General features: G+C 60.9%; 57 protein-coding genes (1 of these 57 running past the window's edge). 36 read left to right on the top strand and 21 right to left on the bottom strand.

What is annotated here, in order from left to right; genetic code table 11:
• Positions 1–682 precede the first annotated feature (682 nt).
• Both J5M57_RS04945 and J5M57_RS04940 read left to right on the top strand, forming a co-directional pair.
• A complete protein-coding gene (locus J5M57_RS04945) occupies positions 683–1039 on the top strand; it encodes a DUF6124 family protein (RefSeq protein ID WP_207847760.1) in 357 nt (118 codons plus the stop codon).
• A 221-nt stretch (positions 1040–1260) separates the two neighbouring features.
• Positions 1261–1449: a hypothetical protein gene (locus J5M57_RS04940; RefSeq protein ID WP_207847759.1), complete on the top strand. Its 189-nt coding sequence runs from the start codon at positions 1261–1263 to the stop codon at positions 1447–1449.
• Positions 1450–1644: 195 nt separating this feature from the next.
• Here J5M57_RS04940 and J5M57_RS04935 read toward each other — a convergent pair whose 3' ends face one another.
• Positions 1645–2364: an SIMPL domain-containing protein gene (locus J5M57_RS04935; protein ID WP_064585955.1), complete on the bottom strand. Its 720-nt coding sequence runs from the start codon at positions 2362–2364 to the stop codon at positions 1645–1647.
• Between the two features lie 413 nt (positions 2365–2777).
• On the opposite strand from J5M57_RS04935, the gene J5M57_RS04930 reads away from it, so the two are divergent.
• The 4 genes from J5M57_RS04930 (at position 2778) to J5M57_RS04915 (ending at position 7348) form a co-directional block, all read left to right on the top strand.
• Entirely contained in the window at positions 2778–4040 is a 1263-nt protein-coding gene (locus tag J5M57_RS04930) for an ATP-binding protein (RefSeq protein WP_207847758.1), read from the top strand.
• The gene (locus tag J5M57_RS04925) at positions 4033–4593 is read left to right on the top strand and encodes a response regulator transcription factor (RefSeq protein ID WP_003221630.1); all 561 of its coding nucleotides are present in this window, start codon (positions 4033–4035) and stop codon (positions 4591–4593) included. Before J5M57_RS04930 ends, J5M57_RS04925 begins: the two co-directional genes overlap by 8 nt.
• 96 nt (positions 4594–4689) lie before the next feature.
• A complete protein-coding gene (locus J5M57_RS04920) occupies positions 4690–6417 on the top strand; it encodes an ABC transporter ATP-binding protein/permease (RefSeq protein WP_207847757.1) in 1728 nt (575 codons plus the stop codon).
• Positions 6418–6598: 181 nt separating this feature from the next.
• The gene (locus J5M57_RS04915) at positions 6599–7348 is read left to right on the top strand and encodes a FadR/GntR family transcriptional regulator (RefSeq protein ID WP_186351701.1); all 750 of its coding nucleotides are present in this window, start codon (positions 6599–6601) and stop codon (positions 7346–7348) included.
• Positions 7349–7491: 143 nt separating this feature from the next.
• Here the strand turns inward: J5M57_RS04915 and J5M57_RS04910 are convergent, their stop codons facing one another.
• Both J5M57_RS04910 and J5M57_RS04905 read right to left on the bottom strand, forming a co-directional pair.
• The gene (locus J5M57_RS04910; protein ID WP_083367023.1) at positions 7492–7680 is read right to left on the bottom strand and encodes a hypothetical protein; all 189 of its coding nucleotides are present in this window, start codon (positions 7678–7680) and stop codon (positions 7492–7494) included.
• Positions 7681–7691: 11 nt separating this feature from the next.
• A complete protein-coding gene (locus tag J5M57_RS04905) occupies positions 7692–8996 on the bottom strand; it encodes a phospholipase (RefSeq protein ID WP_169843089.1) in 1305 nt (434 codons plus the stop codon).
• A 236-nt stretch (positions 8997–9232) separates the two neighbouring features.
• Between J5M57_RS04905 and kdgD the strand changes: the two genes are divergently transcribed.
• The 5 genes from kdgD to J5M57_RS04880 all read left to right on the top strand — a co-directional run bounded on the left by kdgD (position 9233) and on the right by J5M57_RS04880 (position 15980).
• Complete coding sequence (gene kdgD / locus J5M57_RS04900) at positions 9233–10144, top strand: 5-dehydro-4-deoxyglucarate dehydratase (protein WP_207847756.1); 912 nt, start codon at positions 9233–9235, stop codon at positions 10142–10144.
• A 59-nt stretch (positions 10145–10203) separates the two neighbouring features.
• Positions 10204–11649: an aldehyde dehydrogenase family protein gene (locus J5M57_RS04895; protein ID WP_207847755.1), complete on the top strand. Its 1446-nt coding sequence runs from the start codon at positions 10204–10206 to the stop codon at positions 11647–11649.
• Positions 11650–11822: 173 nt separating this feature from the next.
• Positions 11823–13187: an MFS transporter gene (locus tag J5M57_RS04890; RefSeq protein WP_207847754.1), complete on the top strand. Its 1365-nt coding sequence runs from the start codon at positions 11823–11825 to the stop codon at positions 13185–13187.
• Between the two features lie 11 nt (positions 13188–13198).
• The gene (gene garD, locus J5M57_RS04885) at positions 13199–14752 is read left to right on the top strand and encodes a galactarate dehydratase (RefSeq protein ID WP_207847753.1); all 1554 of its coding nucleotides are present in this window, start codon (positions 13199–13201) and stop codon (positions 14750–14752) included.
• Between the two features lie 286 nt (positions 14753–15038).
• Positions 15039–15980 carry an AEC family transporter gene (locus J5M57_RS04880; protein ID WP_207847752.1) on the top strand — a complete coding sequence of 314 codons (942 nt, stop codon included), beginning with the start codon at positions 15039–15041 and terminating at the stop codon, positions 15978–15980.
• Between the two features lie 84 nt (positions 15981–16064).
• Here the strand turns inward: J5M57_RS04880 and J5M57_RS04875 are convergent, their stop codons facing one another.
• From J5M57_RS04875 to gatC, 6 genes are all read right to left on the bottom strand, one after another.
• Positions 16065–16442, bottom strand: a complete 378-nt coding sequence (locus tag J5M57_RS04875) for a carboxymuconolactone decarboxylase family protein (RefSeq protein WP_083367016.1) — start codon at positions 16440–16442, stop codon at positions 16065–16067.
• Positions 16439–17500, bottom strand: a complete 1062-nt coding sequence (locus J5M57_RS04870) for a calcium/sodium antiporter (protein ID WP_169843095.1) — start codon at positions 17498–17500, stop codon at positions 16439–16441. Before J5M57_RS04870 ends, J5M57_RS04875 begins: the two co-directional genes overlap by 4 nt.
• 46 nt (positions 17501–17546) lie before the next feature.
• A complete protein-coding gene (locus J5M57_RS04865; RefSeq protein WP_064585967.1) occupies positions 17547–17921 on the bottom strand; it encodes a septal ring lytic transglycosylase RlpA family protein in 375 nt (124 codons plus the stop codon).
• 191 nt (positions 17922–18112) lie between these two features.
• Complete coding sequence (gene gatB / locus J5M57_RS04860; RefSeq protein ID WP_007961565.1) at positions 18113–19558, bottom strand: Asp-tRNA(Asn)/Glu-tRNA(Gln) amidotransferase subunit GatB; 1446 nt, start codon at positions 19556–19558, stop codon at positions 18113–18115.
• A gap of 10 nt (positions 19559–19568) precedes the next feature.
• The gene (gatA, locus tag J5M57_RS04855; RefSeq protein WP_207847751.1) at positions 19569–21020 is read right to left on the bottom strand and encodes an Asp-tRNA(Asn)/Glu-tRNA(Gln) amidotransferase subunit GatA; all 1452 of its coding nucleotides are present in this window, start codon (positions 21018–21020) and stop codon (positions 19569–19571) included.
• A 16-nt stretch (positions 21021–21036) separates the two neighbouring features.
• The gene (gene gatC / locus J5M57_RS04850; protein ID WP_003221657.1) at positions 21037–21324 is read right to left on the bottom strand and encodes an Asp-tRNA(Asn)/Glu-tRNA(Gln) amidotransferase subunit GatC; all 288 of its coding nucleotides are present in this window, start codon (positions 21322–21324) and stop codon (positions 21037–21039) included.
• 211 nt (positions 21325–21535) lie between these two features.
• Here gatC and mreB point away from each other — a divergent pair, with 211 nt between their 5' ends.
• From mreB to tldD, 8 genes are all read left to right on the top strand, one after another.
• The gene (mreB, locus tag J5M57_RS04845) at positions 21536–22573 is read left to right on the top strand and encodes a rod shape-determining protein MreB (RefSeq protein ID WP_002555108.1); all 1038 of its coding nucleotides are present in this window, start codon (positions 21536–21538) and stop codon (positions 22571–22573) included.
• Between the two features lie 142 nt (positions 22574–22715).
• Positions 22716–23858 carry a rod shape-determining protein MreC gene (gene mreC / locus J5M57_RS04840; protein ID WP_207847833.1) on the top strand — a complete coding sequence of 381 codons (1143 nt, stop codon included), beginning with the start codon at positions 22716–22718 and terminating at the stop codon, positions 23856–23858.
• On the top strand, positions 23858–24349 hold the full coding sequence (mreD, locus tag J5M57_RS04835) for a rod shape-determining protein MreD (RefSeq protein ID WP_169843096.1): 492 nt from the start codon (positions 23858–23860) through the stop codon (positions 24347–24349). The genes mreC and mreD overlap by 1 nt, the downstream gene beginning before the upstream one ends.
• Before the next feature lie 37 nt (positions 24350–24386).
• Positions 24387–24983 (top strand): Maf family protein, encoded by a 597-nt coding sequence (locus tag J5M57_RS04830; protein WP_207847750.1) that lies wholly within the window; start codon positions 24387–24389, stop codon positions 24981–24983.
• Positions 24984–25041: 58 nt separating this feature from the next.
• Positions 25042–26499, top strand: coding sequence for a ribonuclease G (rng, locus tag J5M57_RS04825; protein ID WP_064585972.1), 1458 nt, complete (start codon positions 25042–25044; stop codon positions 26497–26499).
• Positions 26500–26574: 75 nt separating this feature from the next.
• On the top strand, positions 26575–30378 hold the full coding sequence (locus J5M57_RS04820; protein ID WP_207847749.1) for a YhdP family protein: 3804 nt from the start codon (positions 26575–26577) through the stop codon (positions 30376–30378).
• Positions 30379–30511: 133 nt separating this feature from the next.
• Positions 30512–31372: a carbon-nitrogen hydrolase family protein gene (locus tag J5M57_RS04815; protein WP_207847748.1), complete on the top strand. Its 861-nt coding sequence runs from the start codon at positions 30512–30514 to the stop codon at positions 31370–31372.
• Between the two features lie 4 nt (positions 31373–31376).
• On the top strand, positions 31377–32819 hold the full coding sequence (gene tldD, locus J5M57_RS04810; RefSeq protein ID WP_169843099.1) for a metalloprotease TldD: 1443 nt from the start codon (positions 31377–31379) through the stop codon (positions 32817–32819).
• A 93-nt stretch (positions 32820–32912) separates the two neighbouring features.
• Here the strand turns inward: tldD and yjgA are convergent, their stop codons facing one another.
• Positions 32913–33437, bottom strand: a complete 525-nt coding sequence (yjgA, locus tag J5M57_RS04805) for a ribosome biogenesis factor YjgA (RefSeq protein ID WP_003221672.1) — start codon at positions 33435–33437, stop codon at positions 32913–32915.
• Between the two features lie 102 nt (positions 33438–33539).
• Between yjgA and pmbA the strand changes: the two genes are divergently transcribed.
• The 6 genes from pmbA (at position 33540) to J5M57_RS04775 (ending at position 38814) form a co-directional block, all read left to right on the top strand.
• Positions 33540–34892, top strand: a complete 1353-nt coding sequence (pmbA, locus tag J5M57_RS04800; RefSeq protein WP_169844030.1) for a metalloprotease PmbA — start codon at positions 33540–33542, stop codon at positions 34890–34892.
• Between the two features lie 151 nt (positions 34893–35043).
• Positions 35044–35451 carry a FagA protein gene (locus J5M57_RS04795; RefSeq protein ID WP_207847747.1) on the top strand — a complete coding sequence of 136 codons (408 nt, stop codon included), beginning with the start codon at positions 35044–35046 and terminating at the stop codon, positions 35449–35451.
• Positions 35432–36808 (top strand): class II fumarate hydratase, encoded by a 1377-nt coding sequence (locus J5M57_RS04790; RefSeq protein ID WP_064585978.1) that lies wholly within the window; start codon positions 35432–35434, stop codon positions 36806–36808. The genes J5M57_RS04795 and J5M57_RS04790 overlap by 20 nt, the downstream gene beginning before the upstream one ends.
• Positions 36809–36835: 27 nt before the next feature.
• Entirely contained in the window at positions 36836–37276 is a 441-nt protein-coding gene (locus tag J5M57_RS04785) for a hypothetical protein (RefSeq protein WP_064585979.1), read from the top strand.
• Between the two features lie 2 nt (positions 37277–37278).
• Entirely contained in the window at positions 37279–37890 is a 612-nt protein-coding gene (locus tag J5M57_RS04780; protein ID WP_169843102.1) for a superoxide dismutase, read from the top strand.
• 30 nt (positions 37891–37920) lie between these two features.
• On the top strand, positions 37921–38814 hold the full coding sequence (locus tag J5M57_RS04775) for a ZIP family metal transporter (protein WP_207847745.1): 894 nt from the start codon (positions 37921–37923) through the stop codon (positions 38812–38814).
• Positions 38815–38944: 130 nt separating this feature from the next.
• Here J5M57_RS04775 and J5M57_RS04770 read toward each other — a convergent pair whose 3' ends face one another.
• From J5M57_RS04770 to J5M57_RS04725, 10 genes are all read right to left on the bottom strand, one after another.
• Positions 38945–39220: an HPr family phosphocarrier protein gene (locus J5M57_RS04770; protein ID WP_207847743.1), complete on the bottom strand. Its 276-nt coding sequence runs from the start codon at positions 39218–39220 to the stop codon at positions 38945–38947.
• Positions 39221–39235: 15 nt separating this feature from the next.
• A complete protein-coding gene (gene rapZ / locus J5M57_RS04765) occupies positions 39236–40093 on the bottom strand; it encodes an RNase adapter RapZ (RefSeq protein ID WP_169843105.1) in 858 nt (285 codons plus the stop codon).
• 2 nt (positions 40094–40095) lie between these two features.
• On the bottom strand, positions 40096–40560 hold the full coding sequence (gene ptsN / locus J5M57_RS04760; RefSeq protein WP_025109459.1) for a PTS IIA-like nitrogen regulatory protein PtsN: 465 nt from the start codon (positions 40558–40560) through the stop codon (positions 40096–40098).
• 11 nt (positions 40561–40571) lie between these two features.
• Entirely contained in the window at positions 40572–40880 is a 309-nt protein-coding gene (gene raiA, locus J5M57_RS04755) for a ribosome-associated translation inhibitor RaiA (RefSeq protein WP_169843106.1), read from the bottom strand.
• A 73-nt stretch (positions 40881–40953) separates the two neighbouring features.
• Entirely contained in the window at positions 40954–42447 is a 1494-nt protein-coding gene (locus tag J5M57_RS04750) for an RNA polymerase factor sigma-54 (RefSeq protein WP_064585985.1), read from the bottom strand.
• Between the two features lie 188 nt (positions 42448–42635).
• The gene (gene lptB, locus J5M57_RS04745) at positions 42636–43361 is read right to left on the bottom strand and encodes an LPS export ABC transporter ATP-binding protein (protein WP_003221693.1); all 726 of its coding nucleotides are present in this window, start codon (positions 43359–43361) and stop codon (positions 42636–42638) included.
• Positions 43361–43906 carry a lipopolysaccharide transport periplasmic protein LptA gene (gene lptA / locus J5M57_RS04740; protein WP_169843107.1) on the bottom strand — a complete coding sequence of 182 codons (546 nt, stop codon included), beginning with the start codon at positions 43904–43906 and terminating at the stop codon, positions 43361–43363. The genes lptB and lptA overlap by 1 nt, the downstream gene beginning before the upstream one ends.
• Positions 43893–44465 (bottom strand): LPS export ABC transporter periplasmic protein LptC, encoded by a 573-nt coding sequence (lptC, locus tag J5M57_RS04735; RefSeq protein WP_064585987.1) that lies wholly within the window; start codon positions 44463–44465, stop codon positions 43893–43895. The genes lptA and lptC overlap by 14 nt, the downstream gene beginning before the upstream one ends.
• A gap of 8 nt (positions 44466–44473) precedes the next feature.
• Positions 44474–44998 (bottom strand): HAD family hydrolase, encoded by a 525-nt coding sequence (locus tag J5M57_RS04730; protein WP_007967216.1) that lies wholly within the window; start codon positions 44996–44998, stop codon positions 44474–44476.
• A complete protein-coding gene (locus J5M57_RS04725; RefSeq protein ID WP_207847741.1) occupies positions 44998–45972 on the bottom strand; it encodes a KpsF/GutQ family sugar-phosphate isomerase in 975 nt (324 codons plus the stop codon). The genes J5M57_RS04730 and J5M57_RS04725 overlap by 1 nt, the downstream gene beginning before the upstream one ends.
• A 275-nt stretch (positions 45973–46247) precedes the next feature.
• On the opposite strand from J5M57_RS04725, the gene J5M57_RS04720 reads away from it, so the two are divergent.
• The 10 genes from J5M57_RS04720 (at position 46248) to hisC (ending at position 54213) form a co-directional block, all read left to right on the top strand.
• Positions 46248–47057, top strand: a complete 810-nt coding sequence (locus J5M57_RS04720; protein WP_003221703.1) for an ATP-binding cassette domain-containing protein — start codon at positions 46248–46250, stop codon at positions 47055–47057.
• Positions 47057–47854 carry a lipid asymmetry maintenance ABC transporter permease subunit MlaE gene (gene mlaE / locus J5M57_RS04715; RefSeq protein ID WP_027610851.1) on the top strand — a complete coding sequence of 266 codons (798 nt, stop codon included), beginning with the start codon at positions 47057–47059 and terminating at the stop codon, positions 47852–47854. The genes J5M57_RS04720 and mlaE overlap by 1 nt, the downstream gene beginning before the upstream one ends.
• Entirely contained in the window at positions 47854–48321 is a 468-nt protein-coding gene (gene mlaD / locus J5M57_RS04710) for an outer membrane lipid asymmetry maintenance protein MlaD (protein WP_007967220.1), read from the top strand. Before mlaE ends, mlaD begins: the two co-directional genes overlap by 1 nt.
• A gap of 11 nt (positions 48322–48332) precedes the next feature.
• Positions 48333–48986 (top strand): ABC transporter substrate-binding protein, encoded by a 654-nt coding sequence (locus tag J5M57_RS04705; protein ID WP_169843109.1) that lies wholly within the window; start codon positions 48333–48335, stop codon positions 48984–48986.
• Entirely contained in the window at positions 48983–49288 is a 306-nt protein-coding gene (locus J5M57_RS04700) for an STAS domain-containing protein (RefSeq protein WP_027610853.1), read from the top strand. The genes J5M57_RS04705 and J5M57_RS04700 overlap by 4 nt, the downstream gene beginning before the upstream one ends.
• A 116-nt stretch (positions 49289–49404) precedes the next feature.
• Positions 49405–49644 (top strand): BolA family protein, encoded by a 240-nt coding sequence (locus tag J5M57_RS04695; protein WP_007912386.1) that lies wholly within the window; start codon positions 49405–49407, stop codon positions 49642–49644.
• Positions 49645–49666: 22 nt separating this feature from the next.
• Positions 49667–50932, top strand: coding sequence for a UDP-N-acetylglucosamine 1-carboxyvinyltransferase (gene murA, locus J5M57_RS04690; RefSeq protein WP_045122295.1), 1266 nt, complete (start codon positions 49667–49669; stop codon positions 50930–50932).
• A gap of 127 nt (positions 50933–51059) precedes the next feature.
• The gene (gene hisG, locus J5M57_RS04685; RefSeq protein ID WP_007912384.1) at positions 51060–51695 is read left to right on the top strand and encodes an ATP phosphoribosyltransferase; all 636 of its coding nucleotides are present in this window, start codon (positions 51060–51062) and stop codon (positions 51693–51695) included.
• 125 nt (positions 51696–51820) lie between these two features.
• Positions 51821–53158, top strand: a complete 1338-nt coding sequence (gene hisD / locus J5M57_RS04680; protein ID WP_064585992.1) for a histidinol dehydrogenase — start codon at positions 51821–51823, stop codon at positions 53156–53158.
• Between the two features lie 2 nt (positions 53159–53160).
• Positions 53161–54213 carry a histidinol-phosphate transaminase gene (hisC, locus tag J5M57_RS04675; protein ID WP_207847738.1) on the top strand — a complete coding sequence of 351 codons (1053 nt, stop codon included), beginning with the start codon at positions 53161–53163 and terminating at the stop codon, positions 54211–54213.
• A 121-nt stretch (positions 54214–54334) separates the two neighbouring features.
• Here the strand turns inward: hisC and algW are convergent, their stop codons facing one another.
• A complete protein-coding gene (gene algW / locus J5M57_RS04670; RefSeq protein ID WP_169843110.1) occupies positions 54335–55489 on the bottom strand; it encodes a Do family serine endopeptidase AlgW in 1155 nt (384 codons plus the stop codon).
• A gap of 103 nt (positions 55490–55592) precedes the next feature.
• On the opposite strand from algW, the gene J5M57_RS04665 reads away from it, so the two are divergent.
• Positions 55593–55752 carry the 5' portion of a Nif3-like dinuclear metal center hexameric protein gene (locus J5M57_RS04665; RefSeq protein ID WP_169843111.1) on the top strand. It continues 599 nt past the right edge of the window, so only the first 160 of its 759 coding nucleotides appear in the window; its start codon is at positions 55593–55595; its stop codon lies off the right edge, out of view.

The raw sequence follows: 55752 nt of genomic DNA, 5'->3' as shown, positions 1-55752 counted from the left end.
CGGTTTGCTTCGCTGCACCTCCTCTCGCTGTGTTTGGCTTCGCCAAACGGTCGCTGCGCTCCCACGCCCGGATCAATCCCTGCGCTCAGCCTTCCGACGTCGCCCGTGGATCAAGATCAAGAGCTGCAGCCGAGCTAACGCTCATCCTGTTGAGTGGTGAGAGGCGGATGCGGTCTGCTGTTGATTTGTGTGGGAGCCAGCCTGCTGGCGATGGCGGCCTGACAGCCGACCTGTTTTTAACTGAATAAGCCCAATCCCCCTGTAGGAGCTGCCGAAGGCTGCGATCTTTTGATTTTGAGTTGTGAAAGCCAAAGTCAAAAGATCGCAGCCTTCGGCAGCTCCTACAGTGAGTGTGGTTGTGTTTAAAAGTGTGTGGGATAACCAGAACCTTCCCACAAGGTTTTCAGGTTGTCCGTCGGACGCCGGCTCTCTAGCCTTGAGCTGTCGCTGAAACTCAGCGACCGGGCGTGAGAACCCGGCAGTTCATAGTCATTCAGTGCCCATACCCGCATAATTGCCGCCAGCCAATCCGCTGCATGCAAATGCGTTATGGCGGCTCTGTGCGGGCAGACTTTATGTCTGGCCGGGTGCCTATGACCGGTTTTCTCACCCCGCACACAGCTGCCACCTCTTCGTCGTGTGAGAAACGGCTTGAGGTGGCCCCACGTCATAGGTGAAATGCATGTCCAAGCCAGTCCCCGATCCACCCCTCGACACCACAACCCCACTCACCGAAGCCCTCCACGCCGAAGACCTCGCGAAAAACCGCGAAGCGATCAAACGCGCCCTCGACTTCTACTTAAGCCCCGAAGCCACAAAACCACGTCCACCCAGTTCGATGTTCCTCGTCCATCCAGGCATCGACACCGAGAGCCTGCTGGCCCACGCCTGTGAGTCCCTGGCGTCGGCCAACACCATGGCCAGTGATTTCGCCGATCAGCTCAGTCGCCCGCAGCGCAATACGGCGCTGGCGATCCAGCAGATCATCATGCTGGCTGAACTGGCGGTGAACCGCGCGCTGGACCGGGTTGATCCGTAGACCTGAGACCGCGTTATCGTTCTTCGCGAGCAGGCTCGCTCCCACGGGGGATAGCTTCCAGTGTGGGGGCGGGCCTGCCAGCTTTGCTGTCGGCATACCTGTCAGGTCTGACAGTAGATAGAACTCCTCAGTTGATTGAGCATGTATCTGGCCTTTAGTCGGGCCTGATGTGTGCCAGGCGCCTGGCTTTAACGAACACCAATCCTTATAAGGAAATAGACATGACGCCTCAACATAAGAGTGATGCACAGCAACGCGGCTACGAAGTCCGATATGTCTCTGCGACGACCGATACCTGGTGGCAGGTCTACCGTCAGGGGGCTCTATTGGATGATCGTCGGTTTGGAACAGAAGATGAGGGTTGGGAGCACGCTGTCGCTGCGGTTTTGAGTGATCAATACAACCATTGAAGCTCGGGGATCGCATCATTGTTCAACGCTGACAAGCCAGCTCCCCCAGGTTTTGTGCCGATTCTGAAATTGACACACGACTTTGTGGGAGCTGGCTTGCCAGCGATGACGGCAGATCAAACAACACAAATCCCGGGCACAAAAAAACCGGCGATCATTCACGGATCGCCGGTTTTTCATTCAGTGCAGATCAACTCACTGCATCAGCACTTCAATCGAGCCATCGGCGGTCAGGCTGACCTGGCTGGTGCCGGCTTCGACTTCCGGCGTGACCGGTGCTGAATCCGCCATGCCGGCGGCTTTCATCATCATCGGGGCGCGCATGTACGGTTGTGGATAACCGTTGCTGTTGAGGTTCAGGTTGACGATTTTGTAGCCTTTGCCGCCCAGTGCATCGGTGGCCAGTTGGGCGCGGGCCTTGAAGGCGCTGACGGCTTCTTTGAGCAGTTGGTCTTCGCTGGCCTTGCGGGTCGGTTCGGCGATGGCGAAGTCCATGCCGCCCATTTTCAGGTCGGTCAGCAGTTCGCCGGTGAGTTTGGACAGGGCGGCGAAGTCGGCGCTTTCCAGGCGCAGTTCGGCGCGTTCGCGCCAGCCAGTGATTTTCTGGCCTTTGGTGTCGTAGATCGGGTAGCTGTTGCGGCTGCCCTGGCGCAGGGTGATGTCTTTGACTTGCTTGGCCTGGGCCAGTGCCTTGTTCATGGTGGTGCTGACGTCGGCGGCGAGTTTGGCCGGGTCGGTGTTTTGCGCTTCGGTGTAGAGCGTCACGATCATCAGGTCGCGGGCCACTTCCTGGCTGACTTCGGCGCGCAGGGAAATCTGGTTGTAGTGCAGCTCATCGGCGGCCAGCGCCGGTAGGCTGGCGACACTGCCGACGGTCAGGGCGAGAAGGGCGGCGCTGCGGCGAAAGGTGTGCATGGAGGCTCCTTGAAGTGTGCGCAGGTGTTGGTTCGTCCCTGCGTGAAACCATCAGACTCTAGCTTCTGCGGCCTGGTTCGCCCAGTTACAACTTCTATACAGATGTCATGTCCGCCACATATTCCTTGAGCGAGTGAGATTTTTGTGGCGAGGGAGCTTGCTCCCGCTCGGCTGCGCAGCAGTCGTAAAACCAGCAATTGCGGTCTTTCAGTCAGACTGCATTTGCCGGGATCGGGCCTGCTTCGCAGACCAGCGGGATCAAGCTCCCTCGCCACAGTCGATCTCGGCCAGCCATGCGCAGTAGCCCAATTTACCGCCAGCGCCATGTGGTCGTTTGCCGCACTTTCGCCTCTCAAGGCCGCGGCTTGGTTATACTCCGTGCGATCCGCCTGGAGCGCTCATCAGGAGAGCTCATGCTCGCCCCCGTACAATTGACTTCCGCCACTCGCCAGAACCTCTGGCGGCTGACTTTCATCCGCACCCTGGTGCTCGCCGCGCAGGCCGGTTCCGTCGGCCTGGCCTACTGGCTGCAATTGTTGCCGTTGCCGTGGGTGCAACTGGCGATGACCCTCGGCTGTTCGATTCTGCTCTGTGTGTTCACCGCTGTGCGCCTGCGCACGTCGTGGCCGGTGACTGAACTTGAATACGCCCTGCAACTGGCCTGTGATCTGGTGATCCACAGTGCGCTGCTGTATTTCTCCGGCGGTTCGACCAACCCGTTCGTTTCCTACTATCTGGTTCCGTTGACCATCGCCGCGGTGACGCTGCCGTGGCGTTACTCGGTGATTCTGTCGGGCATCGCGCTGGCGCTGTACACCGTAATGCTGACGCGGTTCTACCCGCTGGAAACCCTGCCGGTGGCCCGCGAGAACCTGCAGATCTACGGCATGTGGCTGAGCTTCGCGCTGGCTGCTGCGGTGATTACGTTTTTCGCTGCACGCATGGCCGAAGAGCTGCGCCGTCAGGAGGAGTTGCGGGCGATCCGCCGCGAAGAAGGCCTGCGCGATCAGCAGTTGCTTGCGGTCGCGACCCAGGCGGCTGGCGCGGCGCATGAGCTGGGCACACCGCTGGCGACCATGAGCGTGTTGCTCAAGGAGATGCAGCAGGATCACCCCGACGCGATGTTGCAGGACGACCTCAAGGTGCTGCAGGATCAGGTCAAACTGTGCAAAGAGACCCTGCAACAATTGGTGCGCGCCGCCGAGGCCAACCGCCGTATGGCGGTGGAGATGCAGGACGTCACCCAATGGCTTGACGAAGCCTTGAGCCGCTGGCACTTGATGCGTCCGGAAGCCAGTTATCGCTTCCATCGCCTCGGCCAAGGCACGGTGCCACGCATGGCGCCGCCGCCGGACCTGACCCAGGCGCTGCTCAATCTGCTGAACAATGCCGCCGACGCCTGCCCGGAAAATCTCCAGGTGACGCTGGACTGGGACGCGGAAACCGTGACCATCAGCATTCGTGACCACGGCGCCGGTGTGCCGCTGGCCATCGCCGAGCAGATCGGCAAACCGTTTTTTACCACCAAGGGCAAAGGTTTCGGCCTGGGCCTGTTTTTGAGCAAGGCCAGCGTGACACGCGCCGGCGGCTCAGTGAAACTCTATAGTCATGAGGAAGGCGGCACGCTCACCGAGCTGCGCCTGCCCCACGGCGCCCGAGGAGACCAACATGAGTGACGAAATCCAAGTCGAAGGCGAAGAACTGCCGCATTTGCTGCTGGTCGACGACGACGCGACCTTCACCCGAGTGATGGCCCGTGCCATGGCCCGCCGTGGCTTTCGCGTCAGCACCGCCGGTTCCGCCGAAGAAGGCCTGACCATCGCCCAGGCCGACCTGCCGGACTACGCCGCGCTGGACCTGAAAATGGACGGCGACTCCGGCCTGGTGCTGCTGCCCAAGCTGCTGGAGCTGGACCCGGAAATGCGCGTGGTGATCCTCACCGGTTATTCGAGCATTGCCACCGCGGTCGAAGCGATCAAGCGCGGCGCCTGCAACTACCTGTGCAAACCGGCCGACGCCGACGACGTGCTCGCCGCGCTGCTGTCCGAGCACGCCGACCTCGACAGCCTGGTGCCGGAAAACCCGATGTCGGTTGACCGTCTGCAGTGGGAGCACATCCAGCGCGTGCTGACCGAGCACGAAGGCAACATCTCCGCCACTGCCCGCGCCCTGGGCATGCACCGCCGCACCTTGCAGCGCAAACTGCAGAAGCGCCCGGTTCGTCGCTGAACCTGCGCTGAACGGCCATCGCCAGCTCTCGCGATAACGCGCACCGATCAACTATGATCGGTGCGTGTCTGTTCTTTTCTTTATCGAGCCTTTTCCATGAATCAGAACGCTGAATATTCCGCGGTCAACGATGCTGTGCGCGGGCAGTTTTTTCGCAAAGTGTGGGCGATGATCACGCCTTATTGGCGCAGTGAGGAGAAGGTCAAGGCCTGGACCCTGCTGATTGCCGTGATCGCACTTTCGCTGGTCAGCGTGGGCATCTCGGTGTGGTTCAACACCTGGTACAAGGATTTTTACAACGCGCTGCAAAAGAAGGATGAAGCGGCGTTCTGGAATCTGATTCTGTACTTCTGTGCAATCGCCGCCGTGGCAATTGTCGGTGCCGTCTACAGACAATATCTGACGCAGATGCTGACGATCCGCTGGCGGGCGTGGCTGACCGAAAAGCATTTCTCACGCTGGCTCGCTGACAAGAATTACTACCAGCTGGAGCAGGGCGGTTACACCGATAACCCGGACCAGCGGATTTCCGAAGACCTCAACAACTTCACCTCCAACACCCTGGAACTGGGTATCGGGCTGTTGCGCAATATCGTCAGTCTGGTGTCGTTCTCGATCATTTTGTGGGGCGTATCGGGCAGCATCGAAGTGTATGGCATCACCATTCCCGGCTACATGTTCTGGTGCGTGCTGGTGTACGCCGTGGTGGGTAGCTGGCTGACGCATTTGATCGGTCGTCGCTTGATCGGCCTGAACAACCAACAACAACGTTTTGAAGCGGACTTGCGTTTTTCCATGGTGCGGATTCGCGAGAATGCCGAGAGTATCGCGTTGTACAACGGCGAGCCGAATGAGAACCGTCGCTTGAGCAACCGCTTCGGCATGGTCTGGCATAACTTCTGGGACATCATGAAAGTGTCCAAGCGCCTGACCTTTTTCACTGCCGGTTACAGCCAGGCGGCCATTATCTTCCCGTTCATCGTGGCTTCCCCGCGTTACCTCGCCGGCAAGATCGAACTGGGCGAGCTGATGCAGATCAGCTCGGCTTTCGGCAACGTGCAAGAGAGCTTCAGCTGGTTTATCAACGCCTACCAGAGCCTCGCGTCCTGGCGCGCCACCTGTGATCGTCTGCTGAGTTTCCGTCAGGCCATGACCGACAACGAAGACCGCGCGCCGGCCATCGATGTGCAGAATCAGGGCAGCGAGTTGAAAGTGCACAACCTCGGTCTGGACCTGGCCGACGGTCGTCATCTGCTGACCCATGCCGACATGACGGTTGAGCCGGGCGAGCGGGTGATGCTCAGCGGCCGATCCGGCAGCGGCAAGTCCACGTTGCTGCGGGCGATGGGGCACTTGTGGCCGGCGGGGCACGGAAATATCCGCTTGCCGGCGGCGCGTTATCTGTTCCTGCCGCAGAAACCGTATCTGCCCATCGGCACGCTGCGAGACGCGCTGAGTTATCCACAACCGGGTGACACGTATGCGCCGGAGCGCTACGCCGAAGTGCTGGAGACCTGCCGTCTGCCGCATCTGGTCGCGCGTCTTGATGAAGCCAACCACTGGCAGCGCATGCTGTCGCCAGGCGAGCAGCAACGACTGGCCTTCGCCCGCGCGCTGCTCTATGCACCGCAATGGCTGTACATGGACGAAGCGACATCGGCGATGGACGAAGAAGATGAGGCGACGCTGTATCAGGCGCTGATCGATCAACTGCCGGGGCTGAGCATTGTCAGCGTCGGCCATCGCAGCAGCCTGAAACGCTTCCATCCACGGCATGTGCGGATCGACAGCGGCCATTTGGTTGAGCAAACCGTGACCGCCTGACACACACACTCCCCTGTAGGAGCTGCCGCAGGCTGCGATCTTTTGATGTTGTTTTTCAAGATCAAAAGATCGCAGCCTGCGGCAGCTCCTACAAGGGCGGTGTTTTGACTCGACAGTGATCGTACAACCCGCCTGCGCTATGATGCGAACCAAGCCGAATTTTCGAGACAAGATGCACACCATGGAAAACCCGATCGACACCCCACGCCTCCCGCGCAAGCGCCGCAGCCTGGCCCAGGAGCTGGTGACGGTGCTGACCGAGCAGATCCGCGACGGTCTGCTCAAGCGTGGCGACAAGTTGCCCACCGAGTCGGCGATCATGCAGGCGCATGGCGTCAGCCGCACCGTGGTGCGCGAGGCGATTTCCCGGTTGCAGGCCGCAGGGCAAGTGGAAACCCGCCACGGCATCGGCACCTTCGTGCTCGACACGCCGAGCCCCAGCGGTTTCCGCATCGACCCGGCCACGGTCGTCACCCTGCGTGACGTGCTGGCCATTCTCGAATTGCGCATCAGCCTTGAAGTGGAGTCCGCCGGCCTTGCCGCACAACGCCGCAGCCCCGAGCAACTGGCAACCATGCGCGCCGCCCTCGATGCACTGAACGACAGCGTGGCCCACGCCAGTGATGCGGTGGCCTCGGACTTTGCCTTCCATTTGGAAATCGCCCTGTCCACCGGCAACCGCTACTTCACGGACATCATGACCCACCTGGGCACCAGCATCATTCCGCGTACGCGGCTGAATTCGGCGCGGCTGGCGCATGATGACCAGCAGCACTACATGAACCGCCTGAGCCGCGAGCACGAAGAAATCTACGAGGCGATTGCCCGTCAGGATTCCGATGCGGCGCGTGCGGCGATGCGCCTGCACTTGACCAACAGCCGCGAGCGGTTGCGTCAGGCGCATGAAGAGGCGCAGGCGCAGCGGGGGTGAATCAGCAGGCTTGAACCAGCTGCGGGCTCATACACCGCTATCGCGAGCAGGCTCACTCCTACAGTGATTGATGTTGTTCACCCACTCAGTGTTCATCACATCTTCCTGTAGGAGTGAGCCTGCTCGCGAAGGGGACGGTGAATTCAGCGCGGCAATATCGACCGGTCCACCCGCACCGCCAATTGCGCTGTCCCCGGCGTCACGGCAAACGCGACCAACCCTTGCTTATCCACAACCCCCCGCGCAATCGGCTTGCCATCGGCCAGCAACTCCAGCGGCGCGCCTTTAAGCGACTGCCCCGACGCCAGTTCCAGTTTCAATGTGATCGTCATGGTCGTTCTCCTTAATTGACGTTGCCCGTCGGGTGGTAGTCCTTGAGCAGCAGATACGTGCTCCAGCCCCACCAGTCGTCAATGGTGGCGGTGTCGTTGAGGTTGTTCACGTCTTTGCGCCGCAGCACCTTGCCGCCCTCGACGCGGAATAGCGGCGAGAAGTTGTTGGAAAGGTTCAGCACCGCTGCAAGATCGGGCGTCAATTGCAGCGCGCCGAAGGCGGACTCGGCTGGCACGGTGCCGCTGAGGTAGGCGGCGAACACTTCATCGGCTGAAGTTTGCACGGCGTGGTTGACGTGCAGGCGGGCGTCGGAGTCGAGAAAATCGAAGTAGCGTTTGTCACCATACGTACGCCATTGCTCGTTCTGGCCGTTGCGCACCTTGAGACCGAAGCGATTGTCTTCGTCGTGCATGAATCGCGAAATCAGCGAGCCGAGGTCGCTCGGGGTCACCGCTTGCGCCAGCAATTTACGCGGCACCCTTAGATGGCCGGAAGAGAATAGATCGCTCAGGAAGTGATCGGCGAAGGCGTTCATTGCATAGGCCAATTCCAGACGCTGGAGGTCCTGAGTTGCATGGGCCGCGGCTGCGTGTTGCAAGGCGGCGGTGTGTCCCGCGACATAGGCCAGTTGCGCCCATTGACCGAAGTGATCGGCATTGTTCGCCGCCAACTTCAGGTAACGTCCGAGCGGGATCAGACCTGATATGAAACTGCCACCGCCAGTAATCCGGTTCCACTCCTCGGACAACGTATCACCTAGCGCATCATAAGCTTCGTGGGCAGGTTTGCCGTCCTTGATCGCCTGCGCGACAGCGTCGGCCTCCTTCTGCGCGACCGCGAGAATCAACGGTACTTCGCTGCGTGCCGCTGACGCGGACGCCAGAGAGTCGAAGGCAGCGCCAAAGCGTGCCAAACGATCCGTGGCGTTGGCGCCTTCGTTGATCGGCCGATCCGGGACGCCATAAAAGTCTCCCCCCAGGGCCAACACCTGGCCATAAGTCAGCGCCAGTCCGTTCGGCAACTGCAATGGCGCCTTGTCCGCCCGGATGGGTAAGGCGTCCGCAGCGAAGCGCAACATGACCGAGTCACCGATAGCGGTGTGTTCAAAGGTCTCGTAATAGAGACGTGGGCCTTTTTTCGCGGGCTGTTTCGGCAGCGTCGTCGGCAATGGCGGCTCGCTGTGCGAGTCCGCGACGTGCAGCATCAAGTGCGGTTGCTCGCCCTCGATCGCGATCCCGGTTTCGCTGAATAAATCATCGAAGCGAGCGATGACCGGCGCCGCAGCGCCTGAGGAAGGTTGTTTCGCAATTGACATTTCTGGCTCCCTGATATGTCGGTTAAGAAAAAAATATAGCTGTATGCATATACAGTTTTCGTGAGCGTAGCCCAGAACTTTCCTACGTCAAGATAAGCAGATGCCCACACATTTGTGCCGTCCAGCGATGAAATGCAGTTGACGGTTATCTTTTAAGTTGTACGATGACCTACAACTTCAGCGCTGACTGAATCATAAAACTCACAAAAAACGTTGCTACCCAGGGTGTTCGAAAAATGAATCCACAAGAACTGAAGTCCATCCTCTCCGCCGGCCTGCTGTCGTTCCCTGTCACCGATTTCAACGCCCAGGGCGATTTCAACCGCGCCGGCTACATCAAGCGTCTGGAATGGCTGGCCCCTTACGGTGCTTCGGCCTTGTTCGCGGCGGGTGGCACGGGTGAGTTCTTCTCCCTGGCGGCCAGCGAATATTCGGAAATCATCAAGACCGCGGTCGATACCTGCGCGACCAGCGTGCCGATTCTGGCCGGTGTTGGCGGTTCGACCCGTCAGGCCATCGAGTACGCGCAGGAAGCCGAGCGTCTGGGCGCCAAAGGTCTGTTGCTGCTGCCGCACTACCTGACCGAAGCCAGCCAGGACGGCGTCGCCGCCCACGTTGAAGCTGTGTGCAAATCGGTGAACATCGGCGTGGTGGTCTACAACCGCAACGTCTGCCGCCTGACCGCACCACTGCTGGAACGTCTGGCCGAGCGCTGCCCGAACCTGATCGGCTACAAGGACGGTCTGGGCGATATCGAGCTGATGGTGTCGATCCGTCGTCGCCTCGGCGATCGCTTCAGCTACCTCGGCGGCCTGCCGACCGCTGAAGTCTACGCTGCGGCCTACAAGGCCCTCGGCGTGCCGGTCTACTCGTCGGCGGTGTTCAACTTCATCCCGAAAACCGCGATGGATTTCTACCACGCGATTGCCCGAGAAGATCACGCCACCGTCGGCAAAATCATCGACGACTTCTTCCTGCCGTACCTCGATATCCGCAACCGCAAGGCCGGTTACGCCGTGAGCATCGTCAAGGCCGGGGCCAAGATTGCCGGCTATGACGCAGGCCCGGTGCGGGCGCCGCTGACCGACCTGACCGGCGAAGAATTCGAAATGCTCGCCGCGCTGATCGACAAACAAGGCGCGCAATAACACCGACCCACAAGGCCGCTGAGCAATCAGCGGCTTTTGCGTAGAGAGGAGAATTTTCTGTGGCTGATTCCAAGCGTTACGACAACTACATCAACGGTGAATGGGTCGCCGGTGCCGACTACTCGGCGAACATCAACCCGTCCGAGTTGAGCGACACCATCGGCGACTACGCCAAAGCCGACCTGACTCAGGTGCACGCGGCCATCGATGCGGCCCGCGCCGCGTTCCCGGCGTGGTCGGTGTCGGGCATTCAGGCCCGTCACGATGCGCTGGATAAAGTCGGCACGGAAATTCTCGCCCGTCGCGAAGAGCTCGGCACCCTGCTGGCCCGGGAAGAGGGCAAGACCCTGCCCGAAGCCATCGGCGAAGTGACCCGCGCCGGCAACATTTTCAAATTCTTCGCCGGTGAATGCCTGCGCCTGTCCGGCGACTACGTGCCATCGGTGCGTCCGGGCGTCAACGTTGAAGTCACCCGCGAAGCCCTCGGCGTGGTCGGCTTGATCACCCCGTGGAATTTCCCGATTGCCATTCCGGCGTGGAAGATTGCCCCGGCCCTGGCCTACGGCAACTGCGTGGTGCTGAAACCGGCGGATCTGGTACCGGGCTGTGCCTGGGCACTGGCGGAAATCATCTCCCGCGCAGGCTTCCCCGCTGGTGTGTTCAACCTGGTGATGGGCAGCGGGCGGGTGGTTGGCGAAGCGCTGGTCAACAGCCCGAAAGTCGATGGCATCAGCTTCACCGGTTCGGTCGGCGTGGGCCGGCAGATCGCGGTCAACTGTGTGTCGCGCCAAGCCAAGGTGCAGCTGGAAATGGGCGGCAAAAACCCGCAGATCATTCTCGACGACGCCGACCTCAAACAAGCGGTCGAGCTGTCGGTGCAGAGCGCGTTCTACTCCACCGGCCAGCGTTGCACGGCCTCGAGCCGCTTGATCGTCACCGCCGGCATTCACGACAAATTCGTCGCGGCGATGGCCGAGCGCATGCAGTCGATCAAGGTCGGCCACGCGCTGAAATCCGGTACCGACATCGGTCCGGTGGTCTCGCAGGCGCAGCTGGAACAGGACTTGAAATACATCGACATCGGCCAGAGCGAAGGTGCGCGGGTGGTCAGCGGCGGTGGTCTGGTGACCTGCGACACCGAAGGCTACTTTCTCGCGCCAACGCTGTTTGCCGACAGCGAAGCGTCGATGCGTATCAGCCGTGAAGAAATCTTCGGCCCGGTGGCCAACATCGTTCGCGTGGCGGATTACGAGGCGGCGCTGGCGATGGCCAATGACACCGAGTTCGGCCTGTCGGCCGGCATCGCCACCACCTCGCTGAAATACGCCAACCACTTCAAGCGCCATGCGCAAGCCGGGATGGTGATGGTCAACCTGCCGACCGCCGGTGTCGATTACCACGTTCCGTTCGGTGGCCGTAAGGGTTCATCCTATGGCTCACGTGAGCAAGGCCGCTATGCGCAGGAGTTCTACACGGTGGTGAAAACCGCCTACGTCGGTTCCTGAAGCAATACCCCTGTAGGAGCTGCCGAAGGCTGCGATCTTTTGATCTTCGGCGTCGTCCGAGACGCCAGAGAATCAAGATCAAAAGATCGCAGCCTCCGGCAGCTCCTACAGGGAATACATGCAGCACAACAGATTTACCCGCGCATAAAAATAATCAGTGGGAGTACATCTACATGCAATCGTCCAAGCCGACTCACGTCCGCTATTTGATCCTGCTCATGCTGTTCCTGGTGACCACGATCAACTACGCCGACCGCGCGACCATCGCCATCGCCGGTTCCAGCCTGCAAAAAGACCTCGGCATCGACGCGGTCACCCTCGGTTACATTTTCTCCGCCTTCGGTTGGGCCTACGTCGCCGGGCAGATTCCCGGTGGCTGGCTGCTTGATCGTTTCGGCTCGAAAAAAGTCTATGCCCTGAGCATTTTCACCTGGTCGCTGTTCACCGTGCTGCAAGGCTTTGTCGGTGAGTTCGGCATGTCCACGGCGATCGTTGCACTGTTCATGCTGCGCTTTCTGGTGGGGCTGGCTGAGGCGCCATCCTTTCCCGGTAACGCGCGCATCGTGGCCGCGTGGTTCCCGACGGCTGAACGCGGCACCGCTTCGGCGATCTTCAACTCGGCACAATACTTCGCCACGGTGCTGTTTGCGCCGCTGATGGGCTGGATCGTCTACAGCTTCGGCTGGGAACACGTGTTCATCGTCATGGGCGTGTTCGGCATCGTCTTCTCGGGGATCTGGCTCAAGGTTATCCACAGCCCGCGGCAACATCCGCTGGCCAACGCAGCGGAAGTGCAGTTCATCGCCGACAACGGCGGCATGGTCGACATGGATCAGCAGCAAGGCAAAAAGTCGGACGGGCCGAAGTGGGACTACATTCGCCAGTTGCTGACCAACCGCATGATGCTCGGCGTTTACCTGGGCCAGTACTGCATCAACGGCATCACCTATTTCTTCCTGACCTGGTTCCCGGTGTACCTGGTGCAAGAGCGTGGCATGACCATTCTCAAGGCCGGTTTCATCGCCTCGTTGCCAGCGATCTGCGGTTTCATTGGCGGCGTGCTCGGCGGGGTGATTTCCGATTACCTGCTGCGCAAAGGGCATTCGCTGACCTTCGCCCGCAAGGCACCGATCATTGCCGGTCTGCTCGTTTCAAGCAGTATCGTCGCCTGCAACTATGTTGAGGTGGAATGGATGGTGGTTGGCTTCATGGCCTTGGCGTTCTTCGGCAAAGGCGTGGGTGCGCTGGGTTGGGCGGTGGTCTCCGACACCTCGCCAAAACAGATCGCCGGTTTGAGCGGTGGCCTGTTCAATACCTTCGGCAACATCGCTTCGATCACCACACCGATCGTGATTGGCTACATCATCAGCTCCACCGGTTCGTTCAAATGGGCGTTGGTGTTTGTCGGCGCCAATGCGCTGGTGGCGGTGTTCAGCTATCTGGTGATCGTCGGCCCGATCAAACGTGTGGTGCTCAAAGAGCCGCCTGCCAACGGTGGTTCTGAAGTCACCGGCAAATTGTATCAAGCGCATTCCTGAGGAGCGGCGTCATGCAGTTGATTGAACATTCCGACTCGCCGCGCTACATCCGCCTGCACGAGCGGGACAACGTAGTGATTGTGGTCAACGACCAGGGCGTGCCGGCCGGCACCGAATTCCCGGACGGTCTGGTGACCGTGGACTTTGTGCCGCAGAGCCACAAGGTCACTCTCGAGGACATTGCCGAGGGCGGTCAGGTGATCCGCTACGGCCAGACCATCGGCTACGCGTTGCAGCCGATCCCGCGTGGCAGTTGGGTCAAGGAAGATCAACTGCGCATGCCGACCGCGCCGCCGCTGGACAGCCTGCCGCTGTCCACCGACGTGCCGGACGCGCAATCGCCGCTTGAGGGCTTCACTTTCGAGGGTTACCGCAATGCCGACGGCACCGTCGGCACACGCAACATCCTCGGGATTACCACCACCGTGCAGTGCGTGACCGGCGTGCTCGATCACGCGGTGAAGCGCATCAAGGATGAGTTGCTGCCCAAATACCCGCACGTCGATGACGTGGTGGCGCTGACCCACAGTTACGGCTGCGGCGTGGCGATCACTGCCACCGACGCCTACATCCCGATTCGCACTGTACGCAATCTGGCGCGCAACCCGAACCTCGGCGGCGAAGCGCTGGTGATCAGCCTCGGCTGCGAGAAATTGCAGGCCGGGCAAGTGATGCACGAGGACGATGCGTCAGTCGACTTGAGCGAGCAGTGGCTGTATCGCCTGCAGGATTCCAGTCACGGTTTCACCGAGATGATCGAGCAGATCATGGCGCTGGCCGAAACGCGTTTGAAAAAGCTCGACCAGCGCCGCCGCGAAACCGTGCCGGCCTCCGAGCTGATACTCGGCATGCAGTGCGGCGGCAGCGATGCGTTCTCCGGGATCACCGCCAACCCGGCGCTGGGTTATGCCTCGGATTTGCTGCTGCGCGCGGGGGCGACGGTGATGTTTTCCGAAGTTACCGAAGTGCGCGATGCGATCTACCTGCTGACCTCCCGTGCCGAAACCAAGACCGTGGCGCAGGAGCTGGTGCGCGAGATGGACTGGTACGACCGCTATCTGGCCAAGGGCGAAGCGGACCGCAGCGCCAACACTACGCCGGGCAACAAGAAGGGCGGTTTGTCGAACATTGTCGAGAAGTCGTTGGGCTCGATCGTCAAATCCGGCAGCAGCGCGATCAACGGCGTGCTCGGCCCGGGCGAGCGCTTCAAGCGCAAAGGTCTGATCTTCTGCGCGACCCCGGCCAGTGATTTTGTCTGTGGCACGCTGCAACTGGCGGCGGGGATGAACCTGCATGTGTTCACCACCGGGCGCGGCACGCCGTATGGCTTGGCGATGGCGCCGGTGGTGAAAGTTTCGACGCGTACCGAGCTGGCGCAACGCTGGCCGGACCTGATCGACATCGACGCCGGGCGGATTGCCACCGGGCGCGCGTCCATCGAGGAGTTGGGTTGGGAGTTGTTCCACTACTATCTGGATGTGGCGAGCGGCAAGCAGCAGACCTGGGCGGAGAAGCACAAGCTGCATAACGACATCACCCTGTTCAATCCGGCACCGATTACCTGAGGTTTGGGGGAGAGGTCAAAAGCTACCCTCACCCCAGCCCTCTCCCGAAGGGAGAGGGAGCCGACCGAGGTGTCTGGCGCTATGCATCGACCTGAAATACCCGGTCGATTATGGATTCAACGATGCCATTTCACGTCGGTGGACTTCTTGAATATCCCCCAATCAATCCCCTCTCCCTCCGGGAGAGGGTTAGGGTGAGGGGCTTCTGCCTTTTGGATTGAGGTCATACCGCCGCAAGTGGCTTATCATTAGCCCCCTGACGACGCTCACCCAAGGCTCCCCCGGCATGCTGGCAATCTTCCTCGAAACCCTGAACATCACCGCGCCGGTGTTTGCCATGCTGTTTCTCGGGGTGCTGCTCAAGCGCATCGACTGGATCAACGACAACTTCATCCACACCGCTTCGTCGCTGGTGTTCAACGTCAGCATGCCGGCGCTGTTGTTTCTCGGGATTCTGCATGCGGATTTGCACGCGGCGCTGCAACCGGCGCTGTTGATCTATTTCGCGCTCGCCACGCTGGCCAGTTTTGCCCTGGCCTGGGGGTGGGCGATCATCAAGTGCCCGCGCGAAGATCGCGGCATCTACACCCAGGGCGCGTTTCGCGGCAACAACGGGGTGATCGGCCTCGCGCTGGCGGCGAGCATGTACGGCGACTACGGGATTTCCCTCGGGGCGATTCTCGCGGCGCTGGTGATCCTGTTCTACAACACGCTGTCGACTATCGTGCTCGCGGTGTACAGCCCGGTGATCAAGTCCGATCCATGGAGCATCTGCAAAAGTGTGTTCAGCAACCCGCTGATCATCAGCGTGATTGCGGCAGCACCGTTTGCCTGGTTCAAGATCGGTTTGCCGGGCTGGCTGGAAACTTCCGGGCAGTATCTGGCGCAGACCACCTTGCCACTGGCGCTGATCTGCATTGGTGGCACGTTGTCGCTAGCGGCATTGCGCAAGAGCGGCAGCCTGGCGCTCAGTTCGAGTCTGATGAAGATGATCGGCCTGCCGCTGTTGGCAACGCTCGGCGCGTGGCTTTGGGGCTTTCGTGGGGCGGAGCTGGGGATTCTGTTTCTGTACTTCGGCAGCCCGACGGCGGCGGCCAGTTTCGTCATGGCCCGGGCGGCGCAGGGCAATCATGAGCTGGCGGCGGCGATCATTGTGCTGACCACGCTGATGGCGGCGGTGACCACCAATGTCGGGATCTTTCTGTTGCAGTGGGGTGGGTGGATCTGAAGGGCAAGATCAAAAGATCGCAGCCTGCGGCAGCTCCTACAGGGGAACGCATTCCAATGCAGGAGCTGCCGCAGGCTGCTATCTTTAGCTTTTCTGGTAACTGTCGATCACTTCCTGCGCCGCGCGAAACGCATCAATCGCCGCCGGCACCCCCGCATACACCGCGCAATGCAGCAGCGCCTCGCGGATCTCCTCGACGGTGCAGCCATTGTTCAGCGCACCGCGCACGTGGCCTTTCAATTCCTGCGGGCACTTCAAGGCGGTCAGCGCGGCCAGGGTGATCAGGCTGCGGGTCTTGAGTGGCAGACCTTCGCGATTCCACACGCCGCCCCAGGCGTGTTCATTGACGAAATCCTGCAGCGGCTGGGTGAACTCGGTGGCGTTGCCCAGCGCGCGATCAACGAACGCATCGCCCATTACCTGGCGGCGGATTTCAACCCCGGTTTTCTTCGCATCGGTCATGGCACATCCCTCTTGTGGTGTTGGCGGCGCCAGGCGCGTACGGACGTGAACAACAGGAACGCCAGCAGGGTCGGCAGCACGTAAAACAGCATCAGCTTTTCGAGTTTGCCGGCCAGCGGCATGCCGGTGGTGAACGACACCACGTGCAGCCCGTAAGCAGCGTACAAACCGAGCAGCAACAAACCTTCGGCGCGGGTCACGCGGTAACCGGAATAGAACACCGGCAGGCACAACGCGGCGACGCCGAGCATCACCGGCAAGTCGAAATCCAGCGCGTTGGGCGAGACCGACAGTGGCGTCGGCGCGATCAGCGCGGTGACCCCGAGCACCCCCAGCAGGTTGAACAGGTTGGCGCCGATCACGTTACCCACGGCGATGTCGCGCTGGCCGCGCAATGCCGCGATCAGCGAGGTGGCGAGTTCCGGCAACGAGGTGCCGACCGCGACCACCGTCAGGCCGATCACCCGTTCGGAGAATCCCAGATCAGTCGCCACCGCCACCGCTGCGCCCAGCAGCAGATGCCCGGCGAACACCAGCAACGCCAGCCCGACAACGATCATCAGCAGGCTGCTGAACCACGGGGCCTGCGGCGTCAGCGGCAATTCGGAATGCGGCCGCGCCGAGTGTCGCGACTGGCGCAGCAGCAAGCCCAGGTACAGCGCCAGCGCTGCGAGCAACAGGACGCCGTCGAAACGGCCGATCTGTTCATTCCAGGCGAGGACGAACACCAGCAGGCTGGCGCCGATCATCAGCGGAATGTCCAGACGCACCAGTTGCCGCGAGACCCGCAGCGGAATGATCAACGCCGACAGGCCGAGGGTCACGAGGATATTGAAGATGCTGCTGCCGATCACGCTGCCGACGGCGATGTCCGGATTGTGCGTCAGTGTCGCCTGCAGGCTGACGGCCATTTGCGGGGCGCTGCTGCCGAGGGCGACGATGGTCAGGCCGATGATCAGCGGCCGCACATGCAGGCGCGCCGCCAGACGCACGGCGGCGCGCACCATCAGTTCGGCGCCGACGATCAGCAGGAACAGACCGCTGAGCAGTTCGATCACGTTGATCAGCGGTAAATCGGCGAGAGCAAAAATGGTCAGCGCTCCATCAGTCGTCGAGGGCCTGCAGGCGAACCCGCGCCGTGCCACTGCTGAGCATGCCGAGGCGTTCGGCCGCTTCGCGCGAGACATCGATCAAGCGGCCACGGGTGTGCGGCCCGCGATCGTTGATGCGCACAATGCAGGATTTCTGGTTGTTCAGGTTGGTGACCTTCACCCGCGTGCCGAACGGCAGTTGGCGATGGGCGGCGGTCAGGGAATGCTGGTTGAACGCTTCGCCGCTGGCGGTGCGTTTACCGTGGTGTTGGGCGCCGTAGTAGGAGGCGACACCGGTCTGGTCGTACCCGTGCGGGTCGATGATGTCGTTGCTGGCGCAACCGGCCAGTAGCGAGAGCAGGGCGCAGGCGCCGAGCAGGCGTTTCATTCGAAAGCTCCCAAAATAATTGTGGCAAGGGAGCTTGCTCCCGCTCGGCCGCGAAGCGGTCGCAAAACCTGCAACTGCACTCTTTCTGAAAGAGTGCAGTTGCCGATTTGGGTCTGCTGCGCAGACCAGCGGGAGCAAGCTCCCTCGCCACAGGGGATCAGAGCCAGTAATAAATGCTGGCTCCATTGTGGTCAGCCTTCGAGCTTGCTTTTCAGCAGTTCGTTCACTTGCTGCGGGTTGGCCTTGCCTTTGGAGGCTTTCATGGCCTGGCCCACAAAGAAGCCGAACATCTTGCCGCGCTTGGCTTCGTCTGCCGCACGGTACTGCTCGACCTGCTCGGCGTTGGCCGCGAGCATTTCGTCCAGTACGGCGGAGATCGCGCCGCTGTCGGTCACTTGCTTGAGACCACGCTTGTCGATGATCTCGTCCGCGGTGCCTTCGCCGTTGGCCATCGCTTCGAACACCACTTTGGCGATCTTGCCGGAGATGGTGTTGTCCTTGATGCGCTGCAGCATGCCGCCCAGCAGTTCAGCGGAAACCGGCGACTCGTCGATGTCCAGGCCTTGCTTGTTGAGCAGGCTGCCCAACTCGACCATCACCCAGTTCGCTGCCAGTTTGGCGTCGCCGCCGATGGCTGCGACTTTCTCGAAGTAGTCCGCTTGCTCACGGCTGGTGGCCAGCACGTTGGCGTCGTAGGCCGACAGACCGAACTGGCTCTGGAAGCGCTCACGTTTTTGCGGCGGCAGTTCCGGCAGGGTGGCGCGCACCTCGCCGAGGAACGACTCTTCGATGACCACTGGCAGCAGGTCCGGGTCGGGGAAGTAACGGTAGTCGTTGGCTTCCTCTTTGGAGCGCATCGGACGGGTCTCGTCCTTGTTCGGATCGTACAGACGGGTCTGCTGGATCACTTTGCCGCCGTCTTCGATCAGCTCGATCTGACGCTGGATCTCGGAGTTGATCGCCTTCTCGATGAAGCGGAACGAGTTGACGTTCTTGATCTCGCAGCGAGTGCCGAACTCGACCTGGCCTTTGGGCCGTACCGAGACGTTGCAGTCGCAACGCAGCGAACCTTCGGCCATGTTGCCGTCGCAGATGCCCAGGTAGCGCACCAGCGCGTGGATCGCCTTGACGTAAGCCACGGCTTCCTTGGCGCTGCGCATGTCAGGCTCGGAAACGATTTCCAGCAGCGGCGTGCCGGCACGGTTCAGGTCGATGCCGGTGGCACCGTTGAATTCTTCGTGCAGGCTCTTGCCGGCGTCTTCTTCCAGGTGCGCGCGGGTGATGCCGACGCGTTTGACCGTGCCGTCTTCCAGCGCGATGTCCAGGTGGCCCTTGCCGACGATCGGCAACTCCATCTGGCTGATCTGGTAGCCCTTCGGCAGGTCCGGGTAAAAGTAGTTTTTACGCGCGAACACGTTGTGCTGACCGATCTCGGCGTCAATCGCCAGACCGAACATCACCGCCATGCGTACCGCTTCCTGGTTCAGCACCGGCAGTACGCCGGGCATGCCCAGGTCGATCAGGCTGGCCTGGGTGTTCGGCTCGGAGCCGAACTGGGTGGAACTACCGGAAAAGATTTTCGACCGGGTAGTGAGCTGAGTGTGAATCTCCAGCCCGATCACGACTTCCCATTGCATGTGTGTCTCCTCAGAAGCCGGTTGGGGTGCGGGTGTGCCAGTCAGTGTTCAACTGATACTGGTGCGCAACGTTGAGCAAACGGCCTTCCTGGAAATACGGCGCGAGCAGTTGCACGCCAACCGGCAGACCGTCGACAAAACCGGCCGGCATCGACAGGCCCGGCAGGCCCGCGAGGTTGGCGGTGATGGTGTAGACGTCTTCCAGATAGGCAGCGACCGGGTCGCTGTTCTTGGCGCCGAGCTTCCAGGCCGGGTTCGGCGTGGTCGGGCCAAGGATGATGTCGACTTCATTAAAAGCTGCCATGAAGTCGTTTTTCACCAGGCGACGGATCTTCTGCGCTTTCAGGTAGTAGGCGTCGTAGTAACCGGCGGACAGCGCGTAGGCACCGACCATGATCCGGCGCTGTACTTCAGGCCCGAAGCCTTCGCCACGGGAGCGCTTGTACAGGTCGATCAGGTTTTCCGGGTTCTCGCAGCGATGGCCGAAGCGCACGCCGTCGAAACGCGACAGGTTCGAGGACGCTTCTGCCGGGGCGATCACGTAGTACGCAGGGATGGCGTGCTGCATGTTCGGCAGGCTGATTTCCTTGATCACGGCACCGAGCTTCTGCAGCTCTTTGATGCTGTTCTGGATCAGATCGGCAATACGCGGGTCGAGACCGGCGCTGAAGTATTCCTTCGGCACGCCGATGCGCAGGCCTTGCAGCGAATCGCCGAGGCTGGCGGAGTAATCCGGAACCGGCTCATCGATGCTGGTGGAGTCGTTCTGATCGAACCCGGCCATACCTTGCAACAAAATTGCACAGTCTTCGGCCGTGCGTGCCAGCGGGCCGCCCTGATCGAGGCTGGAGGCGTAAGCGATCATGCCCCAGCGCGAAACACGACCGTAGGTCGGCTTGAGGCCAGTCAGGTTGGTGAACGCGGCTGGCTGACGGATCGAACCGCCGGTGTCAGTGGCCGTGGCCGCTGGCAACAGACGAGCAGCGACTGCCGCCGCCGATCCCCCGGACGAACCGCCCGGCACGTGTTCCAGGTTCCACGGGTTTTTCACCGCGCCATACCAGCTCGACTCGTTGGCCGAACCCATGGCGAATTCGTCCATGTTGGTCTTGCCCAGGGTCACGGCGCCGGCAGCGGCCAGTTTCGCGACCACAGTGGCGTCGTACGGCGCCTTGAAGTTGTCGAGCATCTTCGAGCCGCAGCTGGTGCGGATGCCCTGGGTGCAGAACAGGTCCTTGTGGGCGATCGGCGCGCCGAGCAGGGCGCCGCTCTCACCGTTGGCCCGGCGCGCGTCGGCGGCTTTCGCCTGCTCAAGCGCCAGCTCTTCGGTGAGGCTGATGAAACTGTTGAGCTGTGGATCGAGCTGGGTGATGCGTGCCAGCAGGACTTTGGTCAGCTCTTCGGAGGAAAACTTTTTATCGGCGAGACCGCGGGCGATCTCGGCCAGAGTCATTTGATGCATTGCAGGCTCTTTCCCTTTAGTCGATGACTTTCGGAACCAGATACAGGCCGTTTTCGACCGCTGGTGCGATGGACTGATAGGCCTCGCGATGATTGGTCTCGGTCACGACGTCGGCGCGCAGGCGCTGACTGGCTTCCAGCGGGTGGGCCAAAGGCTCGATACCGTCGGTATCGACGGCCTGCATTTCGTCGACCAGCCCGAGAATGCTGTTGAGGGCGGAAGTAATGTGCGGAAGATCGGCATCATTCAGGCCAAGGCAGGCCAGATGAGCGATTTTTTCCACGTCGGAGCGTTCTAGCGCCATCGGGATTCTCCAGTGGAAAACAGAACGGACGGCGTCCGTGTGTTAGATTGTCGGAACACTACCGCACTTCTACGGTCATAAGGCCGCGATTGTGGGGCTTGGTGCACAGAAAAGCGGCCAATTTAACATATTGGCGCCTTGCCCAAAATCCCTGTCGTTGTTAGAGTTTGCCGCACTTTTTTACCCACGCGTTGCCTAGGGTCCCTTTCCCATGTTCAAGAAACTGCGTGGCATGTTTTCCAGCGATCTTTCCATTGACCTGGGCACTGCCAACACCCTTATTTACGTGCGCGAGCGCGGTATCGTCCTGAATGAGCCATCGGTTGTGGCCATTCGGACACACGGTAACCAGAAAAGTGTCGTTGCTGTCGGCACCGAAGCCAAGCGCATGCTCGGCCGTACGCCGGGCAACATTGCTGCCATTCGTCCGATGAAGGACGGCGTGATTGCCGACTTCAGCGTCTGCGAAAAGATGCTGCAATACTTTATCAACAAGGTTCACGAAAACAGCTTTCTGCAGCCCAGCCCTCGTGTGCTGATCTGCGTTCCATGCAAATCCACCCAGGTTGAGCGTCGTGCCATCCGTGAATCGGCCCTTGGTGCCGGTGCTCGTGAAGTGTTCCTGATCGAAGAGCCGATGGCGGCTGCGATCGGTGCCGGCCTGCCGGTAGAAGAAGCACGCGGTTCGATGGTTGTCGATATCGGTGGTGGTACCACTGAAATTGCGCTGATCTCCCTGAACGGTGTGGTCTATGCCGAATCCGTCCGCGTTGGCGGCGACCGCTTCGACGAAGCGATCATCACCTACGTGCGCCGCAACTACGGCAGCCTGATCGGTGAATCGACGGCCGAGCGCATCAAGCAGGAAATCGGTACGGCCTACCCGGGCGGCGAAGTTCGCGAAGTCGACGTTCGCGGTCGCAACCTGGCCGAAGGCGTTCCACGCGCATTCACCCTGAATTCCAACGAAGTGCTGGAAGCTCTGCAAGAGTCCCTGGCAACCATCGTTCAGGCCGTGAAAAGCGCGCTGGAGCAATCGCCGCCGGAACTGGCTTCCGACATCGCCGAGCGTGGCCTGGTGCTGACCGGTGGTGGCGCACTGCTGCGTGACCTCGACAAGCTGCTGGCCCAGGAAACCGGTCTGCCGGTGATCGTTGCCGAAGACCCGCTGACCTGCGTTGCTCGCGGCGGTGGCCGTGCATTGGAAATGATGGACAAGCACACCATGGACCTGCTCTCCAGCGAATAACTCGCTGGTTTGCAATACGTGGGTGAGCGCGCAGGCAGCACTTTGCAGTGCTGCCTGTTGGCGTTTATCTTCTGTCAGTCTTCATCCAGGCCGGTTTGATGCCGTATGAATAAACAGAACATTTGCCTGGGAGGAGCGGCTTATTAAACCGCTTTTCGCCAAGGGCCCTTCGCTGGGCGTGCGCCTGTTGGTGCTGGCCGTGCTATCGATCGCGCTAATGGTGGTCGATGCCCGCTTTGACCTGCTCAAGCCTGCGCGCAAACAAGCGTCGCTGGTGCTGATGGATGCCTACTGGATCACTGACCTGCCCGGACGGTTGTGGGAAGGTGTTGCCAGTCAGTTCGGCAGTCGCACCGAACTGGTCGCTGAAAACGAAAAACTCAAGACCGAAAACCTGCTGTTGCAGGGTCGCATGCAAAAGCTTGCCGCCCTCACCGAGCAGAACGTTCGGCTGCGCGAGTTGCTCAATTCCTCCGCACTGGTCAACGAAAAGGTCGAAGTGGCCGAGCTGATCGGCATGGACCCCAATCCCTTCACCCATCGCATCATCATCAATAAAGGTGAGCGTGACGGCGTGGTGCTCGGTCAACCGGTGCTCGATGCGCGTGGCCTGATGGGTCAGGTGGTCGAGTTGATGCCGTACACCTCCCGTGTACTGCTGCTGACCGACAGCACTCACAGCATCCCTGTGCAGGTGAATCGTAACGGTCTGCGGGCGATTGCCAGCGGTACCGGCAACCCGGAACGCCTGGAGTTACGCCACGTGGCCGATACCGCCGACATCAAGGAGGGCGATCTGCTGGTCAGTTCCGGCCTCGGTCAGCGCTTCCCGGCAGGCTACCCGGTGGCGACGGTGAAGGAAGTCATTCACGATTCCGGCCAGCCGTTCGCCATCGTCCGCGCCGTGCCGACCGCAGCACTGAACCGCAGCCGTTACATGTTGCTGGTATTCAGCGACAACCGTACCGCCGAAGAGCGCGCCAACGATGCGGCGCAAGCCCAGGAAAATCTCGATGCGCAGGGCGGTGGTCCGGTGATTCCGGCCACGGTGCCGAAAGCCGTGACGCCGCCCGCAGCGGCGGCGGCAGCGGCGGCGCCTGCCGCGGCAACTGCTCCAGCAGCCAGTGCCACGCCGGCCAAACCGGCCGTGAGCAAGCCGCCTGCGACTGCCAAGCCACCTGCAGCCGCACCTGCGAACAGCAGGCCTGCGGCATCCCAGCCAGCGACTCGACCGGCGGCCAAACCGCCTGTCACCACGCCGGCCAACACCGGGAGACAAGAATAATGGTTGGGGCTACCGCTTCCCGTAACGGCTGGATGGTCTGGCTGACGTTTCTCATCGGCCTGCTGCTCAGCGTGTCGCCGATGCCTCAATTCATGGAAATCCTGCGCCCGCTGTGGCTAGCGCTGCTCCTCGCGTTCTGGGCTCTGGCCATGCCGCATACCGTCGGCATGGTCACGGCGTTTTGTCTGGGGTTGGCCGAAGACGTGCTGTACGGCACGTTGCTGGGGCAGAACGCCTTGATCCTGACGCTGATCACCTTCCTGGTGCTGTCTCTGCAGCAACGCCTGCGGATGTTCCCGATGTGGCAGCAATGCCTGGTGATCCTGGTGATCTTCGGCCTCGCGCAACTGGTTCAACTGTGGCTCAGTGCGCTGACCGGCAACCGTCAGCCAACCCTGGCCCTGGTGCTGCCGGCCTTGACCAGCGCCTTGCTCTGGCCGTGGGTCAGCTTCGCTTTGCGTGGACTGCGCCGCCGCTACAAAATCAATTGATCCGGTAAGGCTGGGCACTGAACAGGGAGATGTTTTGATGAAGCCGCTGTACCTTGCCTCTGGATCGCCGCGCCGACGTGAATTGCTCACGCAGATCGGCGTGCCATTCTCCGCCATCAGTGCGGACATCGATGAAACCCCGCTACCCGAAGAATCGCCTTCGGCCTATGTCGAGCGCCTGGCGCGCGGCAAGGCCGAGGCCGGTCGCCGTACGCTCGTGTCCGACGCGGCGTTTTGCGTGCTGGGGGCGGACACCGCCGTGGTGCTCGACGGCAAAATTCTCGGCAAGCCGGTGGACGAAGCCGATGCATGCGCCATGCTGATGATGTTGTCCGGCAAGGAGCATGAAGTGCTGACGGCCATCGCCGTGCTCGAAGGCCCGCGCTGTGAGTCGCGAGTGGTGCGCAGTCTGGTGCGGTTCCGCCCGATCAGCCGCGACGAAGCCGCCGCCTACTGGGCCAGCGGCGAGCCCCGGGACAAGGCCGGCGGTTACGGCATTCAGGGCCTGGGCGCGGTGTTTGTCGCGGGCCTCAACGGCAGCTATTCGGCCGTGGTCGGGCTGCCGGTTTGCGAAACCGCAGAACTGTTGGGCCATTTCGGCATACCCTGTTGGCAACACCTGCACGCGCAATGAGCGTCGTACGAATCAAGATGCGGCCATTATCGTGAACATGCCTGAACGAGATCCTGCCATGAGTGAAGAGATTCTGATCAACATCACGCCGATGGAATCGCGTGTGGCGGTGGTCGAAAACGGTGTGCTGCAAGAAGTCCATGTCGAGCGCACGCAGAAACGCGGGATCGTCGGCAACATCTATAAAGGCAAGATCGTGCGCGTGCTCCCGGGCATGCAGGCGGCGTTCGTCGACATTGGCCTGGATCGCGCCGCGTTCATTCACGCCTCGGAAATTTCCCTGCGCGAAGGGCCGGCGGTGGAGAGCATCAGCTCACTTGTGCACGAAGGCCAGAGCCTGGTGGTGCAAGTCACCAAGGACCCGATCGGCTCCAAGGGCGCGCGCTTGACCACACAGCTGTCGATCCCGTCGCGCTATCTGGTGTATATGCCGCGCACGGCGCACGTCGGCATTTCCCTGAAGATCGAAGACGAAGCCGAACGTGAGCGCCTCAAGCAGGTGGTCAGCGATTGCGTGGCCAAGGAAGGGATCAAGGAGGCCGGTGGTTTCATCCTGCGTACCGCCGCCGAAGGCGCCGGGGCCGATGAAATCCTCATGGACATCCGCTACCTGCGGCGCCTGTGGGATCAGATCAACGCGCAGATCCAGACCATTGGCGCGCCGAGTGTGATTTACGAGGACCTCGGCCTGGCCCTGCGCACCCTGCGCGACCTGGTCAGCCCGAAGATCGAGAAAATCCGTATCGATTCCCGGGAAACCTTTCAGAAAACCACACAGTTCGTCGCCGAACTGATGCCGGAAATCGCCGATCGTCTGGAACACTATCCGGGCGAACGACCGATTTTCGACCTGTATGGCGTCGAAGACGAAATCCAGAAAGCCCTTGAGCGCAAGGTGCCGCTGAAGTCCGGCGGTTACCTGGTGGTCGATCCGGCGGAAGCCATGACCACCATCGACGTCAACACTGGGGCGTTCGTCGGGCATCGCAATCTCGAAGAAACCATCTTCAAGACCAACCTCGAAGCCGCCACCGCCATTGCCCGTCAGCTGCGCCTGCGCAATCTGGGCGGGATCATCATCATCGACTTCATCGACATGGAAGATGAAGAGCACCAGCGTCAGGTGCTGCGCACCCTGGAAAAACAGCTGGAGCGTGATCACGCCAAGACCAACATCATCGGCATCACCGAACTGGGCCTGGTGCAGATGACCCGCAAGCGCACCCGCGAAAGCCTTGAGCAGGTGCTGTGCGAGCCGTGCAGCAGTTGCCAGGGGCGCGGCAAACTGAAGACTCCGGAAACCATCTGTTACGAGATCTTCCGGGAGATTCTGCGCGAAGCCCGTGCCTATCAGGCCGAGGGCTACCGGGTCCTGGCCAACCAGAAAGTGGTGGACCGCTTGCTCGATGAAGAATCCGGTAACGTCGCCGAGCTTGAAGGGTTTATCGGTCGGACCATACGCTTTCAGGTCGAAACCATGTATTCCCAGGAACAATATGACGTGGTGCTGCTCTGAACCCCTGCGGCACATTTAATCCACAACGGCTGGCCTCAGCTTTTCGCAGTTTTTTCGCCATGGGAGCCAACTGACATGGAGCGTCTGACACGCATTTTGGCCGTACTCACCCGCTGGGGGCTGGGCCTGTGCGCGTTGGTTCTGGTGTTGATGGCGTTGTACGTCAGCCTCGGTCGGGAACTGACGCCACTGGTGGCGGAGTACCGCACCGAGATCGAAGACAAGGCCAGTGCGGCCCTTGGCATGCCGCTGCAGATCGGCGAACTGGAAGGCAACTGGAGCGGATTTGCACCGATCCTGCTGGCCCATGACGTGATGGTCGGCGACGGCGCCAATGCCTTGCGTCTGGATCGGGTGCGCGCGGTGCCGGATCTCTGGGCCAGCCTGCTGGCACGTGAAGTGCGTATTGCCCATCTGGAATTGAACGGCCTGAAGATCAGTGTCAAGGAAGCACAGGACGGCACCTGGGCGCTGGAAGGCCTGCCGGTGCAGAACGATCAGCCGCTGGATCCCGAGCAACTGTTCAACCGTTCACAAATGATTCAGCAACTGTCGGTGCTCGACAGTCAAGTGACCGTGCAGCCGCTGGATCACGCGCCGATGACCTTCACGTATGTTGGCATCAACCTGAAAACCGGTGCCAGCCGGCAGCGTCTCGACGCGCGTTTGACCTTGCCCGACGGGCAGCCGGTGGCTATGAGCCTGCGCACGCGGATTCGCCCCACGCAATTGCCGGACAGCGCCGTGGAGGGCTACGTCAGCCTGCCGCAAAGCGACTGGTCGAAGTGGCTGCCCGAGCGCTTGACTCAGCAGTGGAATTTTTCCGAGATCAAGGCCGGTGGCGAACTCTGGGTGAACTGGAACGACGGTGCCCTGCAGAGCGCCGCCCTTCGTTTGAACGCACCACACCTGACCGGCGCCTACGCCGAGCGCAAGCCGATCCAGATCGATAATCTGGCGCTCAACGGCTACTACCAGCGCGACGATGACGGCGCGATTGTCACCCTCGACTCGCTGGCGATGAATTTCGGCGAAACCCGCTGGGAGTCTCACGTACAGATCAAGCAGACAGCGGCGACCGATAAAGTCGAAGAACTCTGGCATTTACAGGCTGACCGCCTCGATCTGACGCCGATCACCCCGTTGCTCAATGCGCTGGGGCCGTTGCCGGAGAGCTTCGCCACCGTCGTTGATCACCTGAAAGTGACGGGTGGGCTGCGCAACGTGCTGCTGGATTTCCGTCCGAACGCCACCGACGGCTCGAAATTCGGTTTCGCGGCCAATCTGGATCAAGTCGGTTTCGATGCCTATCACGGTGCCCCGGCGGCGCGAAACGTCAGTGGCAGCCTCAGCGGCAACCTCGACGGTGGCGAGTTGCGCATGGACAGCAAGGATTTTGTCCTGCACCTCGACCCGATCTTCGCCAAGCCATGGCAATACATCCAGGCCAACGCGCGGTTGACCTGGAAGCTCGACAAGGACGGTTTCACCCTGATTGCGCCTTACCTGAAGGTGCTGGGCGAAGAGGGCAAGATTGCCGGTGACTTCCTGATCCGCCTGCACTTCGACCATACCCAGGAAGACTACATGGACCTGCGCGTCGGTCTGGTCGATGGCGACGGTCGCTACACCGCCAAGTACCTGCCCGAAGTCTTGAGCCCGGCCCTCGACGAGTGGCTGCGCACAGCGATTCTCAAGGGTGCCGTGGACCAGGGCTTCTTCCAGTATCAGGGGTCGCTGAGCAAAAACGCCAAGGATGCTGATCGCAGCATCAGCCTGTTCTTCAAGGTGCATGACGCCGAACTGGCGTTCCAGCCGGGCTGGCCGCACGTGAGCAAGGTCAGTGGTGACGTGTTCATCGAGGACAGTGGCGTGCGTATCGTGGCTGATAAGGGGCAACTGCTCGACACCCAGGTCAGCGACGTTTTCGTCAACATTCCCCATGTGCCGGCCGGGCAGCCTACGCATCTGCTCCTCGACGGCGGGTTTGCTGGCGGGTTGGGCGATGGCCTGAAGATTCTGCAGACCGCGCCGATCGGTACCGGCGAAACCTTCGCTGGTTGGGAAGGCGAGGGTGATCTGCAGGGCAAGGTCAAACTCGACATTCCGCTGGAAAAGGGCGATCTGCCGAAGATTCTCGTCGATTTCAAGACCGCCAATGCGCGGCTGAAACTGGCTGAACCGAAACTGGAACTGAGCCAGCTCAAGGGTGATTTCCGTTTCGACAGCGCCAAGGGCCTGAGTGGACAGAACATCTCCGCCCGGGCTTTCGACAAGCCGGTGACCGCACAGATTTTCGCCGATGGCAGCCCGAACAAGCTCAAGACACGGGTCGCGGCTTCCGGGCAGGTCGAGGTCAAGAAACTCACCGACTGGCTGGGTGTGAGCCAGTCGTTGCCGGTGTCCGGGACCATTCCGTATCAACTGCAGGTCAACCTGGACGGCACCAACAGTCAGCTGACGGTCAGTTCCAGCATGAAAGGCGTGGCGGTGGACCTGCCGGCGCCGTTCGGCATGTCGGCCGAACAGGGCCGTGACACGGTGTTCCGCATGACTCTGCAAGGCCCGGAACGGCGCTTCTGGGTCAGCTACGATCAGTTGGCCAGTTTCACCTTCGCTGCGCCACCGGGCAATATCGCCGAGGGTCGCGGTGAGCTGTTCCTCGGTACCGGCGATGCACTCCTGCCGGACGCCAAGGGCCTGCGCATCCGCGGTGTACTGTCAGAGCTGGACGTCGCACCGTGGCAGGACCTGGTCAACAAATACGCCGGCAACGATCCGGGTGGCAGCGCCAAGCAATTGCTCAACAGTGCTGATTTCAAGGTGGGCAAGCTCACCGCATTCGGCACCACGCTCGATCAGGCCGCCGTGCAGGTCAATCGCAAGCCATGGGCGTGGAATCTGTCGCTCGACAGCCAGCAGGCCAAGGGTTCGGCCAGCCTGCCCGATGCCAAGGGCCAACCGATCGCGGTCAACCTGCTATACGTGCGGCTGCCGGCGCCGGATCCGACGGTGCAGGCCGACGAGAATGCGCCCGATCCGCTGGCGTCCGTCGACCCGACGAAGATTCCTGCGCTGGATATCACCATCAACCAGTTGTTCCTGGGCCAGGATCTGGTTGGCGGCTGGTCGTTGAAGGTGCGTCCGACGGGCAAAGGCATCGCCCTGAACAACCTCGACATGGGCCTCAAGGGCATCCTGTTGCAGGGCAATGGCGGCTGGGAAGGTGCGCCGGGTTCGACCAACAGCTGGTTCAAGGGCCGGATCAGTGGCAAGAACCTCGCCGACGTGCTCAAGGGCTGGGGCTTTGCGCCGAGTGTGACCAGCGAAGAATTCCACATGGACGTCGATGGCCGCTGGCCAGGCTCACCGGCATGGCTGGCGACCAAGCGCTTCTCCGGCACGCTGGATGCCTCGCTCAATAAAGGTCAGTTCGTCGAAGTGGACGGCGGCGCGCAGGCATTGCGGGTGTTCGGTCTGCTCAACTTCAACTCCATCGGGCGCCGTCTGCGTCTGGATTTCTCCGACTTGTTCGGAAAAGGTTTGAGCTATGACCGGGTCAAGGGTCTGCTGGTGGCCAACGCCGGTGTGTACGACACCCGCGAGCCGATCCGCCTGACCGGGCCGTCGAGCAACATTGAACTCAACGGTACGCTGGACCTGGTGCGTGATCAGGTCGACGCGAAATTGCTGGTGACCTTGCCGGTGACCAACAACCTGCCGATTGCTGCGTTGATCGTCGGTGCACCAGCGGTCGGCGGGGCGTTGTTCCTGATCGACAAGCTGATCGGTGACCGCGTGGCCCGCTTCGCCAGCGTCAAGTACACCGTCAAAGGCCCGTGGAAAGAGCCGAAAATCACCTTCGACAAGCCTTTTTAACTAGCAGAAACTACCCCTTGGCAGGAGCTGCCGAAGGCTGCGATCTTTTGATTTGGTTTTTTTAGAGTCAGATCCAAAGATCGCAGCCTTCGGCAGCTCCTGCAAGGTTATGTGCAGATCCAGAGGAGCGGCCATGTCTTTAGCGGTGATTCAAATGGTCAGCCAGAGCGATGTGCTGGCCAATCTGGCCCAGGCCCGACGTCTGCTCGAGCAGGCTGCGGCCGGCGGCGCGAAGCTGGCGGTGATGCCGGAGAACTTCGCCGCCATGGGCCGTCGCGACATTGCCGCCATCGGCCGCGCCGAAGCACTCGGCGAGGGCCCGATCCTGCCGTGGTTGAAACAGACCGCCCGCGACCTCAAGTTATGGATAGTGGCCGGCACGTTGCCGTTGCCACCGCCAGGTCAGCCGGATGCCAAGTCGCATGCCTGTTCGCTGCTGGTCAACGATCAGGGCGAAACCGTGGCGCGGTATGACAAGTTGCACCTGTTCGATGTCGATGTGGCGGACAATCGCGGGCGGTATCGCGAATCCGATGACTATGCTTATGGCAGTGGCGTGGTGGTGGCGGACACGCCGGTGGGCCGAGTGGGTCTGACGGTGTGTTACGACCTGCGCTTTCCGGAGCTGTACAGCGAACTGCGCGCCGCCGGTGCCGAGTTGATTACCGCCCCGTCGGCCTTCACCGCAGTGACGGGTGCGGCACACTGGGACGTGCTGATTCGCGCCCGGGCCATCGAGACGCAGTGTTATGTGTTGGCGGCAGCACAGGGCGGGACCCACCCGGGACCGCGGGAAACCTTTGGTCATGCGGCGATTATTGATCCGTGGGGCCGCGTGCTGGCGCATCAGGATCAAGGCGAAGCGGTGTTGTTGGCCGAACGCGACAGTGATGAACAGGCGTCCATCAGGGCGCGAATGCCGGTGGCGAATCATCGGCGGTTTTTCTCGCAGGGCGCACAGCGGCCTGCTTCAGAACATGAATTTAAGGCGTAAACCTATGAGCGAGTTGTTGTCCTCAGTCAGTGATCACCTGTTGGCGCCCGGCGGCGTGACCCTCGAGAGCCTGCAAGGCGTGCTCGGCGATCTGGCAGGGCCGGGCATCGATGCGGCCGACCTGTATTTCCAGGGTCAGATCTCCGAGTCGTGGTCGCTGGAAGACGGTATCGTCAAGGAAGGCAGCTTCAACCTCGACCAGGGCGTTGGCGTGCGTGCGCAATCCGGTGAAAAAACCGGTTTTGCCTACAGCAATGCGATCACCCTCGAAGCCCTCGGCGCTGCGGCCCGCGCCGCACGCTCGATCTCCCGCGCCGGGCAGAACGGCACGGTGCAAGCGTTCTCCACCCAGGATGTCGCGCAGTTGTATGCGCCGGACAACCCGCTGGAAGTGCTGAGCCGCGCCGAGAAAGTCGAATTGCTCAAGCGCATCGACGTTGCCACCCGCGCTCTTGACCCACGGATTCAGCAGGTCAGCGTGAGCATGGCCGGGGTCTGGGAGCGGATTCTGGTGGCGTCCACCGACGGTGGTCTGGCCGCTGATGTGCGTCCGTTGGTGCGTTTCAACGTCAGCGTGATCGTCGAGCAGAATGGCCGCCGCGAACGCGGCGGGCATGGCGGTGGCGGGCGTACCGACTACCGTTACTTCCTCGCCGAAGACCGCGCCATGGGTTATGCCCGTGAAGCGCTGCGTCAGGCGCTGGTGAACCTGGAAGCGATTCCGGCCCCGGCCGGCACTTTGCCGGTGGTATTGGGTTCGGGCTGGTCCGGCGTGCTGCTGCACGAAGCGGTCGGCCACGGTCTGGAAGGCGACTTCAACCGCAAGGGCAGTTCCGCCTACAGCGGGCGCATGGGCGAGATGGTCGCGTCCAAGCTGTGCACCATCGTCGATGACGGCACCCTGAGCGGTCGTCGCGGTTCGCTGAGTGTCGACGACGAAGGCACCCCGACCGAGTGCACCACGCTGATCGAGAACGGCGTGCTCAAGGGCTACATGCAGGACAAGCTCAACGCGCGCCTGATGGGTGTGGCGCGCACCGGCAATGGTCGGCGCGAGTCCTACGCGCATCTGCCGATGCCGCGCATGACCAACACCTACATGCTCGGTGGCGAAAGCGATCCGGCGGAAATAATCGCGTCGGTGAAGAAAGGCATCTACTGCGCCAACCTCGGCGGCGGTCAGGTCGACATCACCAGCGGCAAGTTCGTGTTCTCCACCAGCGAAGCGTACCTGATCGAAGACGGCAAGATCACCGCACCGGTCAAGGGCGCGACATTGATCGGCAACGGCCCCGAGGCGATGAGCCGGGTGTCGATGGTCGGGAACGATCTGGCGCTGGACAGCGGAGTGGGTACGTGCGGCAAGGACGGGCAGTCGGTGCCGGTGGGTGTCGGTCAGCCGACGCTGAAGATCGATGCGATTACCGTGGGTGGCACGGGCGCATAAATAAACCAGCTGCAGGAACTGCCGCAGGCTGCGATCTTTGCTTTTTCAAGATCAAAAGATCGCAGCCTGCGGCAGCTCCTACAGGGGCGAATATCAACGCAGGCCGCGTTGGGTATCGTCCAGCTCACGGATGTATTTGAAGATCTTGCGGCTGGAAGCAGGAGGTTTGTTTTGCGCAACCTCGTGCTGAGCCTGACGGATCAGGGAACGCAACTGCTGGCGATCGGCGTCCGGGTACTCGACGACGAATTTCTCCAGCACGGCATCGTCACCGGCGATCAGGCGGTCACGCCAGCGTTCGAGGTTGTGGAAACGCTCGTTGTACTGACGGGTGGAGGCATCGAGTTGATCGAGCAATACCAGAATCGCGTCAGTGTCCTGATCGCGCATCAGTTTGCCGATGAACTGCAAGTGCCGTTTACGCGCGATGTTCGCGGTGTGCTTGGGCGCATCGGCCAGGGCCCGGCGCAAAGCGTCGGTCAATGGCAGTTTTGCCTGCAAGTCGGGCTTGAGTGTTGTAAGGCGCTCGCCAAGGTCAACCAGAGCATGCAGCTCGCGTTTGACCTGAGATTTGCTTTTTTCTCCCGTATCGAGGGAGTCGTCGTAAGAATCAACCATGGTGGCAGTCCGCAAAGAAACGCCGCCATGATAACCAGTCGGGGGCCGCTTGTCCGGCCCGGTCGCTCGATGACCCCAGCCGAAAGCAGAATTTGAGTGGAGATGAGCATGAGTGCAGTTCAAAGCGTCGGCCCGCAGGCATTGCCGGCACTGCAGGAACAGGTCGAGCAGATCATCGCCGAAGCCAAGCGTCAGGGCGCCAGTGCCTGCGAAGTCGCGGTGTCGCTGGAGCAGGGTTTGTCGACGTCGGTGCGCCAGCGTGAAGTCGAGACGGTCGAGTTCAACCGCGATCAGGGCTTCGGCATCACCCTGTACGTCGGCCAGCGCAAAGGCTCGGCCAGCACCTCCGCCACCGGGCCTGATGCGATTCGTGAAACCGTCGCCGCCGCACTGGCGATCGCCAAGCACACCTCTGAAGACGAAGCTTCGGGCCTGGCTGATGCGGCGCTGATGGCCAAGGATCAGCAGGATTTCGACCTGTTCCACGAATGGGACATCACCCCGGAGCAGGCCATCGAGAAGGCGTTGCTCTGTGAAGCGGCGGCGTTCGACGCGGATGCGCGGATCAAGAACGCTGACGGCACCACCCTCAGCACTCATCAGGGCTGCCGCGTGTATGGCAACAGCCACGGTTTCGTCGGCGGTTACGCGTCGACCCGACACAGCCTCAGCTGCGTGATGATCGCCGAAGCCGACGGCCAGATGCAGCGTGATTACTGGTATGACGTCAATCGCCAGGGCAGTCTGCTGGCGGATCCGGTGAGTATCGGCCAGCGTGCCGCGCAACGGGCAGCGAGTCGTCTGGGCGCGCGTCCGGTGCCGACCTGCGAAGTGCCGGTACTGTTTTCCGCCGAGCTGGCGGGCGGGTTGTTCGGCAGCTTCCTCTCGGCGATCTCCGGCGGCAGTCTGTACCGCAAGTCCTCGTTCCTTGAAGGCACGCTGGGGCAGAAGCTGTTTCCGGAATGGCTGACCATCGACGAGCGTCCACACCTGATGCGCGCCATGGGCAGTGCGTCCTACGACGGTGATGGTCTGGCTACCTATGCCAAGCCGTTCGTCGAAAAGGGCGAGCTGGTGTCGTACATCCTTGGCACGTACTCCGGGCGCAAACTCGGCATGCCGAGCACCGCCAACGCTGGCGGCGTGCACAACCTGTTCGTGACCCACGGTGATGAAGATCAGGCGGCATTGCTGCGCCGTATGGGCCGTGGCCTGTTGGTGACCGAGCTGATGGGCCATGGCTTGAACATGGTCACTGGCGACTATTCGCGCGGGGCGGCGGGTTTCTGGGTCGAGAACGGCGAAATCCAGTTCGCGGTGCAGGAAGTGACCATCGCCGGCAACATGCGCGACATGTTCAAGCAGATCGTTGCGGTCGGTAATGATCTGGAACTGCGCAGCAACATTCGTACGGGCTCGGTGCTGATCGAGCGGATGACTGTCGCGGGCAGCTAACCTCAAATTCCGCTACGCAAAAAGGCGCGCCACCCAATTCGGATGGCGCGCCTTTTTTATGCCCAGCTTCGGCAGCTCTTGCCAAGGCACTCTTGTTTTGGTTCTCATTATCATCTAATAATGAATCTCATCTCCGAACGAGTCCCGGATCATGAGTTCTGCCTTGCACGAGCAGCCGTACCTCGAAAGCTGGCGCTGGATGAGTCGCCAGATCCGCTGCGCGATGGATCCTGACGAACCGCGCCTGATCGAACATTACCTGGCCGAAGGCCGTTATCTGGCCTGCTGCACGGCTACCTCTCCCTGGACCATCGCTGAAACCGCCTTCCATCTGCTGCTCGACACGGCCACCGACATCGCGTTGCCGTGGCACTGGCGCAGCCTGTGTCTTGATCAAGCCTGGCGTCCGTTGCGTGAAATGGAGCGCCTGTCGCTGTGCAACTGCCGGCTCCAGCGTTGGCAGCGCTACACCTGGCAGCTCGCCACCTGCGAACTGTTCCCCTCGATTCCTCTTATTGAACTGGTGCAAGGATTTTCAGATGACCAAGACACGTATTGAGCGCGACAGCATGGGCGAACTGCAGGTGCCGGTGGACGCTCTCTACGGCGCGCAGACCCAGCGTGCGGTGGATAACTTCCCGATCAGCGGCAAACCGATGCCGACCCAATTCATTCGCGCGCTGATCCTCGCCAAAGCCGCCGCGGCGCGGGCCAACGTCGAACTCAACCAGCTCAGCGCGGCGCAAGGCAAGGCCATCAGTGACGCGGCGCAAGGCCTGCTCGAAGGCGACTTCATGCAGCATTTTCCGGTGGATATCTTCCAGACCGGTTCCGGCACCAGCTCCAACATGAACGCCAACGAAGTGATCGCGACCCTCGCCAGCCGTCTGCTGGGCGAACCGGTCAATCCGAACGATCACGTCAACTGCGGCCAGAGCAGCAACGACATCATTCCGACCACCATTCATGTGAGTGCCACCCTGGCGTTGCACGAGCAATTGCTGCCGGCGCTGCTGCACCTGGTACAGGTCATCGAAAACAAAGCCGGGCAGGTGCACCAGCACGTCAAAACCGGTCGCACGCACTTGATGGACGCGATGCCGGTGCGCATGAGTCAGGTGCTCAATGGCTGGGCGCAGCAGCTCAAGGCCAATATCGCTCACCTGCAGGATTTGCTCCCAAGTCTGCAATCGCTGGCGCAGGGCGGCACGGCGGTGGGAACCGGGATCAATGCCCACCCGGAATTCGCCGCGCGCTTCAGTCGCCACCTGAGTCAGCTGACCCATGTGCAGTTCACCCCGGGCAAGGATCTGTTCGCCCTGATCGGTTCGCAGGACACCGCCGTTGCGGTCTCCGGCCAGCTCAAGGCCACCGCCGTGTCGCTGATGAAAATCGCCAATGACCTGCGCTGGATGAACTCCGGTCCGCTCGCCGGTCTCGGTGAAATCGAACTCGAGGGCCTGCAACCGGGCTCGTCGATCATGCCGGGCAAAGTCAATCCGGTGATCCCGGAAGCCACCGCGATGGTTGCCGCCCAAGTGATCGGCAACGACTCGGTGATCACCATTGCCGGGCAGTCGGGCAACTTCGAGCTGAACGTAATGCTGCCGGTCATTGCCCAGAACCTGCTGAGCAGCATCGAGTTGTTGGCCAATGCCAGCCGTCTGCTTGGTGACAAGGCCATCGCCAGCTTCAAGGTCAATGAGGCACGACTCAAGGAAGCGTTGGCGCGCAACCCGATTCTGGTCACCGCGCTCAACCCGATCATTGGCTACCAGAAAGCTGCCGAAATCGCCAAGCAGGCCTACAAGCAGGGCCGCCCGGTGATCGACGTCGCGCTGGAGCACACCGACCTGTCGCGCAGCCAACTGGAAGAGTTGCTCAACCCCGAGAAACTCACCGCTGGCGGCGTGTAAATCCCGCAACCGCTTTGGAGGTTCACCATGGAGCACTGGAAACGCACGATCGAACGGGCCAATCGCTGCTTCATGCTCGGCGAGCTGATCGATGCCCGCGAGGCTTACCTGCAAGCCCTGGCCCTGGCGCAAGTGCTGTTCGAACGCTGGGCCGATGCCGACGAAGCGGTGGCGGCCTGCGTCGTCTCCCACCACAACCTTGCGGATCTGCACCTGCGCCTGAATCAACCGGAGGAGAGCGCCGAATACCTGTGCGCGATTCATCAACGGCTGTTACAGACCATGCAGGACGAGCGCCTGCGTCCGGCCCTGCGGGAAGCGGCGTTGCGCCAGAGCAGCAAGACCTACGTCGAACTGCTGAATTTCATCAGCGAGCACGGCGAATATCCGCGCACCCAGCGCCTGCTGCATCCGGATACCGGCAATGCGCGTCGCGCGCCAGCCACACATCACCATGGAGTTCACTGAAAATGGCTTTTACGTTGCCTGCCTTGCCGTACGCCTACGACGCCCTGGAACCGCATATCGATGCGCAGACCATGGAAATCCACTACACCAAGCATCACCAGACCTACATCAACAACCTCAACGCGGCGGTTGAAGGCACCGAGTTTGCCGAGTGGCCGGTTGAAAAACTGGTCGCCAGCGTCCAGCAATTGCCGGAAAAACTTCGCGCGGCCGTGATCAATCAGGGCGGCGGACACGCCAACCACTCGCTGTTCTGGGAAGTCATGGTGCCCAACGGTGGTGGCAAGCCTGATGGCGCGCTGGCCCAGGCAATCGATGAGCAACTGGGCGGGCTCGAGCGTTTCAAGGAAGCGTTCACCAAAGCCGCGTTGACCCGGTTCGGCAGTGGCTGGGCCTGGCTCAGCGTCACACCCGACAAGAAACTGATCGTGGAAAGCAGCGGCAATCAGGACAGCCCGCTGATGAACGGCAATACGCCGATTCTCGGTCTGGACGTCTGGGAGCACGCCTACTACCTGCGTTATCAAAACCGTCGCCCGGAATACATCAACGCGTTCTACAACGTGATCAACTGGCCGGAAGTCGCCGCGCGCTTTCAGGCCGCACTGGTTTAAGTCTTCTATAAAAACAATCCAAGGCTGACTATGGGCACTGAGACACTGGCGATCGGCGGTGGGCGTATGTTTCGTTACGCCGTGGGATCGTTGTTGCTGTTGGCGGGCATGACCTTGCTGGTCGCCCATGGACTGGAGTGGCTGAGTCTGGAGCCGCGACTGTCGCGGGCGTTGCAGGGTGGTGCGATCTGCGCACTCGGCACAGCGCTTGGCGCTGTGCCGGTGCTGGTTATTCGCAACATGCCACAGGCACTTGGCGATACGTTGCTGGGGTTTGGAGCCGGGGTGATGCTGGCCGCGACGGCGTTTTCGCTGATCGTGCCCGGCATCGCAGCCGCTGAAAGCCTGGGTCTGACACCGTGGGCCGCCAGTGGCCTGATCTGCTTTGGCATCCTGCTCGGTGCGTGCGCCCTGTATCTGGTGGATCTGCGCTTGTCCGGCGCCTCTGCGCAAATGCTGGTCGGCACCCTTGAACACCCGGTGATTCCACCGCGAATCTGGCTGTTCGTCTTCGCGATCATTGCCCACAACATTCCTGAAGGCATGGCGGTCGGCGTATCGGCGGGCGGCGGCGTGCCCGACGCGGACAGCCTGGCGATGGGCATTGCCTTGCAGGATGTGCCGGAAGGGCTGGTGATTGCGCTGGTGTTGGCTGGGGCGGGGATGTCGCGGGTCAAGGCGTTCGTGATCGGCGCAGCGTCAGGTCTGGTCGAGCCGGTGTTTGCCCTGTTGTGTGCGTGGCTGGTCGGCCTGGCGGAGCTGTTGTTGCCATTGGGGCTGGCACTGGCGGCGGGAGCGATGTTGCTGGTGGTGACCCATGAGGTGATCCCCGAGTCGCGACGCAATGGTCATGACAAGCTCGCCAGTCTTGGCTTGCTGATCGGGTTCTGTCTGATGATGGTGATGGATACAGCATTGGGTTGAGTTGAATTGTGGCGAGGGAGCTTGCTCCCGCTGGGCTGCAAAGCGGCCCCATTCGCTATCTGCCAGTTGCACCGTATTGACGACTGCTACGCAGCCGAGCGGGAGCAAGCTCCCTCGCCACTACAGGCGATCAACCGCCTTCGTCGAAGTAGTTGTTGATCAGCGTCACCAGCGCATCCAGCGCTTCCTCTTCCTGATGGCCTTCGGTGCTCAGATAGATTTTGGTGCCCTTGCCGGCGGCGAGCATCATCATCGCCATGATGCTTTTGCCGTCAACGGTGGTCTCCGGCGTGCGCCCCACTCTGATCGTGCAATCCGGGTACTGGCCTGCCACGCCAACGAACTTCGCGGAAGCTCGGGCATGCAAACCCAGTTTATTGATGATTTCGATTTCCAGAGCAGGCATCGCGGTGTGAATCCTTTAAGTGAGGTCGCGGTGGCGAACCTGGACGTTCTTCAGGGTTTTCTGCAGGGCCTGACCCAGGCGTTCGGTCAGGTAAACGGAGCGGTGATGCCCGCCGGTGCAGCCAATGGCAATGGTGACATAGGCGCGGTTGCTCGCGGCGAAGCGCGGCAGCCATTTATTCAGATAGCCGAAGATGTCCTGATACATCTCCTCGACTTCCGGCTGCGCCGCAAGGTATTCGGCGACCGGTGCATCGAGACCCGATTGCGCGCGAAGTTCCGGCTTCCAGTACGGGTTCGGCAGGCAGCGTACGTCGAATACCAGGTCCGCATCCACCGGCATGCCACGCTTGAAGCCGAACGACTCGACCAGAAAGGCCGTGCCCGGCTCTGGCTGGTTCAGCAGGCGCAGCTTGATGGTGTCGCGCAACTGATACAGGTTCAGATTGGTGGTGTTGACCTTGAGGTCGGCCAGGTCGGCGATCGGGCCGAGCAGGGCGGTCTCGTCATGAATGGCTTCGGCCAGCGAGCGATTGGCGGTGCTCAACGGGTGGCGCCGACGGGTTTCCGAGAAGCGCTTGAGCAGGGTTTCCTCGTCGGCATCCAGATAGAGCACGTCGCACTGGATGTGCCGGCTGCGGACTTCTTCCAGAAGCTCGGGGAAGCGCGACAGATGGCTCGGCAGGTTGCGGGCATCAATCGACACAGCCACCAGCGGCTGGGCCAGTTCGGTGTGAACCAGAGCGCGTTCGGCGAGTTCGGGCAAAAGGCCGGCCGGCAGGTTATCGATGCAGTAGTAGCCGTTGTCCTCAAGGACATCCAGTGCGGTGCTTTTACCCGAGCCGGAGCGGCCGCTGACAATGATCAAGCGCATGATTAGTGACCGTTCTGCTCGCTCAGGACGACCTGATACAAGGCTTCGTTACTCGGTGCGCTGCGCAGTTTTTCGCGCACTTCCTTGCGATCGAGCATGCTGGCGATCTGGCGCAGTAATTCCAGGTGGGCATCGGTGGCCGCTTCCGGGACCAGCAGGACAAACAGCAGGTCAACCGGTGCGCCGTCGATGGCATCGAAATCGATGGGGGCATCAAGGTGCATCAATGCGCTGATAGGCGCTTCGCAGCCTTTGAGGCGGCAGTGGGGAATGGCGATGCCGTTGCCGAAACCGGTGGAACCGAGTTTCTCACGGGCGATCAGCGCCTCGAAGACATCCTGCATCTCCAGATCCGGCACTTCGCGGGCGATCAGGTTGGCAATCTGTTCGAGGGCTTTCTTTTTACTGCCGCCCGGCACGTTCACGAGGGAACGGCCGGGGGTCAGGATACTTTCAAGTCGGATCATGGGGTGGGGGGTTATCGACCGGTCGCGCCCTGGAGCAGGCTCTGGGTCTTTTCCTTATGCTTTTTGAGTTGTTTATCCAGCTTGTCGGTCAAGGCGTCGATCGCCGCGTACATATCGGTATGTTCCGCGTTGGCGACCACTTCGCTGCCGGGTATATGCAAGGTGGCTTCGATTTTCTGCTTCAGCTTTTCGACGCACATCGTGACCTGCACGTTGGTGATCTTGTCGAAATGGCGCTCTAATCGTTCGAGTTTCTCATTGATGTAAGCGCGCAGAGGTTCGGTCACTTCCAGTTGGTGTCCACTGATGTTGACTTGCATACAGCTTCTCCTTCGTTGCCAGTGCATAAAGCGGCAGGCCGGATAGCCTGCCACTGGAACGCTGTAACGTGGCTTACATCAACCGCTTGCGTTCGCTCGAAGGCGCGATCCCGAGGGATTCGCGGTACTTGGCGACGGTGCGGCGAGCCACCTGAATGCCTTGTGCCTCCAGTAAACCAGCGATCTTGCTGTCACTCAACGGCTTTTTCTGATTTTCCGCCGCAACCAGTTTTTTGATGATTGCGCGGATCGCTGTGGACGAGCATTCGCCGCCTTCGGAGGTGCTGACGTGGCTGGAGAAAAAGTATTTCAGTTCATAAATACCGCGCGGGGTATGCATGAATTTCTGCGTGGTGACCCGGGAAATCGTCGATTCGTGCATGCCGACCGCCTCGGCGATGTCGTGCAGGACCAACGGTTTCATGGCTTCGTCACCGTATTCCAGGAAGCCGCGCTGATGCTCGACGATCTGGGTGGCGACTTTCATCAGGGTTTCGTTGCGGCTTTGCAGGCTCTTGATGAACCAGCGCGCTTCCTGAAGCTGATTGCGCATGAAAGTGTTGTCGGCGCTGGTGTCGGCACGGCGGACGAAGCCTGCATATTGCGCATTGACCCGCAGGCGCGGTACCGACTCCTGGTTCAGCTCGACCAGCCAGCGTTCGTTGTCCTTGCGCACAATGACGTCGGGCACCACGTATTCGGCTTCGGTCGATTCGATCTGCGAACCCGGGCGCGGGTTGAGGCTCTGCACCAGTTCGATGACCTGGCGCAGCTCATCTTCCTTGAGCTTCATGCGTCGCATCAGCTGGCTGTAGTCGCGGCTGCCCAGCAGATCGATGTAGTCGCTGACCAGACGCTTGGCTTCGTTCAGCCAAGGGGTCTTGGCGGGCAGCTGACGCAGTTGCAGCAGCAGGCATTCGCTGAGATTGCGCGCACCGATGCCGGCTGGTTCGAATTGCTGGATGCGATGCAGGACGGCTTCGATCTCGTCCAGCTCGATGTCGAGCTCCGGGTCAAAGGCGTCGAGAATTTCTTCGAGGGTTTCGTCGAGGTAGCCCTGATTGTTGATGCAGTCGATCAGGGTCACGGCGATCAGGCGATCCGTGTCGGACATCGGCGCCAGGTTCAGCTGCCACAGTAGATGGCTGTGCAGGCTTTCCCCGGCGGAGGTGCGGGTGGTGAAGTCCCACTCGTCGTCATCGCTGGTGGGCAGGCTGCTGGCGCTGGTCTGGTAGACGTCTTCCCAGGCGGTGTCGACGGGCAGCTCGTTAGGGATGCGCTCGTTCCATTCGCCATCCTCCAGGTTGTCCACCGTCGGGGCGGTTTCCTGATAGGACGGTTCCTGAATCTCGGTATTGGGCTTTTGTTCGGCGTTGTCCGCCAAAGGATCGGAGTTGTCGAAGTCGTCGCCGTCTTCCTGGCGTTCGAGCATCGGATTGGATTCCAGGGCCTCCTGGATTTCCTGTTGCAGGTCCAGGGTGGACAATTGGAGCAGGCGGATGGCCTGTTGCAGCTGCGGTGTCATCGTCAGCTGCTGGCCCATTCTCAAGACTAGCGATGGTTTCATGGCAGGGGCTTAACACCTTATTCGCCGGCGCGCATGCGCCATCCACTACAGGGCGCCGAAGCGCCAAACTTAAGCAAATTATATGCCTGAAACTGTCGTGTTTGCCTAGAGCGCTGTAACAATAAAAGCGTATAAAAATCAGCTTCAACGTTACAGCACCCCAACGGCTGGCCGGGTGTGCTCGCGCTTTAGAGGCGGAACTCGTGGCCCAGGTACACTTCCTTCACCAGATCGTTGGCGAGGATGGTTGCAGCGTCACCTTCGGCGATCAATTGACCGTCGTTGACGATGTAAGCGGTTTCGCAGATATCCAGGGTCTCGCGGACGTTGTGGTCGGTGATCAGTACGCCGATGCCCTTGGCCTTGAGGTGATGGATGATCTGCTTGATGTCGCCGACCGAGATCGGGTCGACACCGGCGAACGGTTCGTCGAGCAGGATGAATTTCGGTGCGGTGGCCAAGGCGCGAGCGATTTCCACCCGGCGGCGTTCACCACCGGACAGGCTCATGCCGAGGTTGTCGCGGATGTGGCTGATGTGGAATTCCTGCAGCAGGCTTTCCAGTTCCTTGCGACGCCCGGCCTTGTCGAGTTCGGCGCGGGTCTCGAGGATGGCCATGATGTTGTCGGCTACCGACAGTTTGCGGAAGATCGACGCTTCTTGCGGCAGATAGCCGATACCGGCCTTGGCGCGACCGTGCATGGGCTGGTGGCTGACGTCCAGATCGTCGATCAGCACGCGACCCTGATCGGCCTGCACCAGGCCAACGATCATGTAGAAACAGGTGGTCTTGCCAGCGCCGTTCGGGCCGAGCAGGCCAACGATCTGGCCGCTGTCGATCGACAGGCTGACGTCGCGCACAACCTGGCGGCTTTTATAGGCCTTGGCCAGGTGCTGAGCTTTCAGAGTTGCCATTACTGGGTTTTCTCGTCGGTTTTCTTCTTCGGCTGGATCACCATGTCGATGCGCGGACGCGCTTCAGTGACCTTGCTGCCGGTAGCGCGACCGGCGCTGGCCAGTTTCTTCACGGTGTCGTAGACGATTTTCTCGCCCTGAGTGGTGTTGTTGTCCTTGTCGACAACCTTGGCCTTGTCGATCAGCACGACGCGGTTTTGCGCAGCGTGGTACTGGATCGTCACGCCCCAGCCCTGAACAGGCTTGGTGTCGCCAGCGGTTTGCAATTGCTCGAAGTAGGCAAGGTTGCCGACCGAAGTCACGACGTCGATGTCACCTGTCTTGGTGCGGGTGATGGTCACCGTGTTGCCTTTAACGGTCATCGAGCCCTGGGTGATGATCACATCACCTTTATAGGTGGCGATGCCGTTCTTGTCGTCCAGTTGGGCGTCGTCGGCCTGAATGCGGATAGGTTGCTGCTGATCGTTCGGCAGAGCCCAGGCGCTCACGCTTCCCAGTGCTGCGCCCAGACTGAGCAAAATAGGGAGGGTTTTAACGAGCCTCATACTGTCCTCTTACGTTCGATTGCAGGTGTATCCTGCTTTCCTTCAAATACGCCTTCATTCCCACGCCAGTCGATACACCGCCAGCGCCGTCGATTCTAACGGGTTGCTCGGTCTGCGCATATTGCTGCTGAGGGAACACCGTCATTCGTGTACTGGTGATCAGGGTGTCGCGGTTCTTTTCATCGGTGCGCTTGATGCGTACCGAGTCGATCAGTTCTACCTGCGTTCCGTCAGGATTCACCTCGCCACGCTCGCTGGTCACGTGCCATGGGAATTCGGTGCCGCGGAACATGTTCAGGTCGGGTTTGGTGACCAGGGTCACGTCCGTCGCTTTCAGGTGCTCGGCCTTGTCGGAGGTCATTTCGTACTGCAGCTTGCCGTCCGGAAGGTATTGCAGGGTATGTGTGTTGGTGGCGTACCAGTCGATGGCCGTGTCTTCGACCTTGACCACAGGTTTGTCGAGGAAACGCTCAGGGCTGATGTTCCAGTAGCCGACCGCCGCAAACATGGCAGCGATACAGCCGAACAGCAGGAAGTTGCGAAATTTTTTGCTAAACATGATTTGGCTCACAGGTACGCGGCGTTGGCCGCATCGAGGCGGCCCTGGGCGCGCAGGATCAATTCGCAGAATTCGCGGGCAGCGCCTTCGCCACCGCGAGCCCGAGTGACGCCATGGGCGTGTTCGCGCACGAAGTCGGCAGCGTTGGCAACGGCCATGCCCAGGCCTACGCGGCGGATCACCGGCAGGTCAGGCAAGTCGTCACCGAGGTAGGCGACCTGTTCATAGCTTAGGCCCAGTTGCGCCAGTAGACCGTCCAGAACCACCAATTTGTCCTCGCGACCCTGAAACAGGTGCGGGATACCGAGGTTCTTCGCCCGGCGCTCGACCACAGGAGTCTTGCGACCGCTGATGATCGCGGTTTCGACGCCGGCGTTCATCAGCATCTTGATGCCTTGGCCGTCGAGGGTGTTGAACGTCTTGAATTCGCTGCCGTCTTCAAGGAAGTACAGGCGACCGTCGGTGAGGACGCCGTCGACGTCGAATACCGCCAGTTTGATCGCTTTGCCGCGCTGCAGCAGGTCGGTTGTCATTACATCACTCCTGCACGCAGCAGATCGGAGAGGTTGAAGGCGCCGATCGGGCGATCTTCTTCATCCACGACAACCAGTGCGTTGATTCGGTGGTCTTCCATGATTTTCAGCGCTTCGGCGGCGAGCATTTCGGGCCGTGCGGTCTTGCCGTGCGCGGTCATGACCTGGTCGATGGTGGCGCTACGGATGTCGATGCTGCGATCCAGCGTGCGACGCAGGTCGCCGTCGGTGAAGATCCCGGCCAGTTTGCCGTCGGCTTCAACAATCGCGGTCATGCCCAGGCCCTTGCGGGTCATTTCCATGAGCGCATCCTTGAGCAGGGTGCCGCGTTGCACCAGTGGCAGTTCCTGGCCGGCGTGCATGACGTTTTCGACTTTCAGCAGCAGGCGTCGGCCCAGCGCGCCGCCCGGGTGGGAAAAAGCGAAATCTTCAGCGGTAAAACCACGGGCTTCGAGCAGCGCCACGGCCAGCGCGTCGCCCATGACCAGCGCAGCGGTGGTCGAGGATGTCGGCGCCAGGTTCAAAGGGCAGGCTTCATGCTCGACATGCACGTTGAGATTGACCTCGGCGGCCTTGGCCAGCGGCGACTGCGGATTGCCGGTCACGCTGATCAACTGGATGCCCAGGCGTTTGATCAAAGGCAGCAGGGTGACGATTTCGTTGGTCGAGCCGGAGTTGGACAGGGCGAGGATCACGTCGTCGCGGGTGATCATGCCCATGTCGCCGTGGCTGGCTTCGGCTGGATGCACGAAAAAGGCCGGGGTGCCGGTGCTGGCCAGGGTTGCAGCAATCTTGTTGCCGACGTGCCCGGATTTGCCCATGCCGACGACGACCACACGGCCTTTGCTGGCCAGAATCATCTCGCAAGCGCGTACGAAATCGGCGTCGATATGGGGCAACAAGCCTTGTACGGCTTCCACTTCGAGGCGGATGGTGCGTTGTGCCGATTGAATCAGGTCGCTGGATTGGCTCATGTCAGAAATCGTATAGCCCGATGAAAAGGCGGCGATTATAGCGGTTATGTTGAAAAGCCTCACGCAAGTTCGTCGTGCTTTGTCATTCCTCGTAACCAAAACCCTTAAAAAGTGCCGTCAGGCCTGTCATATCGCTGAACACGGACGGGCTTGGGCCTTGGGCGCTTGGCGATTGCAGTGATATAGTTCGCCGCCAGTTCGGCCCGCCCGGGAGGTATGTGCTTTCCAAGGAAAGCCAGGCGTCCGAGTGAGAGGCTGCATCGCAAGGAGTTTAGATGAGTGCCGATAACGCCTACGCGGTCGAGCTGAAGGGAGTCTCCTTCAAGCGCGGTGCGCGCAGCATTTTCAATAACGTCGATATTCGCATCCCGCGCGGCAAGGTCACCGGCATCATGGGACCTTCCGGGTGTGGCAAGACCACGCTGCTGCGTTTGATGGGGGCGCAATTGCGTCCTTCCAGCGGGGAAGTGTGGGTCAACGGTCAGAACCTGCCGACGCTGTCGCGCAGTGATCTGTTCGATGCGCGAAAGCACATGGGCGTGCTGTTTCAGAGCGGCGCACTGTTTACCGATCTCGATGTGTTCGAGAACGTCGCTTTCCCCCTGCGTGTCCATACCCAATTGCCGGATGAGATGATCCGCGACATCGTCCTGCTCAAATTGCAGGCGGTCGGTCTGCGGGGCGCGATCGAGTTGATGCCCGACGAGCTTTCGGGAGGCATGAAACGTCGTGTTGCCCTGGCCCGTGCGATTGCCCTCGATCCGCAGATTCTCATGTATGACGAGCCGTTCGTCGGTCAGGATCCGATCGCCATGGGCGTGCTGGTCCGTCTGATCCGTCTGCTCAACGATGCGCTGGGCATCACCAGCATCGTGGTGTCCCACGATCTGGCCGAGACCGCGAGCATCGCTGACTACATCTATGTAGTAGGTGATGGTCAGGTGTTGGGGCAGGGTACGCCGGACGAGTTGATGAATTCGGATGAACCCCGTATTCGCCAGTTCATGACCGGTAACCCCGACGGCCCGGTGCCGTACCATTTTCCAGCGACGGATTACCGCGCAGATCTTCTGGGGAAGCGCTGATGCGCAGAATTTCATTGATAGAACGTGTGCGCCGCTTCGGCGAAGCCGCGATCGACGCTGTCGCGGTGTTTGGCCGGGCGACCCTGTTCCTGTTTCACGCGTTGCTCGGTCGCGGTGGCATCAGCGGCGGTTTCGGTCTGCTGGTCAAGCAACTGCATTCGGTTGGCGTGATGTCGCTGGTGATCATCGTTGTGTCCGGGATCTTCATCGGCATGGTGCTGGCGCTGCAGGGCTTCAGTATTCTGTCGAGCTACGGTTCGGAGCAGGCGGTGGGGCAGATGGTCGCTCTGACGTTGCTGCGTGAGCTGGGGCCGGTGGTCACGGCGCTGCTGTTTGCCGGGCGTGCCGGTTCGGCACTGACCGCCGAAATCGGCAACATGAAGTCCACCGAACAGCTTTCCAGCCTGGAAATGATCGGTGTCGATCCGCTCAAGTACATTATTGCCCCGCGTCTGTGGGCCGGTTTCATTTCCCTGCCGGTGCTGGCGATGATTTTCAGCGTGGTGGGTATCTGGGGCGGTTCGTGGGTGGCTGTCGACTGGCTTGGGGTGTATGAAGGCTCCTACTGGGCAAACATGCAAAACAGCGTGAACTTCACCAGCGATGTGCTCAACGGCGTCATCAAAAGTGTCGTTTTCGCCTTCGTCGTGACCTGGATCGCCGTATTCCAAGGCTATGACTGCGAGCCCACTTCCGAGGGCATCAGTCGCGCCACCACCAAGACCGTGGTATTCGCCTCGCTGGCGGTACTGGGCCTGGACTTTATTCTGACCGCTTTGATGTTTGGAGATTTCTGATGCAAAACCGCACCCTGGAAATCGGTGTCGGCCTGTTCCTGCTGGCAGGGATCCTGGCCTTGTTACTGCTTGCTCTGCGGGTCAGTGGCCTGTCTCCGACTTCGACCACCGACACCTATAAGCTTTACGCCTACTTCGACAATATCGCCGGTTTGACGGTCAGAGCCAAAGTGACCATGGCCGGTGTGACCATCGGCAAGGTCACGGCCATCGATCTGGATCGCGACAGCTTCACCGGTCGGGTAACGCTGCAAGTGGATAAAAAGGTCGACAACCTGCCGACCGACTCCACAGCGTCTATCCTGACCGCTGGCCTGTTGGGCGAGAAGTACATCGGTATCAGTGTGGGCGGGGAAGATACTCGCCTGAAGGATGGTGGAACCATCCATGACACGCAGTCGTCTCTGGTACTGGAAGACCTGATCGGTAAATTCCTGCTCAATACCGTTAGCAAAGACGCCAAATGAGGAGCTTTTGAATGATCTCTACCTTGCGACGTGGCCTGTTGGTGTTGCTCGCGGCACTGCCGCTGCTGGCCAACGCTGCACCCGGACAGTCGGCGCACGACCTGGTTCAGGACACCACGAACCGGATGCTGGCCGATCTTTCGGCCAATAAAGCGAAGTACAAGCAGGATCCGGCTGACTTCTATGCCGCACTGAACAGCATTGTCGGTCCGGTGGTGGATGCCGAAGGCATTTCCAAAAGCATCATGACGGTCAAGTATTCGCGCAAGGCTACGCCTGCGCAGATGCAGACCTTCCAGGAAAACTTCAAGAAAGGCCTGTTCCAGTTCTACGGCAACGCCTTGCTCGAATACAACAACCAGGGCATCACGGTTGATCCTGCCAAGGACGAGTCGGGCGATCGCACCAGCGTCGGCATGACCGTCAAGGGCAGCAACGGCGCGATCTACCCTGTGCAGTACACGCTGGAGAAGATCAACGGCGAGTGGAAACTGCGCAACGTGATCATCAACGGCATCAACATCGGCAAGCTGTTCCGTGATCAGTTCGCCGATGCGATGCAGCGCAATGGTAACGATCTGGACAAGACCATCAACAATTGGGCTGGCGAAGTGGCCAAGGCCAAGGAAACCACCGAGAAAGCTGCCGAGAAGCCAGCGCAATGAATGAGGCGGCAGTTCGTATGAGTGATGTCGACGAGCTACTGCTCAGCGGAGTGCTGGACTACCGCACAGGTCCCGACCTGCGCAAGGAAGGCCAGGCGCTGATCAAGTCCAGCAAGGCGGCATCGCTGGTGATCGATTGCTCGGCAGTCAAGAAGTCCAGCAGCGTCGGCTTGTCCTTGCTGCTGTGCTTCATGCGCGATGCCCAGGCGGCCGGCAAGGCCGTCAGCATCCGCGCGATGCCGGAAGACATGCGCGAGATCGCTCAGGTCAGTGAACTGACCGAGTTGCTGGCGCACCCCTGAACCCGCATCGATAAAGAAGCCCCCCGTCAGAGTCCTGCCAATGCGGGGTTCGCAGGCGCGGGGCTTTTTTGTATGATGTCCGACCCGTGCGCACAGGGCGCCGATTGAGGTTGAGCATGCAGGCCGTAGAAGTGAAGAGCTTCCTTGAAGGAAAGCTGCCCGGAACGTTGGTAGAAGTTGAGGGCGAAGGCTGCAATTTCCAGCTGAACGTGATTAGCGATGAACTGGCGGCGTTGAGCCCGGTGAAGCGTCAGCAGCAGATCTATGCCCATTTGAACCCATGGATCACCGATGGCAGCATCCATGCGGTCACTATGAAATTTTTCAGCAGCGCGGCCTGGGCCGAGCGCACCTGAGCCTAAGGGCGTCGAGATTCTTATGGATAAATTGATTATTACCGGCGGCGTTCGTCTTGATGGCGAAATCCGCATCTCCGGGGCAAAGAACTCCGCCCTGCCGATTCTGGCTGCCACCCTGCTGTGCGATGGCCCGGTGACCGTTGGCAACCTGCCACACCTGCACGACATCACCACCATGATCGAGCTGTTCGGTCGCATGGGTATCGAGCCGGTGATCGACGAGAAGCTCAGCGTCGAAATCGATCCGCGCACCATCAAGACCCTGATCGCCCCGTACGAACTGGTGAAAACCATGCGTGCGTCGATCCTGGTATTGGGCCCGATGGTTGCCCGCTTCGGTGAAGCCGAAGTCGCACTGCCTGGCGGTTGCGCCATCGGTTCGCGTCCGGTCGACCTGCACATCCGTGGCCTCGAAGCCATGGGCGCGGTGATCGACGTCGAAGGCGGCTACATCAAGGCCAAGGCGCCTGAAGGCGGCCTGCGCGGCGCAAGTTTCTTCTTCGATACCGTCAGTGTGACCGGTACCGAAAACATCATGATGGCGGCTGCCCTGGCCAAGGGTCGCAGCGTGCTGCAGAACGCCGCGCGCGAGCCGGAAGTCGTCGACCTGGCGAACTTCCTCAACGCCATGGGCGCCAAGGTTTCCGGCGCCGGTACCGACACCATCACCATCGATGGCGTCGAGCGCCTGGGTTCGTGCTTCTATAAAGTCATGCCTGACCGTATCGAAACCGGCACCTACCTGGTGGCCGCAGCGGTTACCGGTGGCCGTGTGAAGGTCAAGGACACCGATCCGACCATCCTCGAAGCCGTTCTGGAAAAGCTCCGCGAAGCCGGTGCTGAAGTCACCAGCGGTGAAGACTGGATCGAGCTGAACATGCACGGCAAGCGTCCAAAAGCGGTCAACGTGCGCACTGCGCCGTACCCGGCGTTCCCGACCGACATGCAGGCCCAGTTCATCTCGCTCAACGCCATTGCCGAAGGCACCGGTGCGGTGATCGAGACCATCTTCGAAAACCGTTTCATGCACGTGTACGAGCTGCACCGCATGGGCGCCAAGATCCAGGTCGAAGGCAACACCGCCATCGTTACCGGTACTGAAGTGCTGAAGGGCGCGCCTGTGATGGCGACCGACCTGCGTGCGTCGGCCAGCCTGGTGATCTCGGCCCTGGTCGCCGAAGGCGATACCCTGATCGACCGCATCTACCACATAGATCGTGGTTATGAGTGCATCGAAGAAAAACTGCAGATGCTGGGCGCCAAGATCCGTCGCGTTCCGGGCTGATCGCTGCATGCGGACACAGGGACGTGTCCACTGAATTTGTTTCGAGTCGAGCCGGTATCCGGCTCGATGTGTGTCCGGCGCCGATTGCGACCGGACATGAGTACCTTGATAAGGACTGACGTTTCCCATGTTGACCATCGCACTGTCCAAGGGCCGCATCCTTGACGACACCCTGCCGCTTCTCGCTGAAGCGGGCATCGTGCCGACCGAGAATCCGGACAAGAGCCGCAAGCTGATCATCCCTACCACTCAGGATGACGTACGTCTGTTGATCGTGCGTGCCACCGACGTGCCGACCTATGTCGAGCATGGCGCGGCCGACCTCGGTGTCGCTGGTAAAGACGTGTTGATGGAATACACCGGCCAGGGCCTGTACGAGCCGCTGGATCTGCAGATTGCCCAGTGCAAACTGATGACCGCCGGCAAGATCGGTGCGCCGGAGCCCAAGGGCCGTCTGCGCGTGGCGACCAAATTCGTCAACGTCGCCAAGCGTTACTACGCCGAGCAGGGCCGTCAGGTCGATATCATCAAGCTCTACGGCTCGATGGAACTGGCGCCGCTGATCGGTCTGGCGGACAAGATCATCGACGTGGTCGACACCGGTAACACCCTGCGCGCCAACGGCCTGGAACCTCAGGAACTGATCGCCACGATCAGCTCGCGCCTGGTGGTCAACAAGGCTTCGATGAAGATGCAACACGCCCGTATTCAGGCGTTGATCGATACCCTGCGCAACGCAGTGGAATCGCGACACCGCGGCTGATTCACCTGCGCGACGCTGAGTCGCGCCCGTCTATCCGCCTCATAGCCAGAATCTCAGGTGCCCAAGCGGAAACGACTGCTAAGTTAGGGCGCCTGAGTTTTTGCCATTCCTATGAGGCTCTCGCTATGACCGCACCGACTGCAATTCGCCGACTCAACGCTGCTGACCCGGATTTCGCGCATCATCTGGATCATCTGCTGAGCTGGGAAAGTGTGTCTGACGACTCGGTCAATCAGCGCGTGCTGGACATCATCAAAGCGGTGCGCGAGCGCGGTGACGCGGCGCTGGTCGAGTTCACCCAGAAGTTCGACGGTCTGCAAGTCGCTTCGATGGCTGACCTGATTCTGCCGCGCGAGCGTCTGGAACTGGCCCTGACCCGCATCACCGTGGCGCAGCGCGAAGCGCTGGAAAAAGCCGCCGCGCGGGTGCGTAGCTACCACGAAAAACAGAAGCAGGATTCCTGGAGCTACACCGAAGCTGACGGCACCGTGCTCGGCCAGAAAGTCACGCCACTGGATCGCGCCGGTCTGTACGTGCCGGGCGGCAAGGCCTCGTACCCGTCGTCGGTATTGATGAACGCGATTCCGGCCAAGGTCGCTGGCGTGACCGAAGTGGTCATGGTCGTGCCGACCCCGCGTGGCGAAATCAATGAGCTGGTGCTGGCGGCGGCGTGTATCGCCGGCGTTGACCGGGTGTTCACCATCGGCGGCGCCCAGGCGGTTGCCGCGCTGGCTTACGGCACCGAAAGCGTGCCGCAAGTGGACAAGGTGGTCGGCCCGGGCAATATCTATGTCGCCACCGCCAAGCGCCACGTGTTCGGCCAGGTTGGCATCGACATGATCGCCGGCCCGTCGGAAATTCTCGTGGTGTGCGACGGCCAGACCGATCCGGACTGGATCGCCATGGATCTGTTCTCCCAGGCCGAGCACGACGAAGACGCTCAGGCGATTCTGGTCAGCCCCGACGCCGAGTTCCTCGACAAGGTGGCGGCCAGCATCGACAAGTTGCTACCGACCATGGACCGCGCGACCATCATCGAAACCTCGATCAACGGTCGCGGCGCGCTGATTCACGTGCGCGACATGGCGCAAGCCATCGAAGTCGCCAACCGCATTGCCCCGGAACACCTGGAGCTGTCGGTGGCCGACCCGCAGGCCTGGCTGCCGCAGATCCGTCACGCTGGCGCAATCTTCATGGGCCGGCACACCTCCGAGGCGCTGGGCGATTACTGCGCCGGCCCGAACCACGTGCTGCCGACCTCCGGCACCGCGCGTTTCTCCTCGCCGCTGGGCGTGTACGACTTCCAGAAACGTTCGTCGATCATCTTCTGCTCCGAAGCCGGTGCGTCCGAGCTGGGCAAGACCGCTTCGGTCCTGGCCCGTGGCGAATCCCTGAGCGCGCACGCACGCAGCGCCGAATACCGCATCAAAGACGCAGACTTTCTTCAAGGGCAGGGGGAGTGAACATGAGTAAATTCTGGAGCCCGTTCGTCAAGGATCTGGTGCCTTATGTGCCGGGCGAACAGCCGAAGCTGACCAAACTGGTCAAGCTCAACACCAACGAAAACCCGTACGGCCCGTCGCCCAAAGCCTTGGCGGCGATGCAGACCGAGCTCAACGACAACCTGCGTCTGTACCCCGACCCGAACAGCGATCTGTTGAAGTCTGCCGTCGCGAAATACTACGGTGTACAAAGCAATCAAGTGTTCCTCGGCAACGGTTCGGACGAAGTGCTGGCGCACATCTTCCACGGCCTGCTGCAGCACGAGCAGCCGCTGCTGTTCCCGGACATCAGCTACAGCTTCTACCCGGTGTATTGCGGTTTGTACGGCATCCAGTTTGATGCGGTGCCGCTGGACGCGCAGTTCCAGATCAACCCGGCCGACTACGCCAAGCCCAACGGCGGGATCATTTTCCCCAATCCGAACGCACCGACCGGTTGCCTGTTGGCGCTGGAGGCGGTTGAACAAATCCTCAAGGCCAGCCCGGATTCGGTGGTGGTCGTGGATGAGGCGTATATCGACTTCGGCGGTGAAACCGCGATCAGCCTGGTGGACCGTTATCCAAACCTGCTGGTGACGCAGACCCTGTCCAAGTCCCGTTCACTGGCGGGGCTGCGGGTCGGTCTGGCAGTGGGGCATCCGGATCTGATCGAGGCGCTGGAGCGGATCAAGAACAGCTTCAACTCCTATCCGCTGGATCGTCTGGCAAATGTCGGCGCGGCGGCGGCATTCGAAGATCGCGAGTATTTCGACAAGACCTGCCGTCTGGTCATCGAAAGTCGTGAATGGGTCATCGCGCAGTTGCAGGCCAAGGGTTTTGAAGTGCTGCCGTCGGCGGCGAACTTCATCTTCGCCCGCCACCCGCAACATGACGCGGCAGGTCTGGCGGCGAAGCTGCGCGAGCAAGGCGTGATCGTGCGCCACTTCAAACAGGAGCGGATTGCCCAGTTCCTGCGGATCTCGATCGGTACGCCGGAGCAGAATCAGGCACTGATCGACGGCCTCGGCGAGCTCTGAAAGCACTGCTGAACCTGTGGGAGCGAGCCTGCTCGCGAAAGCGGTTTGTCATTCAACATCATTGTTGACTGTGACGGCCTCTTCGCGAGCAGGCTCGCTCCCACATTGATTTACTGGTGGCTTACTCTTCTTCTTTGACCGGCGCCGGTGGCGGACGCAGGCCGATTTCAGCGGTCAGCTTCAGCTCCTTGCCATTGCGCATCACCTGAATCGTCACTTTGTCGGTCGGCTTGATCCGCGCCACCTGGTTCATCGACTTGCGACCATCACCGGCCGGTTCGCCATCGATGCTCAGAATCACGTCGCCCAGTTGCAGGCCGGCTTTCTGCGCCGGACCGTCGCGGAAGATCCCCGCAACGACAATCCCCGGACGCCCGGACAAGCCAAACGATTCGGCCAGTTCCTGGGTCAGCGGCTGCACTTCAATACCGAGCCAGCCACGAATCACCTGACCGTGCTCGATGATCGACTTCATCACTTCCATTGCCAGTTTCACCGGAATCGCGAAACCGATGCCCTGCGAGCCGCCGGACTTGGAGAAGATCGCCGTGTTGATCCCGGTGAGGTTGCCGTTGGCGTCGACCAGCGCGCCGCCGGAGTTGCCCGGGTTGATCGCTGCGTCGGTCTGGATGAAGTCTTCGTAATTGTTCAGGCCCAACTGGTTGCGCCCGGTGGCGCTGATGATGCCCATGGTCACGGTCTGGCCGACACCGAACGGGTTGCCGATGGCCAGAGCGACGTCGCCGATGCGGATGCTGTCGGAACGGCCGACGGTGATCGCCGGGAGGTTCTTCAGGTCGATCTTCAGCACCGCGAGGTCGGTTTCCGGGTCGCTGCCGATCACTCGCGCCAGGGTTTCGCGACCGTCCTTGAGGGCGACCACGATCTGATCGGCGCCGGTGGTCACGTGGTTGTTGGTCAGGATGTAGCCTTCCGGGCTCATGATCACGCCGGAACCGAGGCTCGATTCCATGCGTTTCTGTTTCGGCGAGTTGTCACCGAAAAAGCGTCGGAATTGCGGATCTTCAAACAGCGGGTGCGCCGGTTTGGCGATGACTTTGGTGGTGTAGAGGTTGACCACCGACGGCGCGGCGATGGTGACCGCGTCCGCATAGGACACCGGCCCCTGCTGCACGCTGGTGGTCTGCGGCGCCTGTTGCAGGTTGACGTCGAGGCTCGGTAGCCCGACCCACTGCGGGTAACGCTGAATAATCAACAGAGCGATAAGCACACCGGCCAACAGCGGCCAGCCGAAAAAACGCAGCGCCTTGAGCATTAAGCACGTCCTGGAAAAGTTGCAGGCGGGGTCAGACCGCCCATAATGTCGCGCATTATACGAGGCCGCGCGCGCCTCTGAACGGGATATTTAGGAGTCTTTCATGGCCGTCGCCCTCAGCACCCTCGTCGAAGAAGCCGACCGTTACCTGGGCAGTGCAAAAATCGCCGATTATTGCCCCAACGGCCTGCAGGTCGAAGGCCGTCCGCAAGTGATGCGCATTGTCAGTGGCGTCACCGCCAGTCAGGCCTTGCTTGATGCGG

This window comes from Pseudomonas sp. 86_A (assembly GCF_017491705.1).
Classification (GTDB): domain Bacteria; phylum Pseudomonadota; class Gammaproteobacteria; order Pseudomonadales; family Pseudomonadaceae; genus Aquipseudomonas; species Aquipseudomonas koreensis.
Note: the sequence above shows the minus strand (reverse complement) of the source record. Positions and strands in the feature narration are given on the sequence as shown.

Bases quoted from the DNA above. Each gene is read 5' to 3' on its own strand.
- J5M57_RS04785 (WP_064585979.1), top strand. From the start codon at position 36,836: ATGGAGCACTGGAAACGCACGATCGAACGGGCCAATCGCTGCTTCATG.
- garD (WP_207847753.1), top strand. From the start codon at position 13,199: ATGCAGTTGATTGAACATTCCGACTCGCCGCGCTACATCCGCCTGCAC.
- J5M57_RS04700 (WP_027610853.1), top strand. From the start codon at position 48,983: ATGAATGAGGCGGCAGTTCGTATGAGTGATGTCGACGAGCTACTGCTC.
- J5M57_RS04890 (WP_207847754.1), top strand. From the start codon at position 11,823: ATGCAATCGTCCAAGCCGACTCACGTCCGCTATTTGATCCTGCTCATG.
- J5M57_RS04775 (WP_207847745.1), top strand. From the start codon at position 37,921: ATGGGCACTGAGACACTGGCGATCGGCGGTGGGCGTATGTTTCGTTAC.
- algW (WP_169843110.1), bottom strand. From the start codon at position 55,489: ATGCTCAAGGCGCTGCGTTTTTTCGGCTGGCCGCTGTTGGCCGGTGTG.
- J5M57_RS04820 (WP_207847749.1), top strand. From the start codon at position 26,575: ATGGAGCGTCTGACACGCATTTTGGCCGTACTCACCCGCTGGGGGCTG.
- J5M57_RS04830 (WP_207847750.1), top strand. From the start codon at position 24,387: ATGAAGCCGCTGTACCTTGCCTCTGGATCGCCGCGCCGACGTGAATTG.
- J5M57_RS04945 (WP_207847760.1), top strand. From the start codon at position 683: ATGTCCAAGCCAGTCCCCGATCCACCCCTCGACACCACAACCCCACTC.
- kdgD (WP_207847756.1), top strand. From the start codon at position 9,233: ATGAATCCACAAGAACTGAAGTCCATCCTCTCCGCCGGCCTGCTGTCG.
- gatB (WP_007961565.1), bottom strand. From the start codon at position 19,558: ATGCAATGGGAAGTCGTGATCGGGCTGGAGATTCACACTCAGCTCACT.
- J5M57_RS04920 (WP_207847757.1), top strand. From the start codon at position 4,690: ATGAATCAGAACGCTGAATATTCCGCGGTCAACGATGCTGTGCGCGGG.
- ptsN (WP_025109459.1), bottom strand. From the start codon at position 40,560: ATGATCCGACTTGAAAGTATCCTGACCCCCGGCCGTTCCCTCGTGAAC.
- murA (WP_045122295.1), top strand. From the start codon at position 49,667: ATGGATAAATTGATTATTACCGGCGGCGTTCGTCTTGATGGCGAAATC.
- J5M57_RS04705 (WP_169843109.1), top strand. From the start codon at position 48,333: ATGATCTCTACCTTGCGACGTGGCCTGTTGGTGTTGCTCGCGGCACTG.
- J5M57_RS04720 (WP_003221703.1), top strand. From the start codon at position 46,248: ATGAGTGCCGATAACGCCTACGCGGTCGAGCTGAAGGGAGTCTCCTTC.
- pmbA (WP_169844030.1), top strand. From the start codon at position 33,540: ATGAGCATGAGTGCAGTTCAAAGCGTCGGCCCGCAGGCATTGCCGGCA.
- J5M57_RS04910 (WP_083367023.1), bottom strand. From the start codon at position 7,680: ATGACGATCACATTGAAACTGGAACTGGCGTCGGGGCAGTCGCTTAAA.
- J5M57_RS04750 (WP_064585985.1), bottom strand. From the start codon at position 42,447: ATGAAACCATCGCTAGTCTTGAGAATGGGCCAGCAGCTGACGATGACA.
- J5M57_RS04875 (WP_083367016.1), bottom strand. From the start codon at position 16,442: ATGACCGATGCGAAGAAAACCGGGGTTGAAATCCGCCGCCAGGTAATG.
- hisC (WP_207847738.1), top strand. From the start codon at position 53,161: ATGAGTAAATTCTGGAGCCCGTTCGTCAAGGATCTGGTGCCTTATGTG.
- hisD (WP_064585992.1), top strand. From the start codon at position 51,821: ATGACCGCACCGACTGCAATTCGCCGACTCAACGCTGCTGACCCGGAT.
- J5M57_RS04780 (WP_169843102.1), top strand. From the start codon at position 37,279: ATGGCTTTTACGTTGCCTGCCTTGCCGTACGCCTACGACGCCCTGGAA.
- J5M57_RS04880 (WP_207847752.1), top strand. From the start codon at position 15,039: ATGCTGGCAATCTTCCTCGAAACCCTGAACATCACCGCGCCGGTGTTT.
- J5M57_RS04940 (WP_207847759.1), top strand. From the start codon at position 1,261: ATGACGCCTCAACATAAGAGTGATGCACAGCAACGCGGCTACGAAGTC.
- rng (WP_064585972.1), top strand. From the start codon at position 25,042: ATGAGTGAAGAGATTCTGATCAACATCACGCCGATGGAATCGCGTGTG.
- lptB (WP_003221693.1), bottom strand. From the start codon at position 43,361: ATGGCAACTCTGAAAGCTCAGCACCTGGCCAAGGCCTATAAAAGCCGC.
- mreD (WP_169843096.1), top strand. From the start codon at position 23,858: ATGGTTGGGGCTACCGCTTCCCGTAACGGCTGGATGGTCTGGCTGACG.
- gatC (WP_003221657.1), bottom strand. From the start codon at position 21,324: ATGGCGCTAGAACGCTCCGACGTGGAAAAAATCGCTCATCTGGCCTGC.
- J5M57_RS04865 (WP_064585967.1), bottom strand. From the start codon at position 17,921: ATGAAACGCCTGCTCGGCGCCTGCGCCCTGCTCTCGCTACTGGCCGGT.
- mlaE (WP_027610851.1), top strand. From the start codon at position 47,057: ATGCGCAGAATTTCATTGATAGAACGTGTGCGCCGCTTCGGCGAAGCC.
- rapZ (WP_169843105.1), bottom strand. From the start codon at position 40,093: ATGCGCTTGATCATTGTCAGCGGCCGCTCCGGCTCGGGTAAAAGCACC.
- raiA (WP_169843106.1), bottom strand. From the start codon at position 40,880: ATGCAAGTCAACATCAGTGGACACCAACTGGAAGTGACCGAACCTCTG.
- gatA (WP_207847751.1), bottom strand. From the start codon at position 21,020: ATGCATCAAATGACTCTGGCCGAGATCGCCCGCGGTCTCGCCGATAAA.
- J5M57_RS04795 (WP_207847747.1), top strand. From the start codon at position 35,044: ATGAGTTCTGCCTTGCACGAGCAGCCGTACCTCGAAAGCTGGCGCTGG.
- J5M57_RS04935 (WP_064585955.1), bottom strand. From the start codon at position 2,364: ATGCACACCTTTCGCCGCAGCGCCGCCCTTCTCGCCCTGACCGTCGGC.
- J5M57_RS04815 (WP_207847748.1), top strand. From the start codon at position 30,512: ATGTCTTTAGCGGTGATTCAAATGGTCAGCCAGAGCGATGTGCTGGCC.
- lptA (WP_169843107.1), bottom strand. From the start codon at position 43,906: ATGAGGCTCGTTAAAACCCTCCCTATTTTGCTCAGTCTGGGCGCAGCA.
- J5M57_RS04790 (WP_064585978.1), top strand. From the start codon at position 35,432: ATGACCAAGACACGTATTGAGCGCGACAGCATGGGCGAACTGCAGGTG.
- yjgA (WP_003221672.1), bottom strand. From the start codon at position 33,437: ATGGTTGATTCTTACGACGACTCCCTCGATACGGGAGAAAAAAGCAAA.
- J5M57_RS04770 (WP_207847743.1), bottom strand. From the start codon at position 39,220: ATGCCTGCTCTGGAAATCGAAATCATCAATAAACTGGGTTTGCATGCC.
- mlaD (WP_007967220.1), top strand. From the start codon at position 47,854: ATGCAAAACCGCACCCTGGAAATCGGTGTCGGCCTGTTCCTGCTGGCA.
- hisG (WP_007912384.1), top strand. From the start codon at position 51,060: ATGTTGACCATCGCACTGTCCAAGGGCCGCATCCTTGACGACACCCTG.
- J5M57_RS04695 (WP_007912386.1), top strand. From the start codon at position 49,405: ATGCAGGCCGTAGAAGTGAAGAGCTTCCTTGAAGGAAAGCTGCCCGGA.
- J5M57_RS04730 (WP_007967216.1), bottom strand. From the start codon at position 44,998: ATGACAACCGACCTGCTGCAGCGCGGCAAAGCGATCAAACTGGCGGTA.
- tldD (WP_169843099.1), top strand. From the start codon at position 31,377: ATGAGCGAGTTGTTGTCCTCAGTCAGTGATCACCTGTTGGCGCCCGGC.
- mreB (WP_002555108.1), top strand. From the start codon at position 21,536: ATGTTCAAGAAACTGCGTGGCATGTTTTCCAGCGATCTTTCCATTGAC.
- J5M57_RS04930 (WP_207847758.1), top strand. From the start codon at position 2,778: ATGCTCGCCCCCGTACAATTGACTTCCGCCACTCGCCAGAACCTCTGG.
- J5M57_RS04905 (WP_169843089.1), bottom strand. From the start codon at position 8,996: ATGTCAATTGCGAAACAACCTTCCTCAGGCGCTGCGGCGCCGGTCATC.
- J5M57_RS04915 (WP_186351701.1), top strand. From the start codon at position 6,599: ATGGAAAACCCGATCGACACCCCACGCCTCCCGCGCAAGCGCCGCAGC.
- J5M57_RS04925 (WP_003221630.1), top strand. From the start codon at position 4,033: ATGAGTGACGAAATCCAAGTCGAAGGCGAAGAACTGCCGCATTTGCTG.
- J5M57_RS04725 (WP_207847741.1), bottom strand. From the start codon at position 45,972: ATGAGCCAATCCAGCGACCTGATTCAATCGGCACAACGCACCATCCGC.
- lptC (WP_064585987.1), bottom strand. From the start codon at position 44,465: ATGTTTAGCAAAAAATTTCGCAACTTCCTGCTGTTCGGCTGTATCGCT.